Origin of the sequence: Streptomyces sp. NPDC001351, from assembly GCF_042896045.1 — a bacterium.
Lineage (GTDB): Bacteria > Actinomycetota > Actinomycetes > Streptomycetales > Streptomycetaceae > Streptomyces.
In genome coordinates this window covers 1-57671 of sequence record NZ_JBIAWS010000008.1, presented here as the reverse complement: position 1 = coordinate 57671, position 57671 = coordinate 1, and the positions used below count along the sequence as shown (strand labels likewise).

Genomic DNA, 57671 nt, shown 5'->3' with positions numbered 1-57671 from the left:
CCAGGGTGACCCCTTCTTCCTTCGCGCCGTCGACTCCCTGCGCGGCAGGCTGGACGAGGCACTCCTCGTACAGGTCGGCGGCCTCCCCCTCCGTTCCCAGGCGCATGTGGTCGGCGGCCCCGACGACGGCCTTGAGGGCTTCGTAGCCACTGTGGTCTGGGACCTTGACGACACGCTGCGCTGCGTCACCGGGCCTGCCGCGTACCGTATCCGCGGCCGTGGAGCCGATGCCCATGCCCCGGCCGAGGCGGTCCACCCGCTTCCTGCCAGATGAGGGCAACGCGGGGCAGCGTGATGCTTGGGGCTCGGAATGGCGCCCTGGTGCATCTCGCCTCCTGCATGAACGACAGCGCCCGGCCTGGCGGGTACCGGGCCGGACGCTGAGCTGGATCTAACGCAGGATCACGAATGCTGCTGGAGCAATGTGACCTGTTTCTACGGGGTGGATCACCGGTGGCGATGCTGACGTTAGACAGCGGGCCGTTTACTCCAGGACCACACGCCGTCCTCGTCGGCTTCCATGACGGCCACGGTGAAACCGTCCTCCTCACCGCGGTCACCGTCGGACTCCGCGATCCAGACCAACAGGTGGTCGTCGTGGACGAAGTCGATCTGGGCCTTGTACACGCCGTCCGCGATGTCTTCATGGCTCTGGAGGCGGACTCGGATCCAGGAGCCTGGCTCAACTTCCTGCAGGTGCTGCATCATGCCTCCTTGCCGCAACTCGCCGGACCGTGTGATCCGTTCACAACAGTGTGCCCTGTTCGTACGGGCCGGCCAGCGGTCCCAGCTCGCGCACCTCGTCGCCCGTCACATCCTTCCACCAGGCGGCGAAGACCCTGCGGTGGCACCACTGCGCCGGGTCGGCCAGGTCTTCGAAGCAGAGCAGGACCAGCCGGTGTTCGTGCTCCGTGTTCACGATGGCCCGCAGCCGCTCCGCGATGCGTGCAGGACCGATCTGGTCGAGGTCGGCCCGGTAGGCGGCGGTGAACTCGGGGAGGGGCTTGGTGAAGTACTCCCGGCGCGGCGCCAGCTCCCGTACCGCGTGCTGGAGGGGGTAGGGGAGCTTGAACCGCGGGGCGCCCAGGGTGATGCGTACGGGCACCCCTTGCGGGGGCTGGAATGCCTGGTACCGGTTGGTGAAGAGGGTGAGCAACCTGGCTCCTTCCTTGCTGGGGACGAGTGTCCCTTCATGCGTCTGGCCCCGGTCGGGGTCGACCGGGGCCGTTGGTGGTGTGGCCGGTGATCCGGCCGGAGGGTCAGGACGTGTCCTGCCGCCACGCGCGCCTTTCCGCGTGACGCGCCGCTCGGCGACGCCGCTTCTTGACTCGGGGACCGACCTCACTGGGATACAGAAAGCAGGTGCACCCACGGCCGGCGTAGCGGCAGGTCTGTCCATGCCCAGGGCGGACCGCGCCCAGCATCTTGGTCATTTCGAAATCCCCTCCCGGTGGCCGCCCGCCCGCCTGTCCCCGTGCACCGCGTCGGCCGCGCCTCTCGCTGGCGGGGGCTGTCGGACCGGACTGTGAGGTCCGGTCCGACAGGTGGGGCTCAGTCCTGGGGGCTGGCCTTCCGGGTGGTGGGCTGTGCCAGATGGATGGCGATGTCAAAAGCCTGGGGCTCACGGTTCGGGAACTCGGCCGTCACCCGCAGGACCCGGTTGCACTCGCTGGCAACCCTGGAAGCCGTGGTCTTCTCGGTCTCGATGATGAACTGGGATGCCGGGCCAGGGATCCTGTCACGCGCCGAGTCCATGAGGTACTCAAGGAATTCGGTGAGGTTCCGGATGCCCGGGTCTGCCGATTCCTGCCCCCAGTCCAGTTGAGAGTTATCCATTATCTCGCCCTCTTTTCCGCTGTTGAGTTGAGAATATTTTTCCTGCTTTACATTTATAATCTTAATGGAATTCGAGGGCTGGGTGCATATTCACCCGGAATTGATTTCCGGGATTTCCGGGCGGATTTACGCGCGCTTTTGAGGTGGCGCTCGCGCGGTGCCGCAGACACCGAGCGGCGCGGCCGGGGTGCTCCCGGCCGCGCCCCTGGAGGGGAGGGAGGGGGCCCGGCTGCGCCGAGCCCCCTCTGCCTCACTTCGCCGTTGCGGGCTCCGCCGTCTTGGCGGCTCCGGCGACGGGCTCCGTCTTCTTCTGGGCCGGAGCGGTGGGGGCAGGGCTCTTGCCCGCACCCGCGCCCGTGGCCTTCGCGCGGGGGGCCGCAGGCTTGGCCGCCGCCTTCCTGGCGGTCGGCTTCGCCGCAGCCGTAGCCGATCCCTCGGGCTTGGCCGCGCCCTGCCGCTTGGCCGCCTGCGGCTTGGTGGCCTTCTGCTGGGCGGCCTCCTGCTGGACCTCGACGGCCGCCTTGTTGAACTCGGCCGCCATGGCCCGCTGGACACCCTGGGCCTTGCTCAGCAGGTTCCGCACCTGCTGCACCTGGCTGTAGATCTTGCCGACGACGCGCACGTAGCGGTCGAGGTCGGTGCCGAGGATGACGGCCAGGTCCTCGGGCTTCTTCTCGCCCAGTTCCTCAAAGAGGGGGATCAAGATGTCCTCAGCCTTGCCCAGGCCGTCCTTGGCCTTCGCCCTGGCCTTCTTCCGCTGCTCCTGCACCTCCTCGCTGGGCGGCTCCTCGTTGGTGAGGGAGGTCTGCTTCTCCATCATCTTCAGCCCGTTTGCGAAGTGCTGGGCCTCGGCCTCGCTGTCGAAGTCGCCGCGCACGTACCGCATGGCCGCGACCATCTGATTGGCCGGGCTGAGCTGGGCGATGTGCCAGGCCAGGTTGTTCTTGATGTGGCCCTCGTCGACCATCTTGGCGACCTCGGGGCGCAGGGTGAGCAGGCCGAGGCGCCAGGTGATGTGGGTCTCCGTCTTGCCGAACTGCTTGGCAATCTTGGCGGGGGTCCAGCCGGCCGCCTTGAGGTCGGCGTACGCACCGGCCTCCTCCATGATCGTCATGTCCTCGCGGTTGACGTTCTCAGCGATGCTGAGGACGTACGCCTTCTCCTCGCTGGCGTCCTTGATGACCTTGGCCGGGATGGTCTCCAGGCCGGCCTCCTTGCAAGACCGCCACCGCCGCTCGCCCGCGATCAGCACGTAGGGAGCCTCGGCGCTCTCGGTCGGACGGACGACGACCGGCTGCAGGAGGCCGTTCTCCTTGATGCTGCCGGCCAGCTCCTTCAGCTTCGCCTCATCGAAGAACTTGCGGGGCTGGTCGGGGTTGGGGACGATCTCCGAGATCTTGAGGTTGACGAACATTTCCCACGCCTTTCCGAATTCGAAGGAGAGCCGTCCTTTTTGGCTTTCCCTTTTTCCTTACACTTATATCTTAATCGCATACACCCCTAAAGCAAGTGGGTAATTCTTTTTAATTCGAGAAATTCAATTCGGAATTCCTGGCCGTTTGCGCATGTCGACGCAGCGAAAAAAAGGGGGGTGCGCGAAGCGCCAGCCTCGGGTGGCGAGTCGTGCCCGGGAATGAGGCGAGCCCGCCACGGCCTTCGGTCGTGACGGGCTCCGCTCCCATTGCACGCCCCGGTGGCCGCGCTGGTGCGGCCGCTCCTCGCGGGTGGGGCGCGGGGGGGTCGGCCACCCGCGAGGAGCAGGGAAGGCGCCGCTCGCGCAGCGCCGCCGACGCGGAGTCACGGCGCTTGCCGCACCCGTCCGGCATGCTTGAACATACACAACGGTTCCAGTGATGTCACCTATCTCTTCGGGAAGGTGTGCCAACTTGCGTTCAGCGGGTCATTCATCGGGCGGAGTGTCATCCGGCTCCTGGCGGGCCTGAATCTCCAGCATCCTGCGCGCCTCTTGCAATGCCTTCGCGCTTGCTCCACCCCGGAGCACCCGCGGGGGCTCCTTCGCCAGCTCGGCGATCCGCCGCTCGTCTGGCTCGGACATGCGATTCCTCCCGTAAACGACACGCGTGTTGCCAACGCCGCCCACTGGAGCCCTTCCGCGCACGCCCGTTGGCGTAAGGGTGTGAAGCGCAGTGACACCCACCCCGCCTCACCCCTTCACGGAAACTACCCAGTAAACCGTGCAACCTATCCGACCTGCGACGTAGTCTGAATGTCAAGCGTTTACTATGCGTTTCGCATATGCCAGAGCAGGGAGCGGGGACATGGCACACACGTCGGCGACGTCCGAACTCATGAGCCTGAGTGAGAAGTTGCTCGCCCTGTTGCGTCTGCGTCGCGACCCGGACGGCTTCACGCCCAGTGCCCGTGACATTGCACAGGCAACGTCAGTTCCCGGGCAACGCAAACCAGTTGTCTCGACGAGTCAGGCAACCAGCCTTGTGAACGGCACCAGTTGCAACCCCCGCTCATCCACCGTCACCGCACTCGCCCAGGCGCTCGACGCCCCGGCCGCCTTCCTGCTGCCGGGGTGTGAATGGGACGACCTCGCCGCGCTGCGCGTGTACCGGGAGCGGCCCGAGGCGCGCGAGGCGCTGCGCTTAATGGAAGGCCTCGAGACCGAGGACCTCGTTGAAGTCATGTCGATGCTCAGGAAGATGCGCCGGGATGCGGGGCTCCCCGAAGACGTTCCGGCGATCCCCCCACCGCCCCCTGGAGTCGACCAACCCCGCGAAGGCCGGCCGCGCCGCCTGAGGAGCCTGAGCGAAGCCGCCGAGAGGGCAGCGGCTGACCTGGAAGGACGCTAGACCCTTGACCACCCCCCTCTTCAGCGCGAGCGCCCTCCTCACCGCACTCGCCACCGCCGTCTACCTCGCCTACGCTCCCCGGTCCCCACGCCGGGAGCAGTCGCTCCTCGCCCGCCGCGCCCTCGTCGTGCTGTGCGCAGGTGCCTTCACCAGCGCATGCCTGCTGGCTCCGCCCGTCGCCGCGGCAGTGGACCGAGTCACGGGCCACGGCGGTGCGGGCGCTCTCCTATGGGATATGACCAGCGGGCTGACCATTCTCAGCATGCAACTCGTGACGGTGAACTGGTGGTACCCGACCGCCTGGGTCCGCGGAGCGGTTGTGGCCCACATCGTCTTCTTCTGCGGTGTCATGGCGGTGCTGGTCTGGGAGTTCCAATATGTCCGCGCCTCTTCCGCCCAGCTGTTCTTGGCGTCCCATGTCAACGGCATGGCGGGCGCCTTCGTGCTGACGCACCTCGGCTTCCTGGTCGTCATGGCTACAGCAGTCAGCCTGCAGTACATCGCGCTGGCCTGCCGCGCCTGGTCGCGCAGCAGACCCGTCGCAGCTGCCGGTCTCGCCGTCAGCGCCGTGGGGTGCGTGCTGGGCCTGGCCTACTCCGGCACCCGCGCCGGGCTCACCATCGCGCACCTCGCGGGAAGGACGTTGCCGTCCGTCGTCGAGACACACGTGGTGCCCATCACCGGCGCCCTGGCGGCGCTCCTCGTCACGGTGGGCATCACCCTGCCCACGATCACACAGCGGGTCCTCCTGCCGCGCAATCGACCGGCAACGGGCCAGGCCGCCAAGGACACCGCCGTCAGGCGGATTGCTCTTCCGTAGAAGGCTCCGCGTCCCACGTCCGCCACTTCAAGGCCACCCGGTCCGCGTCCACGGTGCGCGAGCCCCTGGACGCGGCCGGGTACACCACCACCTGCTCCAACATGAGGGCCACGACACCCTGCTTCGCGACCAGCGGTGCGTGCTTCCACCAGCGCACCAGGTCCGGCACCACCCCCACGGGCACGTGCTTGACCCGCTCAAGACGCCGCGCCTTCGCCCTGTCCGCATTCGCCTGCGCCGACAGATGCTTGTCGGCCGCCTTGAACGCCTGGAGCGACATGCCTGAGGGGCGGGCATAGTCCTCGCCCAACTCCTTCTGGCGGCGCTTGGCATCATCCGCGCTCTTGCGCAGCTGTGCCGCCTCCTCCAGCAGATGCTCGCGGGCCTGCTCGATCAGCGCACTGACGGCGGGCTTGGCCAGCTCCGCCAGCACGTGCTCGGCGAGGTACCCCTCCAGCAGGTCCGCGTTGATCCGCACCTTCCCGCAGCCGCCGGGGTGCTGCGCCGTGCTCGGCTTGCAGCGGTAGCCACGGCTGCCCGCGTTGGAAGGAGCCGCCCCAAGAGGGTGGGCGCACAGTCCGCACACGCCGTCCTCGCCGCCCAGCAGATACTCCTGCCGCGGTGCACGCTCGCTGTCCGGCTGGTACTTGGGTCGCCTCTTCCGGATGTTCAGGAACTGCGCGGGCGGAATCAGCTCCGGCCCCCCGGAGGGCACCAGGTTGCCTTCCTCGTCCTCGTAGAGCCCGGCGATGGCCGGGTGATCCAGGACCGAGGCCAGCGCGGCAGGCCGCCACTCATTGCCCAGGGTCGTGCGGTGCCCCTCCGTGTTCATCCAGTCGGTGATGGTCCCAAAGGGCTGGCCGGCCTCGGCCCGGTTGGCGGCCTCCCGCAGAGACGGCAGCTCGGACTCCATCGGCTTCCTGAACGCGGCATCCGCGAACCCGTACAACCTCGGCACAGAACCTCCCCAGCCTTATCCGACCCCGATACACCTCGCATGCTAGCGAAGATAGGTCACACGGCTGCAAAAATCAGGCGCATGCCAGCGAACCGGCATGCGCCAGCAACTCCCTAAGGCAGCTCTACACACGGGCGCTCCACCCCGAGCAGCCGCCACAGCTCCGCCGTCGGCACACGAACCGTGCTGCCCAACGGGAGCGTCCGCACGGGGAAGGACCCACTACGGATCAAGGCATACGCCTTATCCCGGCTAATCCCCAAAGCATGCGCAGCCGTTGTCACATTCACGGTGGCAGGAAGAGCCACCAACTCCTCCAGACCCATCGCCCCCGGCGAGGCCTGCTCCTGCACGTCCTGATCAGCCATCTCGTTGGTCGCAATCTCCCCCGCGCCAACTTGCAGGCGACTTTACCTCAGTGTCCGACAGCCCTCCCAAGATCAAGACAGACCGCGAAAACGCGATCACAGAACGACCGGCAGCACCCGGATGACGGGCAGCAAGGGCGAGGGAAGCGCATTGTTCGAGGAGAAGACGTACAAACGGTGCAGTTGCAAGGGCCCCAAGACCTACAACAGCGGGCCACGGAAGGGGCAACCAGTCCTCAACGCCGACGGAACACCCAAGATCGGCTACCTGGAAACCGCCTGCCCACTCCTCAAGAAGCGCGACCACGGCTCCTGGTACTACAGCTTCGAACTCCCACCCGGACCCGGCGGCAAGCGCCGACACCCCAAGAAGGGCGGCTTCCGCACCCAGGCAGACGCCGCCGAAGCCTGCGAGAAAGCCTGGAACCTCGCCCACGGCGGCGTACAGATCGACTCGAAGGAAACCGTCGAGCAGTACCTGCGGCGCTGGTTCGCCAAGCGCGTCGACCTCAAGCGGTCCACCCGCGAAGGCTACGAAGACCACATCAACCGCGTCTTCATACCCGCCCTCGGACACCTGAAGATGCTCGACCTACGCACCCGGCACATCCAGGACATGTTCAAGCAGATCTGGGAAGACAACAAGATCCACCAAGCCAACCGCGAAGCAGCCCAACAGGCCCTCACCGTCGAACGCGCCGCCCACACAGCATGGCGCAAGTGCGCCGCCCGCCCCCGGCCGCCCGAGCTCCGACAGAACTGGAACGACGCACGGAACGCGCTCCGGCAGGCTCGCAGCAAGCCACGCCACATCACCGGACCCGGGACCCAGCTCAAGATGAACAACACGCTCAGCGCCGCCCTCGAAGACGCCGTCAAGGAAAAGCTGATCAGCGAGAACTGGGCAAAGAGCGTCGTCCTACCGAAGTACGTCCGCCCCAAGCCCCTGGTGTGGACCGACGAGCGAGTAGCCCGCTGGCTGGCCACCGGCAAGAAGCCGGGCAGGGTCATGGTCTGGACCCCTGAACAGACCGGCGTCTTCCTCGACGGCGTCGCAGAGCACCGGCTCTACCCCATGTTCCACCTCAAGGTCTTCCGCGGCCTGCGCCGCGGCGAATCCGCCGGCCTGCCCTGGAGCGAAACCAACCTCACCCTCGGCACCGTCCACATCAGCGAACAACTCGTCGCCGCCTCCTACGAAGTCTGGGAAGACACGCCCAAGAGCGACAGCGGAGAACGCACCATCTCCCTGGACTCCCAAACCCACGAACTGCTCTGCCTCTGGCAGCAGCGCCAGCAAGCAGAGCGCCAGGAGTGGAACCGCGCATACGAGGAATGGCAGCAACACAAGCAACGGCGCAGCCAGCCCGACGAGCCGAGCAGCAAGACCGAGAAGACGTACCCGTGGCAGGACACCGGACTCGTCTTCACCTGGGAAGACGGCCGCGCCTACCACCCCGAGTACCTGTCCCAAGCCTTCGAACGGCTCGTCAAGAAACTCGGGCTACCACCCGTCCGCCTCCACGACCTCCGCCACTGCGCGGCGACCCTCTCCCTGGCCGCCGGGGTCCACATGAAGAAGATCCAAGTCCTCCTCGGCCACAGCAGCTACTCGCTGACCGCCGACACCTATACCTCGGTACTGCCGCAGTTCGAGAAGGCCGAGGCGGACGCCTCCCTCGCCCTCGTGCCACGCGCCGGAAAGCCGGAGGAGGCCGCGCCCGCCGCTGTCGCTCCAGACGAGGCGCCTGAGGTGCCCGAAGACGCTAGTGACGGGCTCGACGCCCCCGATGTTCCCGGAGAGACGGCCGCCTGACGGCATGTTCCCAGGATGTTCCCAGCACACATGACGAAGGCCCTCCGCGAGCTTCACGGAGGGCCTTCTTCATGGCCAGACAGGCTCTGACCTGGTATTTCTCTGTGCCCCCGGCAGGATTCGAACCTGCGACACCCGCTTTAGGAGAGCGGTGCTCTATCCCCTGAGCTACGAAGGCGGGGATCTGTCGGAAAATGTGTCTGAAATTCACCCGAAGCTGGACGAATGTCATTCCACTGGGTACCGACAGGTCTTCGGCAGCGCGGCCTGCGAGGGCTGCGCCACCGCCGCCAGTGTAGCGGGTGGCCTGGTGGTGGCAGGCGACTGTTGGACTGTGAAGCCGGCTGCCCTGGTCGGGCAGGAGGTTGGACGGGGCGGGGCTCGGCCACGACAGTCTTGGTGGAGTGCTGGGGCCGGGCCCCGGCTGTGTGTCAGGTGGCGCGGCGTCCGGTGACGCGCGCGGCGCAGCGGGCGACGGAGTTGCTCACCCACGCGTAGCCGATGTAGATAAGGAAGGCCGCCTTTGCGCCGTATGCGGGGACGCGCTCATGTGGATATGACTGGTCAAACCGGGAATGCTGGGACTCGCTGTCCTGTCGGAACCCCTTCAGACGCCGCCCTGCCGGCGTTTCGGGTGCGATTTGGCGCAGGTGTTCGGTGCGATTGAATCGATTTCGCTTGGTGGAGGGGTCGATTTCCCGGTCTTCCTTGGTCTCGTCGACACGGATGCGGACACCGTGGGGTCCGTGCGGGCAGGTGATTTCGAGACGCTGGTAGAAGCGAGCCTGTGCCCCTTTGCGGAATTCAAGCTCGCGGACCGGAAGGGGCGTGTAGAGGGTTTCGCCTTCCACAGTGATGTGGCGTTCGCAGACTCGGCCGGCTGCAGCGTAGAGGTCGTGGTCGGGGCGGCCTTCTTCGCATTTGTGTTTCTGGAGCGGCTGGGGTTCGAGGCCGCCGTGCTGCCCGGTGAAGACGACGAGTCCTTCGGCGATGAGCGGTGCGCGGTGGACTCCGCGCAGGGCCTTGTCGTAGGTGATGGCGCGTACACCGGGGGCCATGGCGAGGATTTCCTTGACCAGTCGCACTGCGGCTTTTCCTTCGTCTTCTCGGTGAGGGTCGTGTTTGCGTGCTTTGTGGCGTACGGATTCCAGGGCGAGGATGACGCGGCTGTGCGGGATGTTCGCGGCTCGGACAGCGATGGAGAGGAATTTGTTTCCGTAGACCGGGCGGCCGCCGCCTTCTGTCGTGTGGTGGGCGTCGGGGTCTACGCGGTGTCGGCGGATTTCGCCGGTTTTTTTGTCGGGTTCTTCCAGCATGGTGTGGTCGGACGGTGGAGTAGCGACGGTTGCGTCGCCGTGGAGGACCTGTTCGCGGGCTGGGTAGATCCAGCTGCCTCGTGGGTTGACGGCGAGCATTCCTTGGGCGACGGCCTGTTCAATCCATTTGCCGCGGCTGATGTCGCGCACGGCGTCTCCGGCTGCTTTGAGGTGGCGCTGGAAGAAGTAGTTCCACTGGCTGCGGGTAGGGCCGGTCGGTGGGAGTGCGGCGGCTTCCTCGGGGTCGATGAAGTCATGGATCGCGTGCCGGATGGGATCCCACCAGAGGGGGCGGGCGAGGTGCGCGGCGGTGCTGCGGGCGGAGCCGAAGACGGAGATCGCGCAGAGGAATACGAAGTAGATGTACGACGGGTAGACGGGGGGTCGGCCGACTTGGCCCTCTTCGCGCGGTGGGAGGGCTTCGAGCGCGGTGGCGTAGAGGTCGGGGTTTCGGATGAGGTATTCGAAGCGCAGGTCGATCGTGAGGGGTGGGGCTTCAGGGCTGCGTGGTGGCGGGGCATCGGAGGCGGAGCCGAAGGCGTCGTCGGGGATGGGGCCGAGTACGTAGCTCGGGCCTTCGGTGGTCTTCTTCTTCGCCGTGCGGCGTCGGCGCTTGGGGGTGCTCATGCCGTGTCCGCTTCGTCGGACTGCCAGTCCAGGGAGGCGAGGGCGGCGGCGCTGTCGAGGGAGGACAGGCCCAGGCGGCGGGCGACTTCCGAGAGCTGCCCGGTCTCGTCGAGGATGCGGCGGGCGACGTAGCGGGTGACGTCCTTGGGCTCGATGCGGCGCTGAGAGGTGGCCAGTCCGCTGCGACGGGCGATGTCACCGAAGCCGGAGCAGACGCTGGCGTGTGACCGGTAGGCGGACGACGCTGCGGTGACCAGGCGCCGCGGTGAGCCAGTCTCGGTGCCGCGCAGCAGGTGAGCGCGGCGCAGCCACAGCACGCGTGCGCTCCACTCGTCCAGGGGGCAGCAGCGGCCGCGGGTGCGGGTGGCGCCGTCGGTCCACACTTCGGCTTCGAAGAGGTCGAGGAGGTTGAGGTCGTCGGTGGTCGCAGCGGCGATCTCGGCGCTGTGCAGACCTGCCAGCAGCAGGGCCAGGAGGGCGGCGTGACGGCTGTTCGGCATGCCGCGCTCCGAGTGGAAGCGGAGCAACTGCACGTCGGCGTCGCTCAGTTCGTGTCCCCTCTTGCGCGGGCTGCGCGGAATCGGCGGGAGATCCACGAGCGGCGCGGCCATGGTGAGGCCGAGCGCCCGCGCCTCGGAGAACAGAGCTTCAAGCGCGGAGCGGCGCTGCCTGCGGGTGCCGCCGGCCGGGTTGAGGATGATGCCCTGGCGGCGGTCGTGGCCAGGGGCCTGGATGAAGTACGCGACCAGCTCTGCGGTGACGTCGTCGAGCCGCGTGACGTCCTGCGCGGCGGCGAAGCGCAGAAGGCGCTCGACGACCTGGGTGTAGAGCGCGACGGTTTCGAGGCTGAGTTCGCCGGCCGCGGCGCGCTGCTGCCAGACGCGGGCGACGGCCAGAAGGGCGTCTTTGATCTTTGTTCGGGCCACGGGTGCCTTCCCGGTTCACGGCCGCACCCGGCTGAGGGCACGGCGGATCGCTGAGTTGAAGCGGCGTGGGCCCGCTACTGTGGGCGGTGCCCTTCGCCTTGGGTGAGGGCATGCCGAAGCCCCTCGTACGCGCGGTCCGTCCGCGCGGCGTGGTGTGGAGGCGGGGGTCCGGCAGCGCCACCCGGCCAAGGGAATGGGGCGCTGTCGGACCTGCTCTTTCCTGAGTCGTCCTAGGGCATGGGGTGCCTCCTCAGTTTGGCGAGGAGCGCCGCTAGGCCCCTGATGTGACCGTGAAGGGCGATCATGTCCTCGCGCGAAAGCCGCCCGAGGTCGGCCAGCAGTACCGGTGGGCTGAGCAGGGCAATCAGGTCGTCGCCGGTCGAAGCCGCGAGGTCGTAGCTCTCCAGGCGCTGTGCCGGGAGAACGCTCTCGGAGGCGGTCCGAACACGGACCTTGCTGGTGTCCCCGTCGGCCGCCTGATCGTCGGCGCGCCTACGGGGCGAGGGTACGGAGGGATTCTCGTGCCAGCGCAGGTAGCCCCCGTCCTCCGGTAGAAGCATGCCGACCGCCACCATCAGGTCGACCAGCACCTCGATGTGGCGGCTTCGCTTCTCGTCGAGGTCTGAGAGCGTCATCAGCTTGCTGACGAGGCCGATGCGCAGCGCGGGCCCCTGCGCCAGCCGGGTGCATGCACACCGGGCGAACCATGACTTCGCCCACGCCGCTCGAAGTGCCTGACGCCCTTTCTCCTCGCTCTTCTTCCAGGCTGCGGCCACGGCCTCACCCGCCCTCGTCGGCTGGTACGCGCCACGTCCCGGTGCCTGCTCGACCAGCCCGTAGGCGCCGAGAAAGCTCATGACGAGCCCGCAGCGGTGCGCCGAGACGCCGGTGAGCGCCTCCAGGTCGCGAGCGGTGAACGGGCCCTCGGCCGAACAAGCGGTTCGGGTGATCGTCAGATGCTCACCGGCGAGCACCCGGTCCGTGGGAAGCGGCTTCGCGGTCGGCGTGGAGACACCCCGGCGACTGCTCACCTCCGACCACCTCCTTCGCCGGCCCGGCTCGTGACGTCGCAGGACAACTTCCGAGAGGGAACGCGGGTAGGGCCCCTCACAAGATCATGCAATTCAAGTAGCATGTGGGGTGGGTGGCCGCACCTCGGTGAACGCTCCGTCACACTGGTCGCATGCCTGGAGGGAAGAGACGTGCCAAGAAGCCCCGCGAATACGTCGCTGACGGCGTCTGGCCGTACGCGGTGATGGATGAGCTGCTTGGGGCGCGTGTCGCGCAGGCTGTCGCGCGTGCGCTCGCGGAAGCCATGGAGCGCCACGAGATCAGTGCCAACGCGCTGGCCCAGGCGAGTGAGGTCAACCGGCAGGTCATCGCGAACGTACTGGCCGGTGTCGTGTGGCCCGATCTGCTGACGGTGGCGAGCTTGGAGGGGGCTTTGGGCGAGCGGCTCTGGCCCGATCACCTGAGCTGGCCGCAGGACGAGAACGGGAACCGGGCGCAGCCCCTGCCTGAAAGGATCAGCCGTCAGCGCGACCTGGAGACAGCCGAGCGTGACGATCGCCGGCCAAGCGCAAACTAAGTCAATGGGCATGGGTGTTCGACCCTTCGGTGGGTGAGGTTGGCCGAACGCCCGACGAGCGCCACCGGAAGCCGGTAACGTCGGAAGCCGCGGCCTGCATGGGCGCCGACCACCGCCGTGTCCGAGGCCGACAGGGTTCCAATCCACGGGCCAAGGCGCGGCGGCGGTCATTTATGAGGTTGTGGGCTGGGTGACGGCTTCAAGGCCGCAGGGCGGTGATCGTCAAGCCGCCTGCCAGGGGGCCGCGAGCTGGTAGAAGACTTTCTTCTTGCCCCGCCGGTCGCTGTCGTCGCTCTCCTGGCGCACCAGCGCTCCCCGATCGCATAGGGTTTCGAGGACGGCACGGTTGCGGCGTACCGCGTCGCGGGGCTCGCCGAGTTCTTCAGTGACGGCTTGAACGCTCCAGTGCCGGCGCGCGTCGGTCGAGATCACCTTCATGATGGTCACGGACCGCTCGCCACCGATGAGCACGACCGGATTGCCCTCGGGCAGTGTCGCCGCTTCGCTCGCGCTGCCTTCCGGAGCGGTGGGCGCAGCAGGGGCATCCGCCGCGTTGGGCACCACGTACAGGTGCGCGTTCGGGGACTGGCCGCGGGCGGCCCGCAGCTGTTGCCCTTCCCGCACCGCCGAGTGCAGTGCGTCCAGCACCTGTTGGGCTTTGTCGCGACTGTCGCACGCGCATTGACGGTCCGACTCGATCTGGGCGATCGCAGTCCGGAGCCTGCGCAGTTGTTCGTCGTGGGACTCGATGAGGGCATTGCACTCGCGGAGCATCTGCTCCATCTCCTGAGCCACCCAGTCCGCCGAAGGCGGGCGGCCATCGTGCTGACTCATGCTGCCACAGTAGCGGTGAGGCAGGCGTGCCGTCTGCCCTTCGCGGAAGTGGAAGGCTGACACTCCTCCGCGGCGCTGGGAGTCGGTGCAGGCGGGAAACCACGGATGGTTTGACGCGCCGCTCATTCAACTCTGTTGGTCTTAAGCGTCATTCATCATTGGGGTTGCTCATCCAACCTGGTCTTTCGGGCCACACACTGCCTCCCTGCCTGACACATGGGAGCAGCGGAGCGGACCCTGCTTACACAGCGATGAGCTTGAGGTTCTGCTCGGTGATCTTCTCGTTTCCGGTGAGGATCGCATCGATGGCCGCGGAACGCACGAGGTGGGCAAGGGCTCCTGGCCAGCCGCCGGTTATGGCGTGCAGCTCCTGTGCCAGCCGCACCAGAGAGCCAGGCTGGTGGTGGCGCAGCTGCAGGGCCTGGTCCAGGGTCTCCACCATCTGCACCCAGCCTGTCCCAAACGGGACAGGGGCTGCCCGCAGGTGAGTGAGGCGCCCCTGACTCGTTCGGAAGGCGCTGCTGGGCGAGTTCCCCTGCTCTTCGACTCCCGCATACACGAACGTGGCCGGTACCTCATCGGCCAGACTGCGCAACTGGTCAACTGGTGCCGTACGGCGGGGAGATGAAGGCCTTGCAGTGAAGGCGTCGTCCACCAGGACCACGCTGGTGCCCGACGAGAGCAAAGCGTTGCGCACGCTCTCGGAGATCGAGGTCGTGCTCGTCTTCTTCGGCAGGCGGGGGATGGGCAGAAGCTCTGCCAGTTTGAGGAATACCGTGCGGGTGCTGTCACTGGGCTGGATGCGCAGGTAGACGGCCGGGACGCGGAGGAAGTGGTCAGGGTGACGGGAACGGTCGGCTAGCTCGAAACGCCGCCCCAACTCCTGCAGTGCAGTTGTCTTCCCGCTGCCGGGTGGCCCGGTGATAAGGAGGCCGTGATGGCCGCAGACCCTCGCCTGGTTCATCACGACAAGCCGCTGTCCCAGCCTCAGGGCGTCCTGAAGGAACGGCGTCAGTAGCAAGGGGAGTTGGGCGTGGTAGGCCAGACGCTCCTGGTCGTGGTCCAGGACAGGAAGTGACGGTGGCATGAAGGGGCTCCAGCCCGCTCGGTAGACCGCGCTCTCGTCGCCGGTGCGCAGAGAGTGACGACCGCTGAGCTCAGCCCTGGCCAACGGTACCCGGATCCACCTCGTGTCGTCGGTCTGCACCCACACCTGGTGCACGTCGTGTGGATCAAAACGCACCTGTACCTCGGGAATTGGGGCACCCGATGTGCGCGCGACGGCAGCCCGCAAATGGTCGAGGTCAGGGCAGTCGTAGCGGTGACCCCTGATATATACGCCGTTCAGGGAAACCCGCCGCTTCACACTTGGCAGGAAGGAGCGGACGGCATTCGCGTCGGGAGGCAGGTGCACCCACCCCAGACGCGCGACACACGCGTCGTACGCCGCACTGGGGGTCGGCTGTGCACCTCGGCCGGCCACGGTACGAAGCTCCTGTTGGGGTCGGTGTTGCCAGAACGACTCCACCCACCGTTCGGCACGTGTCTGGAGCCAGACGATCAGTGACGCCTCATCAGAGATCCGATCGGTCTCAAGGAGCGCCAGTTCCGCGTTGAACAGGGAGACGAGCTTTCCGACAACGCGTTCACCCCGCGCTTTTCCCGTGGGTTCCGGGGCCCTGACCGTGATCCCCAAGTGGCGGCAGGCGTCTGTGAACGAACGTGGCCGACGGAGCAATCTCCGGTCGAGCAGCAGCGATTCGGGCATGATCAGAGGCACCGCCTCCTGCAGCATGCCCGGATCGGAGTCTCGCAGAGCGGGTGGATCGCACAGGCGAGCCAAAAGGAGGGCGCCGTCCAGCGGTCGCCGGGACGAGTGGATCATCACCGTGCAGACAGACATGGTCAGTTCGTCCACCGCGACCGTCATGAGCACGGGCTGTGAGGCAAGGCGAGCGAGAGGCTGGGGGATTCCGAGGGCGACGGTGTCGACGTAGACCCGCTCACCGGGGCGGGACGACCGGATCCCGGCCTTGTCCGCAACTGGAACGCCTCTCACCCGGCCGTGCTTCGAGGTAAGTTCCTTCACCAGCCGCTGGAATGTCGAGCGGGATGGAAGCTTCACAACTCCCGGGCCGTAGAGAGACGACAGCATGGTGCCGGTGGCCCGCCGGTAGTCCTCCACCGAAGTGGTCCGCCGGTACGAGGTGTCGTCGGCGACGATCATCGTCAGCACCTCCAGCACGCGCGGGTCCTGCCGAGAGCCCGGGGCACGCTTCCTGACCGCCCGTCCGTCGATCAGCCCCTCGATGCCCAGTGCCTGGTAACGCTGACGCCGACGCCTCACGGTGCGCGCCGAAGCACCGGACACACCCTCCGCGGCGAGTTCGGCGGCCTTGGCCGCCTCCCGCTCCCCCAGTGAGTGGACAGCCGGGTCGAACTTCGGACAAGGCGTGGCGCGGTCATCCGCCCCGGGAGGCAGGCCGGTGATGACCTCCACGATGTGCCGCTCCCACCACCGAGCCCGTTCCAGCGCGTCCCCCGTTGTCGGCAGGGTGTGGACGGAACGAGAACGAGGGCCGCGCTCCAGCACGTCGAAGGTCTTGGACGACACCAGCTTTGGCACGGTAAGCCAAGCCAAGTCACCCAGAGGGTCGACGATTTCGACGCCTCCGTGGCTGAAGCCGGACACCACCCAGGCGCGGTCGTCGAACCGCACTCGGTCCCCCACGCCCAGACGCGGAGGCCACGACACATCCATCGGCCTTCCTCACCCGGTGCCAGACGTACTGGCGGCCCGCACGCCACCATGCACCACCTTGCACACAAGGTGAGGGTGCAAGACTGGAAAGGATTAAGCAATTGCGTCGGCGCAATGCTGCCGGCGCAACGGCCGCGATGTGCGTTCCACGGCGGTCCTGCCCGAGAGCACGGCCGATGACGGAACCCGGATCGAGTTCAGACGCTTCCCCATACGCCGTTCGAACCGCGACCACAGCTGCGAGACCGAGAGCGGCTGCAGGAGCGGGCGAGGGAGCCAGCCGCCCATGCGCCGACGGAGCGCGGCCGCCGGAAAATGCGCGACGCCCAGGAAACGTTGCTGGAAACATGGCTGGGCGAGAGCACGATGCCGGTCCCCTTGTCCCGGCGCTTGCCTCTCGCCCCTATTGGTACGTCAAGGCCCCTGTGACCTGGAGAACTTGGATACGTCAATGACAGCGGAAGTTGGCCTGGTGGACCTGCACGTGTCCACACCGTCGGTCTACCTCGACCAGTGGGTATGGATTCGCCTGGCACGGGCGGCGAACGGCACTCCGCGCGAAGCGTCCGACACGGACGTCCTCGCTGCCGTATGCGACGCGAGCGCCGCAGGGGTCGCCTTCCCGCTCTCATCCACCCACTACATCGAGACCAATAAGATCACTGACCCTCGCCAACGGGCCGACCTTGCACGGACCATGGCATCGGTCTCGCACTGCCGGACGCTGCGCTCACGACGCGTTCTTCTGCGCCATCAGATGCTGCACGCGATGCATGGGAGCTTCAGCCGACCGGCGTTCCGGCCGCAACCGCCGGAGGCGCTCGGCATCGGTGCGATGTGGGCCTTTGCCGGTGAGCGTGCTCCATTGAGCCTCTACGGCCCGTCCGGCAAGGTGGACACCGGCTTGATTCCGGGGATGCGGGCATGGCTGCGCAAGGCCAATCAGTTCGCTGAATTCCAACTGCTGGCCGGGCCGCGGGACGAGGAGATCGAAGACCTGCGGCGTCACGGATACCGGCCCGAAACAACACGTGAGGCATTCCGCAGCAGGCTTGAGTGGGAGGAGATCTACGTCGGACTGCTCGCGGACGATCCGGTCAGCCGACACGAACTCCGGGTGCGAGTCCAAGCGCGCGAGATCCTCCACGAACACTTCGATCTGCTTAAGGAACTGCTCGCGGAGTACCGCATCGACCTCCACCGCGAGATCGGTCTTGATCCCGCCCGGCCCGGGTCAGGGCGCCCCCGCATGATCGCTTTCACCGACCAGATGCCATCAGTCCGTATCGCCGTGGACCTGAAGGCGGAGCTCTTCCGCAACCACACCAAGGCGTGGACCGTGAACGCCCTTCATGACATCGACGCCCTGAGCATGGCGGTGCCCTACTGCCACGTCGTCGTCCCAGACCGCGAAATGGCGGACTTCCTGTCGCGATCCAGGGCCGGCCAACGGAACGGCACCCGCGTACTCAGCCGACTACGGGACCTGCCCGACGAACTGGCTGCGCTCCGGGATCAAGTACGGTCCGTTGACGTCGATGCAAGCGGCAGCGACTGGGTCGGTCCCGGTGAAGGCTTCTGCACCGGCTGGGAGGAACTGCGCGCCACCGCACCCGGCCAATTCCCCGCTGCCTGACCGACCGCCGAGGAGATGCCGACTCCCGGTGTCAACAGCCCAAGCCTTGACGACTACTTGGGGACCGGCACGTATGCCTCTCCCACCGTCACGTCGAGACTCGGGCGGTTCGCAGCTCAGGGAACGCCCCCTCCCAGGCCTCCCGAACAGCACGCCCGATGAGCCGGTGCAGCGTCTGCCACAGGGCGATGAGCAGGTCGGAGTTGAGGAAGCGGCACAGGTCGTCACGCATGCCTTCGGCCAGCACGGTCCGGTACAGGCTCATGCGCTGGAGGGGTTTGTCCAGATCGAACGTATGTAGCCCCGACCAGACAATGTGAAGCGGCAGTTCGACGTGACCGTGTTCGGGACCGGTCAGGTCGCTGAGACGCGCGGGCAGGCGCCGCACGTACCTCTCCCGGTACACGGCTCCCGCATCAAAGCCAACGCCCTTCCCGGCCATGTCTCCGATTATCTCGTGAGCTCAGGCAGAGCGAGGCCGGAGACGCAGGACTCCAGACGTACCCCGGCATGCGCGGACGCGGAAAGTCTGTCAACAGTCCCGATTCATTCGTATCTGATCAGCGGCCGGTGTGGGTGCCGGATCGGTGAACGAACCCCCTGCTCGTGGTGTAGCGCCGGTCGATTCGAGCGGTAGCCGCGCTTCAGCGGCGTCCGGTGCGACGTTCTCAACTGCCTCGCTTGCTGTGTGCGGCGTCGAGCGTCGGGGTTGATGGCTGAGGGGCCGGTATGGGCAGCAGCCGGTGCAGCAATGACTGTTCCAGTTCGATCAGGATGTCTTCGCTGCTGGTGTGGTGACCGGGCAGGGTGTGCCAGAGGACCAGTTGGCCGTGCAGGGCGGTCCACAGGTGGATGCCGATGGTCTCCGCTTCCGGTCGGCGGGCGGGCGCGATCGCCGCCAGATAGGTGTCCACGGCGTGGGTCCATGCCTGGAGCACGGTGCCGAGGGGGGTGTCGGCGGAGGGCTGACGCTCGGGTTCGTATTCCAGGCTGAACATCAGCCGGTACCGGCGGGGCTTGTCGATGGCGAATCTGCGGTAGGCGGCGGTGGTGGCCCCTATCCGCTCCCACGGGGCGGCGCCGGCTGCGGCGGCCGTTTCGCCGGCCTCGCCCATCGCTGCGGCCAGCGCCCGGTAGGCGGCGTCGAGCACTGTGGCGACCAGTTCGGTCTTGTCCTTGAAGTGCAGATAGACGCTGGGCGCGGAGATGCCGACCTCGCGGGCCACTCCTCGCAGGGAGAGCGCGTCCTCGCGTCCCGTCTCCTCCAGGATGCGGGTCGCCGCGTCGAGGATCTCCTGCCGTAGCCGTTCCCCCTCGCCCCGCACATTGGGCACCCGTCTGACCTGCTGCTTCATGGCCACCTCCTCGCTGTGTGCACCCTATCTGCCCGCCCGGGCCCCCTACCCGTACGGGCGGCGCCGCAGAGGCGGAAACAGAGGATGGGGCTCCACATCTTTCGACTAACGGTGTTAGTCTACCGAACAGAACACCTAACGCTGTTAGTTGATGGTGGAGAGGAACAGCTATGCCCTCGTCTGCGTCCGTCCCCGCGTTCGAACTCGCCCGTCCGAAGGACGCGCCTCTTGATCCTCCGCCCCTGTATGCCGAACTGCGGACGGAGCGCCCGGTCACCCGGGTCTCCCTGTGGGAGGGGCAACTCAGCCCGTGGCTCGTGACCCGCTGGGAGGACGCCCGGGCGGTGCTCGGTAGCCCGGCGTTCAGCTCCGACCCGTCCCGGCCCGGTGCGCCCAACTTCAAGCCAGGCGCCCCGCAGCCCCCGCGCGGCTTCTTCCAGGGCCATGACGACCCCGTGCACGCGCTGATGCGACGCACCCTGACCCGGGAGTTCATGGTCAAACGTATCGACGCGCTGCGTCCGGCCATCGCCCGTCTGACCGACGAGCTCCTCGGTGACCTCACGGGGCGGCCGGGCCCGGCCGATTTCGTGGAGCGCTTCGCGCTGCCGTTGCCCTCCCTGGTGATCTGCGAACTGCTGGGCGTCCCGTACGAGGACCACCCCTTTTTCCAGCGGCACTCGAAGGTCATCGTCGACCTGACCGCCACGGCGGAGGAGACCACCCGTGCGCAGCAGGCCCTGGCCACGTATCTGCTGGAACTCGTGCGGACCAAGCACACGACGCCTGGCGACGATCTGGTCACCCGGCTCGCCGAGCAGGTCGGCGCCGATGTCATCACCGAGCAGGACGCGGCCGACCTGAGCTCCTTCCTGCTGTTCGCCGGGCACGAGACGACGGCGAACATGATCGCGCTGAGCACCATCACCCTGCTGCACCATCCCGAGCAGATCCCGTACGTGCTCGGCGATCAGGACCAGGTGGCAGGCGCGGTCGAGGAGTTGCTGCGCCACATCTCGATCGTGCACGGCGGGCTGCGCCGTACGGCCGTGGAGGACGTCACCATCGGCGGCGTCACCATCCGCGCCGGCGAGGGTGTGATCATCCCGGTCGGAGTCGCCAACCGCGACCCGGAGATCTTCGCCGCCCCCGACGACCTCGACCTGCAACGTGCCGACGCCCGCCGGCACCTGGCCTTCGGCTACGGCATCCACCAGTGCCTCGGCCAGCCGCTGGCCCGCGCCGAACTCCAGATAGTCCTGCCGGAACTCTTCCGCCGGCTCCCCGGCCTGAAGGTCGCCGTGCCGATGCAGGACATCGCTTTCAAGCGGGATTCCATCGTCTACGGCGTCCACGAACTGCCCGTCACCTGGTGACCCGCACCCGTTTACCCCCCACCGCCCCCCACAGGGAAGAACCGTCATGCGTGTAGAAGTCGACGTTCCCAAGTGCGTCGCCTCGGGCCAGTGCGTCATGCTCGCCCCCGACGTCTTCGACCAGCGGGACGAGGACGGCATGGTCGTCCTCCTCGACGCCGCCCCGCCCGCCGAACTCCACGACGCCGTCCGTGAATCGGCCACCGTGTGCCCCGCGGCCGCCATCCGCCTGGGAGAGTCATGACCACGGGCACGCCCGGTGAGCCGGCCGGTGCGCCGGGCCGCGTCGTCATCGTCGGCCCCTCCGCGGCCGGTCTCGCCGCCGCCGAAACCCTGCGCCGGTCGGGTCACACCGGCACCATCACGCTCATCGGCGACGAGGCCACGGCTCTCTACGACCGGCCGCCGCTGTCGAAGGAAATCCTCCGCGGCGCCTGGACACCGGACCGGCTGCGCCTGCGTACCGAGGCCGAACTCAACGCCCTCGGCCTGGACACCCGTTACGGCCGCGAAGCCATCGCAGTGGACCTCAAGGCCCGGACGGTGCTGCTCTCCGACGGCACCGAGGTGGCGTACGACGGACTGGTCGTGGCCACCGGAGTCCGCCCCCGGCTGATGCCCGGCACCCCGGCCCACACTCTGCGCACCCTGGACGACGCCCTCGCCCTCAAGGACCGCCTCGGCCCGGGCCGCAGCCTGGCCGTGGTCGGCGCCGGGTTCCTGGGCGCCGAGGCCGCGGCGGTGGCGGCCGCTTCGGGCACCCGTGTGACCCTCATCGAACCCGCGCCCGTCCCACTGGCTCACGCGGTCGGCGAGGACATCGGCCGCATCCTCGCCCAGGCCCACCTCGAGCACGGCGTGGACCTGCGCACCGGGACAGGGGTCACCGAGGTCGTCTCCGGCGGCGTACGGCTGGCCGACGGCAGAACGGTCGAGGCCGAGACGGTGCTGGTGGCCGTCGGCTCCCGGCCCAACACCGAGTGGCTGACCGGCAGCGGCCTCGCCCTCGACGACGGACTGGTCTGCGACGAGTTTTGTGCCGCCGCACCCGGCGTGTACGGCGCGGGCGACGTGGCCCGCTGGCACAACCCGCTCTTCGACACCTCGATGCGCGTCGAGCACCGCACCAACGCCACCGAACAGGGCATGGCCGCCGCCCGCAACCTCCTGGGCGCCAGGCGGCCCTTCGCGCCCGTCCCTTATTTCTGGTCCGACCAGTACGACATGAAGATCCGTGCCTACGGCTACCTGCGCGGTCACGACGAGGTACGGATAGTCGAAGGCAGCCTGGCGGAACGCAAGTTCACCGCGGTCTACCGCTCCGGCGACCGGCTCACCGGTGTCCTGGCCGTCGGCATGCCACCCAGGCGCATCCGTGGCTGGCAGCAGGCCATAGCTGCCCGCACCCCGTGGCGCGACGCCCTCTCGAACCCCCCGTCCGTCCCCGTAGGAGGGGCGGCATGAGCGGCACCACCGGTCCGGAAGGTTACGACGCGGCCGGCGCCGACGGGATCCCGAAACAAGAACAGGAGACACACATGACCGAGAAGGTCTGGTTCATGACCGGTTGCTCACGCGGCTTCGGCCGGCTGTGGGCGGAGGCCGCGCTGCAGCGGGGCGACAAGGTCGCCGCGACCGCGCGCGACGAGAGCCGGCTCAAGTCGCTGGCCGCGGCGTACCCCGACTCCGTGCTGGTCCTGCCGCTGGACGTCACCCGGCGCGGCGCCGTGTTCGACGCCGTGGCCGCCGCCCACGACCACTTCGGGCGGCTCGACGTGATCGTCAACAACGCCGGTCACGGCCTGCGCGGTGCCGTCGAGGAGGTCCAGGAGGCCGATGTCCGGGAGCTGCTCGACACCAACCTGCTCGGGGCGCTCTGGGTGACGCAGGCGGCTCTTCCCTTCCTGCGCGCGCAGGGAGGCGGCCACGTCCTGGCGGTGTCCAGCCAGGGCGGACTGATGGGTGAGGCGACCCTCGGTCTGTACAACGCCTCCAAGTGGGCGCTGGAAGGGATGATGGAGGCCCTGTCGAAGGAGGTCGCCCACCTCGGCATCAAGGTCACCATCATCGAACCCGGGCCCTACGCCACCGAGTTCGCGTCCCCCGCCTCCCTCAAGGCGTCACCCGAGAACCCCGCCTACGACGAGGCCCGCCAGGCCCTGTACGCGGACTTCGACCCCGCGGCCGTCGGCGACCCCGCCGCCACGCCGCCGGCCGTGCTGGCGGCGGTCGACGCCGCCGAGCCGCCGCTCCGGCTGATTCTGGGCAAGTCGGCCCTGCCCAAGGTCCGCAGCCACTACGACGCGCGCCTGTCCACCTGGGACGCATGGGCCGCCGTCTCCGAGCGCGCCCACGGCCACCCGTAGTTGATCGAGCCGGCATTCGCCGCAGGGCGTTGCCCCCTGCCGTCCCACCCCCCAAGAAAGGCCCTGAAGAGTGAAGGCAGCTGTCTACCGCCGCAACGGCGGCCCCGAAGTGCTCAGTTACGAGGATGTGCCGGACCCCGTCCCCGCCACCGACGAGGTTCTGATCAGGACGGAGGCCATCAGCATCGAGGGCGGCGACCTGATGTGCCGTCTCCTTATACCCCCTCCGGCGGACGGGTTCGTCATCGGTTACAGCAGTGCCGGTGAGGTCGTGGCGGTGGGCTCCGCGGTCACGGGCCTGGAGGTCGGCCAGAAGGTCTGCGCCTTCGGGCAGGCCCATGGACTGCCGGCTGGCTCCCATGCCGAACTGCGCGTCGTACGCCCGGAGCACTGCTGGGCGCTGCCGGACGGTTTCGATCCGAAGGCGGCGGCCTTGGTGCCGGTCACCTTCTCGACCGCCTACGAAGCGCTGTTCGAGCGCGGCCGTCTCACGAGCGGCGACACCGTGCTGGTGCAAGGGGCGGCCAGCGGGGTCGGGCTGGCGGCGATGCAGCTCGCCAAGAAGGCGGGTGCCCGTGTGATCGGGAGCGCGTCGAACCCGGCGCGGTTCGAGGAACTGCGTCGTTACGGCCTCGACGAGGGAATCGACTACCGAGGCGAGAACGTCCGTGACCGTGTCCTGGCCCTGACCGGCGGGCGTGGTGTCGATCTGGCAGTCGACTGCGTGGGCGGCCCGCTGCTCCAGCAGCTGATCGAGGCCACCCGTCACGGCGGGCACATCGTCCCGCTGGGCACGGCTTCCCGCGAAGAGAGCACGGTCGACGTCGTGAGCCTGATCCGCAGCAACACGACGCTCCACGGCGTAGGGCTCGCCTCCCTGCTCCATGAGCCCCGGGTCCACGCGTACATGGCGGACCTCATCCGCCGCATCGCGGACGGCGAACTGGAAGCCGTGATCGACCGCGTCTTCCCCCTGGCCGACGCCGCGGCCGCGCACCACTACGCCGAGCAGCGCGGCCGGATCGGCCGGGTCGTGATGGTGCCCTGACGTTCCCAGCGAGCACCAGCCGCCGCACCAGCCCGGGCCGGTGATGGCCCGCATTGCAGCAGACGATCAGAAGAGAGAAGGAGAAATATCATGACCTTGCTCATGGAAGTTCGCTACGAAGAAGCCGGCGTGAGCTCGGTGACGGTCGATGTCGTCGTGGAGGCCAGCGCGGAGTTCGCCTGGGATGCCGTGCGCGATGTCTATGCGGTGGACACCCGGCTCATCCCGGGATTCGCGCTCCACGTGGAAAAGGGACCGGACAGCAGGACGGTGACGTTCGCCGATGACATGAAGATCACCGAGCGCATCGTCGAAGTCGACGATGACGCCCGGAAGCTCACCTACCAAGCGACCGAGGGCGGGCCGCTGACACACCACCTGGGGTCACAGACCGTGCGGGAGGACGAGGAGGGAGTCCATCTCGTCTGGACGACCGAGTTCGCACCCGCGTCGGTCGTCGACTACGCCACCAGCACCATGCGGACCACCGTGGGACTCATGAAGAAGACGATCGAAACGGCGTTCGCCGATCGGTGAGACCCCTCCTGACCACCTCCGGGCAGGCCGCCCGCCCGGAGGTGCGCGCCGCGGAGTACGACAGGTACGGCGGTCCCCAGGGGCTGGAGACGTCTGCGTCACATCCTCGGCGTGGCGTAGGACCGCCGGGCGGCGCTGAGCCTGGCGGTCCTGCCGCAGCCTCGGGTGCCCCTTACGATTCGTCAGCTGATGGAGAACCGGCTGAAGCTCGCGGTGCCGGGTGTGGGGCTGTGGGCCGTGAAGAACGTCCCCGCGTCGAGGCTGCTGTTGGCTCCGGTCAGTGTGGCGGTGCCGACGTTGGTCCAGGTGGTGCCGTCGGTGGAGTAGGAGCCGGTGAGCGAGGTGCCGTTCCGGACCAGCCGGAGCCAGACGGGGGCGGAGCGGCCGGTCTTGGTGGTGATCTTGTCGACGTAGCCGTCGCTGTCGGAGTCCCACTGCAGGCTGACGCCGTTGCTGGGGGTGACGGCGAGGGAGGCGTACGCGGTGGACGAGCCGGCTGCGGCGATGTTGTTGCGCAGTATCAGGCCGGCTTTGCCCCAGGCGTTGGTGTTGTCCTGGCTGTCGACGTGGACGGTGACGGTGGAGGAGGTTCCCGCGGCGGCCGGCTGGTAGGCGGCGGAGTACTCGTCGTCGTGCATCGTGGTTGTTTCCCAGGTGTCGATGCCGGCGCTGGTCAGGGAGGTCACTCCCTGGCTCTGGCTCACCGCGGCGGGGATGGAGCTGTAGGCACGCCAGGGCGAGGTGACGATCTGGAGTTTGCTGAAGGTCGCGCTGCCGGCTGTGGTGCTGTGGGCGGTGTGGATGACTCCGGCGTCCTGGGTGGCGGCCATGGACGGCAGGGTCACCGCCGAGCCGATCTGGGTGAACGTGGATCCGTCGGTGGAGTAGTAGGCGGACACCTGGGTGGCGGTGCGGGTGAGCCGCACCCAGACGGGTGCCTTGACCGAGGTGGCCGTGGAGGTCAGCTGGTCGAGGTAGCCGTCGCTGTTGGAGTCCCATTGGAAGCTGACGCCGTTGGCCGGGGTCGCCACCACGGTCGCGTAGCCGGGTGAGGAGCCGCTGCCGGTGAGGTTGTTGCGCAGCACGACTCCGGCCTTGGCCCAGGCGTTGGTGTTGTCGATGTTGTCGACCCGGGTGGTCACCGAGGTGCCGTTGACGGCGGCGCCTGCCTGGTAGACGGTGCCGTAGGTGTCGTCGTGCTGGCCGCCGGCGCCCCAGATGTCCGTGCCCGCGTCGGTGACGGTGAAGAAGCCGCCGGTCTGTCCGGTGGCGGCGGGGGTGGAGGAGTAGGCGCTGTAGGGGGCGGTGACGGTGCCGGTGGTCAGCGACCGGTACTGCGGCTCGATGCCTGCGTTGTTCATGACCGTCTGCGCGCCGGACGGCCAGTTGCCGTCGGTGACGACGACGGTGCCGCTGACGTTATCGCCGTGGCCGTCGGTGCTGTTGATGTTGGCGTTGTCTTTGTCTGTCCAGTTGTCGGTGGCGGTCAGGGCGCCGGTGTTGTGGGTTGAGCTGACGTGGGCGAAGAGCCACTGGTTGGTGTAGCGCACGACGTTGTTGGTGTCGGTGAAGTTCCGGGAGCCCTCGTCGTGGTAGAGGCCGTAGTAGTTGTTGGTGTTGTGGCAGTAGTTCCCCGTGATAGTGCTGCCGGGCGAGGCCGACAGGGTGTACACGCAGCCGCCGTCGGCCATCTGCTGCATGATGTCGTGGATGTGGTTGCCCGTGATGGTGTTGTTCTGGGCCGTGGTGGGCGTCGAGTAGATGGGCTGGTAGTCGTACAGGCCGCGGTTCGCGTAGTCCGGGCTGCCGCCCGGGTCGTTGACGCCCCAGCCATAGCCGATGGCGAGGCCGGAGTACGGCAGGTTGTACACCTCGTTGTGCGAGACGCTCGCGCCGTTGACGTAGGTGACCAGGAGGCCCGTCATGTCGCGGTAGTCGATCGCCACGTCGTGGATGACGTTGTCGTTGACGGTGATGTTCTTGTTGGTCATCCGGCTGTCACTGGGGTGATGCGCGTCCGCCTGGAGCCCGCCGACGACGATCCCGCCGCCCGCGTCCTGGGCGAAGACGTTCCCGGTGGCGGTAATGGTGTCGGCACCGAGTCCGACGCCGGTGGCGTGTGCGTTGGCGTCCTGGCCGATGCCCAGGGCGAGCTGCCCGAGGTTGGTGAACCGGTTGCCGGTGAAGGTGATGTGGTCGGCGGCCGAAACCTGGACGGCGGCCGGCATCTGGTTCCAGTGCGGGCGGGTCGCCTCGAACAACTTGCAGCCGTGACCATTGCAGGAGGTCAGCCAGTCCGACGGGGTGGACCAGGTGCCGGCCAGGTAGGTCCCGGTCTGCTGGGCGGCGTACCCGTTGCTGCCGCTCGGGCCCGTCCAGCTGGTGCCCGAGAACTGCAGCCCGGCGAAGGTGATGTGGGTGGCGGGGGAGGAGTAGCTTCCCCCGACGTCGATGAGCGAGTCGAGCTTCGGCACCTCGACGTCCGCGGTGCTCATGCTCTGCCCCGGCAGCGGCTTGTAGTACAGGGTGCCGGTGGTGGTGTCGAGGTACCACTCGCCGGCGGTGTCGAGGAACTCGTAGGCGTTCTCGATGTAGAGCGGGCCGACCCGGAGCGGCTGGGGCAGGGTGTCCCAGCCGAACGTGTTGTTGGTCCATGAGGGCTGGGTCATGGTGATGGTGCCGTTGCTGATGCGGGACACCGGGGCGTAGCGGTCGGTCCAGGACCCTATGCCGTGGATCTCGGTCCGGCCGGGGTTCGCAAGGCTGTTGAGGTAGCTCAGCGAGCTGCTGGTGAACGTGTAGCCGCTCGTGGTGACGGTCAGGTCCGAGCGGGTGACCGTGGAGCGGGCCCGCTGCGCCAGGACACCATCGACGTACAGCTGCCGGGTGTCGAACCCGGTGCCGACGTTGGCCTTCCAGATGTTCTTCGCCGAGTCCTGCACGGTCCAGCCCGTGGCCCGCTGCGCGCCGGTGATGACGGGATGCGCGCCCAGCGAGGCCTTCCAGATCACCGTGTGGCCGCCGGTGCCGGAGTCGGCGGCGGTGAAGGAGAGCGGGGCGGACAGACGGTAGGTACCGTCCGCCAACTGCACGACGATGTCGCCGGTCATGCCGGAGTTGACCGCACGCACATTTGCTTTGGCCTGGGTGATCGAACACGGCTGGCTCACGGAGCAGGCGGTGCCGGTGCCCGACGGGGACGCGTAGAGCGTCGTCATGGTCGCGGCTTGCGCGGATCCGGCGGAGGCAACCATGGAGAGCAGGGCGCCGACGAGCGCCGTCGCCGCGGCCGCGGCACGTATCCGCAGCCCGGGACGGTGTGAAGGGATTGTTCTTCGGAGTGAAAGCACGAGGGCTCCTTCGGTGATGCGACACCGTGCCTCGTCCCATCCCGGTCGCGATCCGGCGGACTTCGGCCATGTTTCACCGGCGTTTCGCCGGGGCGGACGAACTTCATCATATGAATGACATAATCCACAAGGTGTACGCTGTGGTATTTACCGATCACAAGGAGCCGCACGTGCCCCGTCCCCCGGCCAACCGCCAACGACTGGCGCCTGCACCCTCGGAGGGGTCGCTGGGAGCCGTCCCCCGGCGGCAGACTGGCCGGCTCGGCGACACCGTGGTGACCTATCTCGTCGACCGCATCGTGGGCGGGGCCTATCCGCCGGACTCCGCGCTGCCCATCGAGGCGGTGCTGTGCGAGGAGTTCGGCGTCAGCCGGACCGTCGTGCGCGAGTCGGTGAAACTACTCGAAGAGAAGGGACTGGTCAGGGCTGCGCCCGGGCGCGGCACACGGGTGCGTGAGCCGCAGGAGTGGAATCTGCTGGACCCCGTCGTCCTGGAGGCCCAGGTCCGCCACGACCGGACGCTGTCGATCCTCGACCAGCTGGTCAGTGTGCGTATCGCCCTGGAGGCCGAGATGGCCGCCGACGCGGCTGGCCGCATCACCGACCTCGAACTCGCCCGACTCGAGGAGCAGGCCACCGCGATGCGGGAGGCACTGGACGACCCGGTGCGCTACGCCGAGGAGGACGCCGCCTTCCACGAGATCATCATGGGAGCTTCCGGAAACCTCCTGGGCCAGGCGATCATTCGCAGCATCCACGGCAAGGCCCGCCTGTCACGCCTCTACCACGGACACGAGACCCACGACGGCCTGGCCGAGTCACTCGACGAGCACCTGACTATCCTCGAACTGCTCCGTAACCGCGACGCCGCAGGAGCGGCCGCCGCAATGCGCCAGCACATCGCCCGCGCTTGGGCCAGCCGCCGACCGGCCCCGCAGACCTGACGTCACCGACTGACTCCCTGAAGGCCCGGCGGGGGATCTCGGTGTGGTCCGCGGTGTGGGGCAGGGTGGCGAGCGCCCCTTCCCAGAGGGCCACGGCGCGCTCGGCAAGGGGACTGGCGACACCGAATTCATGGGCCAGGTCGACATCGATCCACATGTCCTTGACCATGAGTCTCATGCCAAAGCCTGAGTCATAGGGGCCGGGCAGCACGAAGTTCGGGAACTCGTTGTCGTGACCGCCGGGTAGAGCCCGAAGCGCTCACCGGCGAGTACGCCCTCGGCCGTGGCGAGCAGAGGGTGGCGGACAGCAGATTGTTGATGGCCTTGAGGGTGCGTCCCGCGCCTACCTCGCAGGCGCGCCGGGCGGTGCCCATGGTGGCGAGCAGGGGCGGGAGCCGCTTCACGTCATCCTCGGCGCCGCCCACCATGATCGTGAGCCTGCCGTTCTCCGCGCCCTTGCCCCCGTCGGAGACGCGTGCGTCGAGGAGTGTTACACCGCGGGCTTCGAGGCTCGCCGCGAGGCGCTGGGTGGACATCGGGTCGGAGGAGCTCATGTCCACGACCGTGCTGCCAGGACGGCGGGGTCGCCGAGGACCGCCTCGACGACCGTGCTGCTGGGGAGCATGAGGACGACGATGTCCGCGGTCCGGGCGGTACGGCCGCCGACCGCGGCCAGTGTGGTGCAGGCGCCCGGGACCGGGATGCGACAGGTGTGGTGCCATCGCCGGATCGAGCGAACCGGGTTGGCTGGCGAACGACTTCACGGCGACAGACTGGAGCGGCTCCGCGTCGCGCAAGGCTGGTGGCGCAGCGCGGGCGCGGAGCACGGGCGAGTGGCTGCTCCGGTTCGATCAGGACATGGGTGAGGCGAGGGGCCGACGGGCGGCTGGGGGCGACCCGGGGCTGGCCGTACGGGGTGAGGGGGCCTGTCAGTGTGTGATCACTGGCGTGCGCGTCTCGGCGTCGTCTGTGGCTGAGTCGGTTGCCGATCGGCCCACGTTGACGAGGGTCAGGGCGAGTATGGCGGCGGCTATCAGGATGCCGACGGCGAACCAGATGGCGTTGGCGTAGCCGTGAACCATGCCCTGGAGCTGGACGAGTTGTTGCTGGGGTTTGGTGGTGGCGGCCTGGATGTGGTCCTTGACGTAGGCGATGGTCGCGGAGGCGGCGATGGTGTTGAGCAGGGCGGTGCCGATGGCGCCGCCGACCTGCTGGGAGGTGTTGACCATGGCGGAGGCGACGCCGGCGTCGCGGGCCTGGACGCCGTAGGTGGCCAGGGACATGGCCGGCATGAACGCCGTTCCGATGCCCAGGCCGAGGAGCAGCTGCGCGGGCAGGAGTAGCCCGGTGTAGGAGGAGCCGGTCTCCAGCTGGGTGAGCAGGAGCATGCCGGCCGCCGCGGTGAGGAAGCCGGGGCCCATCAGCAGGCGTGGCGCGACTCGGGTCATGAGCCGGGCGCCGATCTGGGTGGAGCCTGCGATCGTGCCTGCGATCAGCGGCAGGAATGCGAAGCCGGTTGTGACCGGGGTGTATCCCTTGACGACCTGCAGGTAGTAGGTGAGGAAGAGGAACATGCCGAACATGGCGATGATGGCGAGGCCGAGGGAGAGGTAGACGCCGCCGCGGTTGCGTTCGGTGATCACGCGCAGGGGCAACAGCGGGGCCTTGACGCGGGACTCGGTGACGACAAAGGCGAGCAGCAGGACTGCGGAGGCGATGAACAGGCCGACGGTCACGGCGTCGCTCCAGCCGTCGGACTCGGCACGGGTGAAGCCGTAGACCAAGGAGACCAGTCCGAGGGCGGACAGGAGCACGCCGGGGATGTCGAGGGGGGAGCGGTTGCGGCCGCCTTCAGGCTCGCGGATGACGAGCCAGGTGCCGGCCATGGCGATGAGGGCAAAAGGGATGTTCACGAAGAACGTCCAGCGCCAGTCGAGGTATTCGGTGAGGAAGCCGCCGAGAATGAGGCCGACGGCGCCGCCGCCTCCGGAGATCGCTCCGTAGATGCCGAACGCCCGGGCGCGTTCCCTGGCGTCCGTGAACATGACGGCTATCAGGGACAGCGCGGCAGGGGCGAGGACCGCACCGAACAGGCCCTGCAGGGCGCGGGCTCCGAACATTGTCGCGCCGTTGGTGGCCACGCCGCCGAGTGCGGAGGCGGCGCCGAAGCCGATGAGGCCGATGAGGAAGGCGCGCCTGCGGCCCCACAGGTCGGCGATGCGTCCGCCGAACAGGAGCAGACCGCCGAAGGCCAGGGCGTAGGCGGTGACGACCCACTGCCGGTTGCCGTCGGAGATGCCCAGGTCTGCCTGGGCGGAGGGCAGGGCGATGTTCACGATGGTTGCGTCGAGCACCACCATGAGCTGGGCGAGCGCGATGAAGACGAGCGCCCTCCAGCGGTTGGCTTCACCGCTCGGGGCGGTAGAGGCTTTGCGAGCTGTTTCGGACATGGTGGTATCCACTTCGGGACTTCGTGACGGAGAGAGAAGGAAAGAGGAGGGGCCCGGGCCTGGCGGCGGACCGGGGGGAGGATCCTGCCGCCGGGCCCGGGCGGCGCGCCGGTCCCGTCCCCACGGATCCGGCGCGGCGGGGCCGTCCCGCTCATGAGCGGCCCCGGTCTGAGGTGGTGTGCGTAGCAGGAAGGGGGCGGGCTGCTAGGGGTAGGAGGCGCCTGCGGGGCCCGGACGGCTGCCTCGACCAGTTCTGTATCTGCGGGACGCGAGCTGTCCTGCGTCGCAGGCAGGGCCAGGGGGCCAGCGATTCAGCACGCGGCCGGGGACAGGCGGGCTGCGGTGCAGATGAGGGCGGGAGGCGCTGCGGCAGGACGACGGGTGCAGCCGGGGAAACCGGTGTAGGCACGGTACGGCCTGCGGTGAAGACATGAGGTCCGGTTCGTCCCGCGCCATGGAGACCGCGGCGCAGGGCTGTTGACGAAGACGGGCCCGGTGAGGGTCAGGAAGGCAGGCCGGAGGCGCGGGAGATGACGGCGTCGAAGGCACGGTCGGACACGAGGCGCCGCAGGGCGATGAGCGGGCGGGCGCCGAAGCCGGTGGCATAGCGGGTCTTGGGACGGCGGGCGGTGACGGCCTTGCCGATCGCGTCGGCGATCACCTGGGGCGGGGAGTTGCGCTTGGCGTGGGCTTCGGAGCGCATCAAGGAGGCCACGGCGTCGGCCTGCTTGGCGTAAGCGCCGGTGGCGGAGGACTTCTCCAGCTGGTCGGCGGCGATGCCGCTCCACTCGGTGGCGATGGCGCCGGGCTCGATGATGACGACCTCGATGCCGAAGGGCTTGGCCTCCAGGCGCAGGCAGTCGCTGAGGGCTTCGAGAGCGAACTTGGTGCCGTGGTACCAGCCGCCGAGCGGGACGTAGATCTTGCCGCCCACGGACGTGATGTTGACGATCGTGCCGGAGTGCTGGGCGCGCATGTGCGGCAGGGCGAGCTGGGCCAGGCGCATGGCGCCGAAGACGTTGACGTCGAACTGGCGGCGGGCCTCGTCCATGGTGACGTCCTCGATGGCGCCGTAGGAGCCGTAGCCGGCGTTGTTGACCAGCACGTCGATGCGGCCGGCCTCGGCGACGATGCGGTCTATGCCGGCGGCCATGGAGCCGTCGTCGGTGACGTCCATGGCCAGCGGCCGCACGCCGCGGTCGGCCAGCTTCTGCAGGCGGTCGGCGCGGCGGGCGGCGCCGTAGACGGTGTACCCCAGGGACTGGAGCTTGAGGGCGGTGGCCTCGCCGATGCCGGAGGAGGCACCGGTGACGAGAGCGGTCTTGGCGGTCATGGGGGCTTCCTGTCGAAGTAAGATGAACTTCGGTTCACGATCCATCATGAACTATGGTTCATGTTAATGCAAGCCGAGACGCCCACCGCAGGAGAGCCCATGGCCCAGACCCGAGCACCGCGCGCCGACGCGGTCCGCAATCGCAAGAAGATCCTCGACGCTGCCCGCGAACAGATCACCCTGCACGGCCCCGACGCCGGCATGGACGAAATCGCCGCCGCAGCGGGCGTGGCCGTGGGCACCCTGTACCGCCACTTCCCCACCAAGACCGACCTGGTCGCCGCAGTGGTCGCCGAATACAGCACGTATGTCGCCGAAGCAGCCGAGGCCGCCCGTGAACGCCTCGCGACCGGCGCCCGCGCTGTGGACGAGATCACCGACTTCCTGGCCGTCGTCACGGAGGCGATCGCCGTCAACCACGCCGTCAAGACCGCCGCCCGGGCCCTCGGCGCCGACCCCGTCGACCGGGATGCCGAAGCCCGCGCAGGCGCTGCACTGGCCGCGCTGATCCAGGCGGGCCAGGCCGACGGAGACATCCACCAGGACGTCACCGTCGACGACATCTACCTGCTCTTCAGCACGGCCCCCACCGACCAGCCCTCCGCCGCCCGCACCCGCTGGCTCACCCTGGTCCTCACCGGCCTGACGACCCACACACGAACCGGAGACACTGGAACTGCCTCATAACCACTGCCTTCCAGCAGGGGCGGCCAGGCAACCGTGCTGTACGGCCGTACGGACAGCCCGGCGCGGCATCAGGCCGGACAGCCCTACGTCGGCCCAAGTACATCAGCCGCGCCGGTTCACTCGCGGGTTCGGTGCCCCGCTGATCGGGGCTGTTCATCACGCCGGCGTCCGTTTCTGGGCTCGCGTGCGCAGCTCTCGCAGCGCCAGCGGCCGGGCCGTGCCGCCCAGCCGGTCGCGCGTGATGCTGACGTTGCTCAGCTGGGCGCGCAGCTTGTCCTCCTCGGCTTCCTCCTCGGCGTGGCGCTCTGGTATGACCTTGAGCAGGTGCAGCCATTGGCGCTGTCCGGCCCGTACACACCGGCCTCCATGTTGTGGGGAAATCCCAGTGCGTACAGCCGCGGAGGCTCGACGCCCAAGGCCCGGGCCTCGCTGAGCAGCTGGTCTTTCGTGAGAGTGGGCTGCCGTCGGCTGCACAGCGGGAACCGTGTCCGCCAGGGCTTCCAAACAGGCGATGGCAGGGAGCCGGGCGCGGTCGCGGGCCGTGTTCTCGATCCCGACATACGCCAGGGTGTTGGCGTGGATCGGCGTTCTCGGCCATCCAGGCCCTGCCCGGGATCTGCGCCTCCTGCGCGGCCCGCGTCGAGAAGAAGCTCAACCGCATGGACGGGGTACCAGCGGCTAGCGCAGGCAGCTGTGATCGCTGAGCGAGATCAACCGACTTGAGACGCTGCTCCTCCTATGCCCTCAGAAGCGGTGCCCAAAGCGGACGTAGTGTCAAGTTCTCGCAGGTCAGGCATGTGATCAGCGCCGGGAGACAGGCTGGATCCGCTGCGTTCAGTTTCGCTCTGTCGGAGGTGGCGGATGCCGTCGGTGGTGGGGTTGTTGGAGGAGCGGGAACGGGCCGCGTTGGCCCGGGTGGGGGAGTTGCGCGCGGAGATGGAGCGCTTCGGTTTGCGGTGGCCGAGGCTGAGGAGGCCGCGCGCGCTGTGGTCGCCCCCGAGGAGATCGTCGAGGTCCTGTCCGCGTCGCCGGTTGGGGCGGCCAGGCCAAAGGGGGCGCCAGGGCCTTCTTTGACTCGACATCACCGAACTGTGCAGGAGGCATTTGTTCTATGTGCCGATCGCTGAGCGAAGACCCGAACGAGCTCGATCCGCCAGTGGATTGACCGGCAGCCATGTCCACGAGAACGAACAGCGCTCGCGAGATGGAGGGAGGGCGCCGAGCGCACCTACCTCGAAGAGTCCGTCGTTTCCAGCGCCCCGAACCGGAGCACGAGCGACCGCGTCGGCACGCCACGCCCTCGCAGACATGGACGACGGCCGCGCCGGCCCCAGGGGTCGCCCCCTGGAGCCGCCGCTTTCCTGCTCAGGCTGCCGTTCCGGCGCGTTCACCTGCGGGGCGGGCGCCGCGGTCAGGCTCGTACGGCCGCTACGGCCTTTGTGCGGGTGCGGGTGGTGGCGCGGGTGGTGCTCGCGGCCGGTGCGGTGCGCCGCCGCAGGCTCTTGAGGCCGATGGTGAGGGCGGTGGTGGTGAGGACGCCTGCGGCGACGGCGGCGGCGAACAGCCATGGCTGGCCGATGAGATCAGCAGCGAAGACGCCGCCCCTGGGGTACTTGACGGTGCTGCCGAGTTGCATGACCAGGGCGCCGGTGACCGCACCGCCGGCCATGGAGGCCGGGATCACCCGCAGCGGGTCGGCGAGGGCGAAGGGGGCCGCGCCCTCGGGGAGGAAGGCCGCGCCGAACAGCCAGGAGATTTTGCCGTAGCGCCGCTCGGCGTCGGTGAACAGGCTGCGGCGGACCAGGGTGGTGAGGGTCATGGCCAGCGGGGGCACCATGCCGGCGGCTATGACGGCGGCCATGATGGTCATGTTGAGCGGGGTGAACTTCGATGGGTCGTACCCGCTCAGTTCCACCGCGCCGAAGCTGAATGCCGTCTTGGTGATCAGCCCGCCGAGGTCGGAGCAGGCCATCAGGCCGACGATCAGGCCGAGAGTGAGGGTGTTTTCGAACTCCAGGGTGGCCAATTCGGTGTAAAGCCAGTTTGTCAGGGCCTTGAGCAGCGACCCGACGACCGCGAGGGTCACGAACAGTGTGATCACGGTGGCCAGCAGGGGGAACAGCACGGCGGTGGTGCTGTGCAGCGCCCGCTTGACGGGAATCCGCTGCAGAGCCAGGACGGCCGCACCGGCGGCCGCACCGGCGATCACACCGCACAGGACGCCGCCCTCGGCAATGATGGCGGCGACACCGCCGAGGAAGCCGGGGAGAATCGCCGACCGGTCCGCGACGCGGTGAGCGACGTAGGCCGCGATGAGGGCGGGGAGGGTTTGCAGCGCGGTGAGACCGGCCATGTACAGCATGGCCGCCCACATCGGGGCAGTCGTCCAGTCGCTGTTGGTCAGGGCTTGCGGGGCCCACTCGCCGACCTGAGGGCCGTGGATGGCGTAGGCGAGGACGATCAGCCCGGCGGCGAGCGCGGTGAGGGCGCCCAGGTACGGGGTGCCGGATACCAGGCACCTGCCGAGTCTGGTGTGGAAGTGCCGGTCCCGCACGGTGTCCCCGTCGATGAGGGCGGCCGGGTTGGTGGTGCGGTTTGTGGGATGAGGCATGGTGAGGCTCCAGGTAGGCGCCCACTCAGCGGGGCGGTGGACGAATCGGTGCGATGGGCCGGTGTGAGATCGGCATCTGCGCGGGTGGGCCGCTTTTGCGGAGCGTGCCGGGGTGAAGGTGTCGGCCGGTCAGGAGGCGGCCGACACCTTCAGTCCTGCGGCCGAGTGGGCCGGGGCTGTTGCTTGTGGCCTAGTTGTCGCCGCGGACGAGGTCGGCGCCCTTGGCATTGAGGATCGGGCCGATCTTCACGCCGACCATCGTCCAGCAGCCACAGCCGCGTGGGTTCCAAAATTGGCCTGAGAGAATGCCGGCGATGTGGGCATTCGCATCCACTGTGTAGATGGGGGCGCCGGAGTCACCCCCTGTGGTGGACCTCCCCGGGATCCATCGGTCCGCGCTCATCCTCCCTCCCTGGTCGAACGCGAACCCATTGCCTCCGTCAATGAAGGTTCCCTGACTGGACCGCTGAGAGACGCTGAAGTTCGTGCTGGTGACGGGGTGTCCGCAGTGGTTCATGGATACGGAGCCGCTCACACACACCTGCAGGCCCGTGAACACGCGCTTCGCATCCTGGACATCCTTTCTGGACGCACTCATGTCGGTGCCCCCGGTCCAGATTCTGTTTGTGAATTGGGAGCCCCTGAGTTCTGCCGCGTCGAGATTGGGTATAATCCCGCGCATTGTCCCGACAAAGGCGCCCCAGCCCCAATCGGTGTGGCGGTTCACAAATCGATCGCCGTCTTTGCCGCAGTGCCCCGCCGTCAGCATGGACTTTTGCCCCGTCCAGATGTCCTCGATGGCGACTCCCGTCGTGCAGGCGCTGACTCTGCTCTGGCCGGTGTCCGGATCGACGCCGCTGGTGTTGAGGATCGCCATACCGCCGTAGTAGGGCGAAGTGGCGTCGAACCGGTTTGCCGTTTCCTCGTAGCGATTCTGCTCCACCTCGATCTTGCCCGGGTAGGCATCGAGCAGCGGCTGCGTGACGGAGTCCGGAGCATCCGTATTGACCTTCACTTCGTCCTGCTTGGCGTCATAGGAGACGCCCACGAAGTACGGGGCCGCGTCAGCGTTCCACTGTTTCGCCGAGACCGTCTTCACGAGCGTGTCCAGGTCGGCCTGGGTGAACTGGCTGATGTAGCCCTTGACGTTGTTCATGCCGGCCGGGAACTCCGACTCGAGCTGGCTCTCGTCGGCGGGGGGTGTGTCCGCGGGCAGCGCGACCATCGTCAGGGAGCCGTCGTCGGCTGTGTAGACCCCGAGGGGGTGGTACTTCTGGACGACGTCGTCGAGGGCCTGGTACTGCTCCTGGCTCGTCGCCGACGTGGACGACGAATCCGTCGGCGTTGGGTCGTCCGCGCTGGGCGATGCGGACGGCGAATCCGTCGGCGTTGCGGCGTCTGCGCTGGATGACGCGGAGGGCGACGGGGAGGGTGAATCGTCCGCGTATGAGGCGACGGGTGATGCCAGGGACAGCGTGGCGGTCGCGGCGACCACGGCCAGCACGGCGAGGCGCCTTCTTCTCGTTATGGTTCTCACTTTTCCTCTTTCTTACAGAGGGAGCCGCCGGCCGGATCGGCAGGGCCGGCTCACGAAGGAGGTGAATGGTGCGAACGGTGTGCGGGGCACCGCTTTCGACCCATGAGGCCCGGTAACCGAAGGTGACCGGGGCCGCCCGGCGGGCCGGACCGGCTTCAGTAGAACGGGAGCGCTCCCATATAAGGGGGACAGAAGTGCTCCCGTCGGCGTCGTTCATCCGCGTGTGGCCGGAGGGCGTGGCTCTCGGTGCCCGGGGCGGTCTGAGCGGCGCCGGCTCGCAGGGTGCGCTGTTGCGAGCCCGCCCTGCGTGCTGTGCTTCATGCGAGAAGCATCGCTGCGAGCCCGTTCGCGGACATCTGTAGTTCTACGGGGTGGGTACCTAATTTCTACGGGGTAGGTACCTGGTTCGCCGCCCACCAGGCCACAACCTGGGCGCGGCGGCTGCAGTCGAGCTTGGTCATGATGCTGTCCATGTGGCAGTCGACCGTGCGCGGTGACAGCACCAGCTGGGCGGCGATCTGCCGGTTGGTCATGCCCTGGGCCACGAGCGCGGCGACCTGTCGTTCCCGGCGGCTCAGCGGGCACGGCGTGGTGGTGGCCGGGGCGCTGGGCCCGGTGTCGGGCGTGGTGGTCGTGTCCAGGGCGAGGGCGATGGCCCGGCTCGGGCTGTCGTGCCGGGCGCCTTCCGCGAGGGCCTTCTCGTATCCGTCCGGGCCGAGCGCGGAGAGGACCGCCTCCTCACAGCGGGTGCGGTGCCCGCCGAAGACGGGAGGGGCTCCCATGCGGGTGAGGGCGTGCATGGCGCCCAGCAGCTGTGCCGCCCGTTCGTGGTCGCCGCGGGACGCCGTGCTCCAGGTGAACACTTCCAGTGCCATCGCGGTCCCGACGTAGTCGTTGAAGCCCTGCAGGATCTCCAGCGCCGCTCGCGTCAGCGCCGTGCCCTCCTCCGTGTCGCCACGTGCCCAGAGCACGTAGCCCAGCGCCCACATCGCGTAGGACCCGAACAAACGCTCCCCGGATGCTTCCGCCAGCCGCACCGCGCGCCTGCCGGCCTCCTCCGCCGCGCGCGCGTCCCCGAGATGGACCTGCGCGACCGCCAGCTGGAAGAGCCAGAACAGCCCCTGCGGTCCTTCGCCCGCCGCCTCGTGAGCGACCAGCGCACCCTCGAAAAGACGCACGGCTTCCGCCGTCCGCCCCTGGAAGGCCGCCGACGCGCCGCGATAGCCCTGGATATAGGTCCGGACCGACGGGTGGTCCAGCCGTTCGCCCAGCTCCTTGGCCTCGTCCAGCCACCGGTCGGCCGCCGCGAGATCTCCCTGCAGCATCGCCACCCAGGCAGCGGCCCACAGTGCCTCGGCTCGGACCGGGGTGGGTTCGGGTGTCGCCGCGAGAAGACGGTCGAAGTGACGGCGCCCTTCACCGAGGAAACCATCGGCGCACCAGTGGAATCGCAGCGCCGCGGCCAGGCGAAGCGCCTCCTGTGCGTCCGCGGGATCCGCGATCCCCCGCTCCGGCCGGTGCGGTTGCGGCGTCCCGAGCCCTGCCGGGACGGGCGCGGCCACGGCTGGGTGAACCCTCGTCCCGAGTTCCAGTGCCGCCCGGAAATTGCCGTGCTCGGCACGCAGCCGGGTCAGAGCCTCTTCCTGGCCGGGGCCGTACCATGCGGAAGCGGTGCGTTCGGCGAGGGCGAGGAAGAAATCGCGGTGCCGCCGCAGCAGACCCGGCTCCTCACCCGTCTCGGCCAGTCGAGCAAGGCCGTACGTGCGGATGGTTTCCAGCAGCCAGTAGCGAGGCAGTCCTTCGCGTTCATAGGTCAGTACGACGGACTGGGACACCAACCGGTCGAGGAGGTCCAGTACCTCATGCGCCTTGATGCCCTCCCCCGCGCACACGTACTCGGCCGCGTCCAAGCTGAAGCCGCCGCGAAAGGCCGAGAGCCGGTTCCACAGCAGCTGTTCGGCGGGGGTGCACAGCTCGTAGCTCCACTCGATCATCCCGCGCAACGTGCGCTGGCGTGGCAGCGTGGTTCTGCAGCCGCCGGTGAGCAGGGCGAAGCGGTCCTCCAGACGCTCCGCGACCTGGTCGACGGTCAGCGACCGCAGCCGCGTCGCGGCCAGTTCGATGGCCAGCGGCAGCCCGTCGAGGTCGGCGCACAGCCGGGCGGCCTCAGCCCGGTTGGCGTCGGTGACGCGGAAGTCCGGACGGATGGCCGAGGCCCGCTCCTGCAGCAGTTCGACCGCCTCGTCCGGTATCGACAGCGTGGGGACGACGAAGACGTGCTCGCCCGTGACCCCCAGCGTCTGGCGGCTCGTCGCCAGGACACGCAGCTCCGGACAGGCCGACAGCAGTGCCTTCGCCAGCCCCGCGGACGCGTCGATCAGGTGCTCGCAGTTGTCCAGCACGATCAGCGCCCGATGCCGGGCCAGATGATCCGCGAGTTGCTCAAGGGCGAGCCTGTCTCCGCGGCCCGGAACCCGCAGCGCACCTGCGGTCGAGGCGGCCACCGCCGACGGGTCGCACACCGCGGCCAGGTCGACGATCCACACGCCGTCCGGGAACGCCTTCCTGGAGGCCGCGGCGGCCGCCAGCGCCAGCCGCGTCTTGCCCACGCCGCCCGCTCCGGTGAGCGTCACCAGCCGCCCCACACCCACCAGACGGCGGATCTCAGCGACCTCGCGGTGCCTGCCGACGAAGCTGGTCAGGGCCGTAGGCAGGTTACCCGCCGCGGGGATGACAGTGGCCAAGGGTCGCCCCTCACGCATTGGCGTAAGAATGTGCCCTGAGGCTAGCAAGCGGAGCGAGTGCCTTGAATGTGACTTTTCTGGCATGGCGCTCCTAGGCGGACACCCGGACGACCGGGAGCTAGGGCCCGTCTTCAAAGATCATCGGGTGGTGGATCATGGTGGGGTGGTGCGTCGTCATGAACTCACCGATCAGGAGTGGGAGTTACTCGCTCCGCTGATACCGCGAGCTGTGACGGGCCAGCCGAGGGTGTCGGACCGACGGGTCATCAACGGGGGATGGTCTACAAGATCCGAGCCGGGATCTCCTGGCGTGACCTGCCGGAACGCTGTGGCCCGTGGCAGACCGTCTCACCCGCTTCCGTCGCTACGCCCTGGACGGCGTGTCACGCGGGCTCTTCAGCAGATCCAAGCTGGTGCGTGCTGGGGCGTTGGCGCTTGTGTCCTTTAACCATCTCCCGCAGCGGGGCGCGGGACCGCTGGAGAGTGTGGCGTCCCCAGCCCGGGTGAATGGGCTGCACCTACTCGTCCTGGAGGTTCAGCCAGTGCATCGCGTCCAGGGCGATGCCGACATTGGTGCCGTGCCGGTCCAGAGTGACGGGCAGGCGTTATTTGAGTTCGCGTTTGAGGATCTTGCCGGTGGCAGTTGTCGGCAGATGCTCGACGATCTCCACGATGCGCGGGTACTTGTAGCTCGCCATCTGCTCCCTGCCCCACGCGATCAGCTCGCCGGGAGACGTCTGCGCCCCCGAGTGCAGGATGACGAAAGCCTTCACCTCCTCACCGTGGCTGTGGTGGGGCACACCCACGACCGCGGCGAGGCTGATCGCCGGGTGTGTCATCAGGACCTCTTCGACCTCGCGCGGGTAGACATTGAAGCCGCCGCGGATGATCAGGTCCTTGGATCGGTCGACGATGTAGTAGAAGCCGTCCTCGTCCCTGCGGGCCAAGTCACCGGTGCGGAACCAGCCGTTCTGGATCACCTCGGAGGTGGCATCCGGCCGGTTGTAGTAGCCCTTCATGACGCAGTGGCCCTTGACCGCGAGCTCTCCCACCTCACCCACAGCCGTGACCTCCGACCAGTCCTGTCTGACCAGCTTGACCTCGACGCCCCAGACCGGGACGCCGATGGACCCGGGGCGTGCCCCGAAGTCGGGATCGGAGAATGTCACCACCGGCGACGTCTCGGAGAGTCCGTAACCCTCGAGGACTTGCACACCGAGCTTCTCCTTGACCTGGCGGAGGATCTCGACGGGCAGGGCGGCACCGCCGGACGTGCCGACCCGCAAGTTGCTCGCGATTCGCCTGACGTCGACGGCGTCCGTGAGGGCGCCCAGCAGGCCCCACCACATGGTCGGCACGCCTGCGAAGAAGGTGATCTCCTCGGTCTCCATCAGCCGTACGACCTGTTGCGCGTCAAAGCGCGGTACGAGGTGGAGGGTCGCGGCCATCGAGAACCCTGCGTGCATCTGGACGGTGGCACCGAACGTGTGGAACAGGGGCAGGCAGATGAGATGGCTGTCCGTGGCCGGTCGGCTGAGAAACATCCGGTTGCAGGCCATCACGTTCAACATCGTGTTCGCGTGGGTAAGTTCCGCACCCTTGGGTCGGCCCGTCGTGCCCGACGTGTAGAGAATGACGGCGGTGTCGTTGGCCTCGGTGACCACCGGGTCGAAGACCGGCGACATGCCGGCGAGCGCCGCGCCGATGGTCTGAGCTCCCTCCAGGGACTTCGCTTCTCCAACTTCCTCGATCGGTGAAGGCGCTGCCGGATCGGCTGTCATCAGGAAGAAGTGCTCACAGGTCTCGACCTCGTTGAACGCCTCCCAGCCCTCCTCGCCGATCGGCAGGTCGGCGGTCCCCTGGAAGCAGAAGTAGGCCTTCGCTTCGGCGTCGCGCAGATGGTAGGCCACCTCGCGGGACTTGAGCAGAATGTTGAGCGGGACGACGACCGCGCCGGCCTTGAGCACGCCGTAGTAGACGATCGGGAACTGCGGCACGTTGGGGCAGCTGAGCGCCACCCTGTCGCCGGGCCGTATGCCACGCTCCACGAGCAGGTTGGCGACCTGGTTCGCGGCGGCCTCGACTTGGGCGTAGGTCAGACGCGTGGGCCCGAGGACCACTGCGTCCCGGTTCGGGTACTTGCGGGCGGAGTCCTCAAGCAGGACCGAGAGGTTCAGCATGATGTCTTTCACGGGGGTGGACCGGGCCAAGCCGCGAAGGAACGGGAGGGCGACTTGGCCCGGGGCGGGTAGGGGGGCACGTGCGGGTGGACTGGTTCCCCGGCTTGCGGTGAGCGCCCTTCGACCCGGGATCGTCGCGGGACCTCGGGCCTTGACGCTTCGAGGGGGCAGCGAGCGGTTCCGCCGACGCGCCGGGTGAGGGGGCGGCCGCGCTCAGGAACGGAGGTCCGACCCGGTCCGGCGCGGCCGTGGCCGAACTGGTCGAGACCTGGCGAAGTGGTGGTAGGCGTCTCGCAGTTGGCGAGAGAGGAGACTAGATCGGGACGTCACAACCGCCGCAGAACCCGGTCGAGGGCATCGGCGGTCGCCTCGATGTCGGCGCTGGTGTGCGCCGTGCTGAGGAAGACCTTGCCAGAAGGCATGAACAAAGCGCCCTGACGCAGCACCCCTTCCAGGATCACGGCCCAAAGGCCGCCGGTTTCGTGGAGCCCGGTGGCTCCACCAGCCGGAACGTACTGGAGGAGCGAGCCGACCCGGTTGAAGCGGCCGAAGTTCGGAGATGAGGCGAGTGCGCCGCCGACGAGCGCTTCGCACGCGGCCGAGGTCTGTTCGAGCAGCTTGCGGGTCTGCCTGCCGGGTCACTCCGGCAGGGACTGACCTTGGGTTTCGGGGACGAGGCGGACGAGGAAGATGCCGGCGATGAAGGGGACGGCGGTCAGCGCCAGCGGCAGGGACAGGGACCCGGTGGCCGTGATGCCCCAGGCGATGAGGAGCGTGCCCACGGCGGCGGCCAGCCGGGAGAGTGTGGTGGCGAAGGCGAAGGCCGTCGCACGGATCCCGGTCGGGTACTGCTCGGGCAGCCACACGGTGAAGACGGCGAAGTTGGCACCGCCGAACCCGAGTACCACGGCGAACACGAAGAAGAGAGGGATGTCCCCGCGCGGGTAGGCGAGACCGTAGGCACCGAGGATGCCGACGGCCATCAGGCCGTACAGCGCCGCGAGGGTGCGGCGGCGCCCGAACCGGTCGGTCAGGTGCGGGACGGCCCAGCAGCCGATGATGGTGCAGGCGGTCGACACGAGGCTGACCAGCGAGGCGAGTCGGGTCTCGTCGTCCCGCCCGGCGGCTTCGGCCATGTGCACCATGGCCGTTGGCCCGAAGGTGGAGCCGGCCCACAGGCCCATCACGCTCACGACCAACAGCACCAGGTTGCCCCAGCTGCGGGCCCGGTAGGGCGGCTGCAGGACCGTCCTGAGCGGTGCGAGGAACCCGCTCTTGGCGCCGGGAGCGGAGGCTGTGCTCTGCTGTACGGCGTCGAAGCGTTCCGGCTCCTGCATGCCGAGCCGCAGAAACAGCACGAGCAGCGCGGGCAGCAGGCCGAGGAAGAGCAGGCCGCGCCATCCCAGGCTCTGGCCGACCGCGAGGTAGACGAGGCTGACGAGGAGGGATCCCACGTAGGTGGCCGAGTGCATGTAGCCGCCCATGCGGCTGCGGAGCCTCTCGGGCACGGCCTCGGCCACGACCGTGCCGGCTATCGCCCATTCGCCGCCGACACCGAGCGCGGCGAAGAAGCGGCAGGCCATGAACCACCAGGGGCTGTTGGCCGCGCCGGCCAAGGCGGTGAAGACCGAGAAGGTCAGGATGCTGCCGATCATCGCGGGCCGGCGTCCGAAGCGGTCGGCGACGGGGCCCCAGATGAAGGACAGCCCCCAGCCGGTGAGGAAGACGGCCGCACTCAACTGGGTGTAGAAGCCCACGTTGATCTCGGACGGGGACTGTCCTGCGGCAGGCAGGAGTTCTTTGAAGGCGGGCGCGGCGATCAGCGCGAAGATCGACACGTCGAAGCCGTCCATCGCCCAGCCGCCCACGGCGCCGGTGAAGGCACGGCGGCCGCGTTTGTCCAGTCGGGTGGTGGCGTCCGGTGCGGGGGGAGCGGGAGTTTTCTGGCCTGCTGTTGACATCAGATCCCCTTTCGGTCCACATTGTGGACCGATGTGCTGCAATGTGGACCAGCTGGTAGCGAGGACCGTAGGCAGCCCCGACAGGGCCGTCAAGGGTTTGCGCGTAAGTGCCCCCTACGGCCCCGCCGGCTGAATGACGCCCGGCCCGCGACGAGGGGCCGGAACAGGGGAGGAGGCGCCATGCAGAGTGTGCTCAACGCGTTGCGGGTCCTGGAGGAGGTGGCTGACCGTCAGCCCGCAGGCCTCAGCGGCCTCGCGCGCGGCCTCGGCATGCCCAAAAGCACGGTGCAGCGCTGCCTGCTCACCCTCGAGGAGGCGGGGTGGGCCCGGGTCGACTCCGCGGGGCAGTGGGAGGTGACCAGCCGCGCCTTCAGCGTGGGCGCCAAGGTCGCCAACAGTGCCCACCTGCGCGACCTGGCCGTGCCCGTGCTCAACGAACTCCAGGCGGCGACGGGGGAGACCATCCATCTCATGATCCCGGACGGGTACGAGATGGTCCTCGTCGAACGCATCGACAGCGCGCACCAGTTGCGCACCGTCCACCCGCTGGGCGGCCGCACCGCGCTCCACTGCGGGGCCAACGGAAAGTCCTACCTGGCGACCTTCTCCGACGACGACCTCGACCAGTACCTCGGCCGCCCGCTCGCGGCGGCCACCCCACGCACCCTGACCGACCCTGAACGGCTGCGGGAGGAGCTGGAACGCGTCCGGGACAACGGCTACGCCATGGCCGACGAGGAGCTGGCCGAGGGGGCGGTCGCCATCGCCGCCGTGATCCGTCACCCCGGGCGGACGCCCGTTGCGACCCTGTCGATCTCGGCTCCGAAGGCGCGGGTCGGAGCGGAACTGTTCGAACCCTACGGCCACTTGGTGCGAGAGGCGGCCCAGAAGATCGCGGCCCAGCTGCCGCTTGCGCGCTAGGACCCTGCGGAAGTGGCCGCAGTACGGGCCGCTCCGCGGCTTCCGTGGCCGGGCGGATCAAGGTGGCGAACGCGCTGACCTACTGGTCGTACTGCTCGGCGGCCATCGGCACGGTCTCAATCTGTTCGATCACGTAGTCCCGCAGACGGCCCTGGGCGCGGGCCCCTCGCACCGGCACCGGCGGCGGACGTGATTACCCGTTGGGCTGTCAGCCTCCGCGCCCGGTCTCCGGCGGCGGCTGGAAGTGCGATGAGGAGGACGTGGCGCCGGCCAGCCATCGTTTGAACGCCTCGTGCTCGTCCGGCTGCCGGTCGATCGAGCCGCGCTGTTTCGCGACCTCGCTGCGCGCGGGCGTCATCGGGTGGGTGTGGTCAGGTGGTCGAGCAGGGTGCGGAGCACGGCGTTGCCGGCGCGCGGTTCCGTCGTGCCGTGCGCCGCTTGTTCGGTCAGGGCCTGAATCTGGGCACCTTCCGTGACCGCGACGACGATGCGCGTCAACTCGGCCAGCGAGATCGCCGGCTCCCGGTCGATCGAGCGCAACGCCTGCTCGATCAGCTCGGCCAGCGCCGCCCGGCCGCGTTTCTCGTGCTCGACCAGCAACCGGGCGACCTCGGGGTTGCGGATGGCGTGCAGGCTGAACTCGGTCGAGATCAGTAGCCAGCGGCGGTCCGCCTCGGGATCGGCGGAGTGCAGAAGCGTCCCGTCCTCCACCGCGCGCAGCAGCGCGGCTCCCATCGGCAGGGTCTGGCGCAGCCGGGTGACGCGCTCACGCCACTGCTGATCGAACAGGGCCAGGAACAACGCGTCCTTGCTGTCGAAGTTGGAGTAGAACGCGCCTTTGGTCAGCCCGGCCCGCGCGGCGATGTCCGCTATCGACGTGGCGCCGTAGCCCTGCTCGGCGAACAGTTCGAACGCGGCGTCCAGCAGCGCAGCGACGGTGATCGGTCGTCTCTTCGTGGTTCCCCTTGGCACCCCCACACCTTATCAGATACCGTTCCGCATCCGATACCGATCAGTATCCGATACCGATCAGCATATTTAAACTTCGGAGGTTTCGATGGACCCGTTGCACGCCCTGGACGATCTCCGACGAGGCGACCCTGGACGCGATCCGCGCCCGCGTGCCGGGAATGGCGCTGCGGTGAAGACGATCGTGCATTCCGGCGCGGCCGCCCGCCTCGGCGCGCTCCTGCTGCTCACCGGTCCGCTGGTGGCGTGGGCCGCCGAACTCGTCACGGCGGCGGCCTGGCAGCACCCGCACTACTCGCCGTTCTACAACTGGGTCAGCCATCTCGGCCTGACCGGACCGAGTCAGGTCACGTTCGGGCAGGTGGGCAACTCTCCGCTGGGCGCGGTCATGGACACTGGCTGGGTCCTGTACGGCATCGTGCTCATCGTCGGCCCACTGCTGACCTTCGATCTGCGCCAAGGCCCGCGGCCGATCGCGATCGTCGTGCTGGCGACCGTGTCCGGCATCGGAGTGTCTCTGGTGGGGATCTTCCAGGATTCCAAGGCCGACGTCGCGAACGGCCTGGTCGCGTTCCACGAGTTGGGTGCGCAGGCCGTGATGCTCGCCGGCAACATCATGGCGATCGTCGTCGGCGCCAACGGTGCCAGGGTCGGCATGGGTCGCGGCCGCCGGACCGCGAGCATCGTGCTGGGCGTCGTCGGCTTGGCCGCGTTCCCGGTGTTCATGGCCGACGTGCTCACCGGCTGGGCGTGGAACATCGGGATGTTCGAACGCGCCGTGATCTACCCGATCATGATCGGCCACGTCCTGCTCGGCAGGACCCTGATAGGCAACCGGCAAACAGCATGCGGCCAGCCGATCGCCGTCGGCCGGTAGCGACGGGCAAGACCGGCACCGACGCCGGTTTGCCCGTCATGTCTTCCCGCCCCTCGAGATTTCCCTGAGGTCGTCGCGGAGGTCGCGCCGGCAGGAGCCGAACCCGGCCCGCCCGAGACGGGCACCGCCTACCAGGCCATCGTGAACGCCTTCAACCAGCATCCCGGCCCCGTATTCAGAGCCCGTGAGCTGCACGAACTTCTCGACATGCCCACCGACGAGGCATCCGTCAACATCACCCGCAGCCGCCTCGGTCGCCTCACCCGCCAAGGCTTTCTCACTCAGCCCGGACGAGGCCGCTACCAGAATCGGACCTGACATCCACTCAACGCCCGCGGACCGTACAGCTACGTGCGCGGACCGCACAGCGGCTCGAACTCATGCCCGCCGGAGCGTCTTCCATGCCTCGTAGTGGTCGAGAACCGTCTCGGCCACGGGCCGGTAGTCGATGCCCAGCTCATCGACGCTGCGGCGGCTGTCGACGCCAAACCGGATGCCCAGATGCTTGCGGGTGTAGTCCTTCGTCAACCCGAAGAGCGGCCCGAGCATCCGGACGACGGCGTCCGGTACCGCGTGGCGCGGGACGACGTACCGGCGCGGGTACCGGCCGCGGATGATGCGACCCATGTCGAGGAACGACACCATCTCCGGCCGAGCGAGGATGTAGCGGCCGCTGGCCTGCGGGCGCTGCGCGGCGCGCACCTGCGCCAGCGCCACCTCACGGACATCGACGAACGCGAAGGAGAAATTCGGCGCGCCGAAGAAAAAGTAGCCCTTCATCAGCTCGTTTATCACGAACAGGCTGCCCGAGTTCGACGATGGCGTGACCGAGGGACCGAGCACGAGACCCGGGTTGACCGTGACGAGCGACCAGCGATCCTGCGCCCCGGCGAACTCCCAGGCGAGCCGCTCCTGGGCGGTCTTCGCGAAGTGGTACGGGTTGTTCGCCACGGTGCTGGTGGTGTTCCACAGGTCCTCGCGAGCAATGCGGTCCGGCACGTCCAGGATGTCGGCGTAGTCGCCCAAGATCGCCCCGAGGGTCGAGGTGAGCACGACGCGTTCGACGTCCTGCGCCTTCTCCACGGCCTCGAGGACCGTCCGCGTGCCGATCAGCGCGGGCTCCACGACGTCCTTCTGGCCGTCGCGGATCTGCTCGGGCATGAGGAACGGCGCCGCGACGTGGAAGACGTACCGGCATCCCTGGACGGCCTCGTCGAACGACCCCGGCCGCATCAGGTCCGCCTCGACCAGCTCCAGGGTGCCGGGCGCCCCTACCGCGAGGGCCCGCAGCGGTGCCGTCTTGGCGGTGTCCGCCAGGTTCCGGACGGTGGCCCGGACCCGGTACCCCTGCTGAAGCAGCTCTCGGACGAGGTGGCTCGCCACGAAGCCGCTGCCGCCGGTGACCAGGACCTGGTCGCCCGGTCGGCCGCCGCCCTCGTACAACTTTCCAGCCATGACTGTTCCCTTTCGCCGATCCGTCGAGATGACTGCAGCCTAAGCTAAGTTTGCAGTCGACTGCAACATTGCGATGGGTTGTAACTTTGTAGTAATTTGGCGTCATGGTGAAGCAAGGTCTGCGGGAACGCGGCAAGGCGAGGCGCAGCGAGGCGGTCATCCGTGCCGCCTTCGAGTTGTTCGCCGAGCAGGGCTACGACGCCACGACGGTGGCCGAGATCGCGGAGCGGGCCGAGGTCTCGCCGCGCACGGTGGCCATGTACTTCCGCTCCAAGCAGGACATCGCCATGTCCAAGTTCAGCGAGGGCGCGGACCGGCTGACCGAAGCGATGCGCGAGCGGAGCCCCGACGAGCGTGCGGTGGACGTCCTCGGGCGGTGGCTGCTGGCGGAACACGAGTCGGGCGACGACGAGATGGTCGAACTGGAACGCCGCATGTTCGTCGCCAACCCCGAACTGGCAGCGCTGCGGACGGCACGGATGGACGACGCCATCCGCGAATCGACCAGAGTCGTCGCCGAGGACCTCGGCGTCGCCCCGGATTCCGTCGGCCCCCGGATGGTGGCCGTCGCGGCGACCGCCATCATCATCGAGCTCTTCACCGGCACCCAGGAGTCCGACCTCGAACGGGCCGCGGTGGTCGCCCTGCACCTCATCGAGGCGGCCATCGAGTCCCTCTCCCGGGACGCCGGCTAGCCTCAATGCCACTCCGAAACTATCTCAATCCGCAAAGCGGGCATAAGTGCACTTATAGACCTCTGACCGCGCAGATCGCGCGGGCGAGAACCCGGGCGGCACGACGGCGATGTGGGTGAGAGACCGGACGGTCTGTGGCGCGACGAGGACTTCGCGCGCTGGTACCTGCGCGACGGACGCCCCCGCATCTCGCCAGCCCAGCTGGCCACCGTCAGCGTGCTGCTGTTCTTGCTCGGCCTGTCGGACCGTCAGGCCGCGGAGGCGGTCCGGTGTCGCATCGACTTCAAGTACGCCATGGCCATGGAACTGGACGACCCCGGGTTCCATCGCAGCGTGCTGGCTGACTTGCGCGAGCGGCTCACGCAGGAAGACCGCGCCGACCGGCTCCTGGATCTCGCGCTCGCGCGCCTGAAGGAGGCCGGACTCGTGCGCGAGCGCTGGTGGACGGGACGCTCCTGCACTCCGCCGATCCCGAGGCGGACCGCCGCTGGCTACTGATCTCGACCGAGTTCAGCTTGTACGCCATCCGCAACCCCGATGCAGATCCTGGTCGACCGCTTCGGGCCGCGCCGGGTGCGCTGCTCGGCGTGCTGATGGGACCGCGAGGATCTGTTCGATCACGTAGTCCCGCAGACGGCCCTGGGCGCGGGATCGCCACTCATGCCGCACATCATGAGCGGACAGGACAGCATCGGCCGGCATTGACGAATCACTCGTCTGGTCGATCCGCAGCCGAACCGGTTCTCCACGGTGCCGGTGTCGGCGGCGGACGTGGATTACCCGTTGGGCTGTCCGCCTCCGCTCCCGCAGCGCGGCTCCCATCGGCAGGGTCTAGCGCAGCCGGGTGACGCGCTCACGCCACTGCTGATCGAACAGGGCCAGGAACAACGCGTCCTTGCTGTCGAAGTTGGAGTAGAACGCGCCTTTGGTCAGCCCGGCCCGCGCGGCGATGTCCGCTATCGACGTGGCGCCGTAGCCCTGCTCGGCGAACAGTTCGAACGCGGCGTCCAGCAGCGCAGCGACGGTGATCGGCGTCTCTTCGTGGTTCCCCTTGGCACTCCACCCTTTATCAGATACCGTTCCGCATCGGATACTGATCAGTATCCGATGCTGATCGGTATATTGAATTTCGGAGGCTTCGATGGACCCGTTGCACGCCCTGGACGGTCTACTGGACCCGATCGGCCTGACCTCGGCCGACACCGGCGGCACAATCACCTTCACCGGGGAAGACCCGATCGTGCCCGCCAGGCACCGACTCGGCGCGTGCATCGCCATCCCGATGGCGGCCTGCGCCGTCGGCGCGGTCACCTTCGGCAGGCTCCGCGGCCTCCCAGCCCAGGACCTCGCGCTCGACCTGCGCGAAGCCGTCCACCACATCACGCCCAACGCGTACTGGAACCCGACGCTGGCCGGTGAACCGGCCCCGCACCCTCTGGTCATCGAAAATCCGTTCCTGCTCACCCCCTACCGCACCCGCGACGGCCGCACCGTGATGGCGTCGGGCGTCTACCCGCACCTCGCCGCACACTGGCAGCGTTTCCTCGACATCCCGCCCGACCCCGCCAGGACCGCCGCCGCGTTCGCCACATGGGACGCCTTCGACTTGGAGGAGAAGGCCAACGCCGAGGGTCTGCCGCTGTGCGTGGCCCGGACTCCCGAGGAATGGCTCGCTCATCCGCAGGGGGCGTTGCTGGCCACCCAGCCGGTGATCAGCCTGCGCCGCATCGGCGACGCGCCGCGGCGCGCATGGTCTGCGGCGCAGCGGCCGTTCGACGGCGTGCGAGTGTTGTCGTTCACGCACGCCATTGCCGGTCCGACCGTCGGCCGCACACTTGCCGAACAGGGCGCCGAAGTGTTGTGCGCGACCCGGCCCAACGACTACGAGCACGAGTTCATCTACGCCGAAGCCAACGTCGGTTCGCGCAGCGCCTACGTCGACCTGACCACCGACCGCGGCCAAGAGCGCGCCGACCACCTGCTCTCCGACACGCACGTGGTGGTGAACAACCACCGCGGCAGCAAACTCGAACGCCTCGGCCTCGCTCCCGAACAACTGGCGCAGCGCTACCCGGGCATCGTCATGGTCTCGGTCACCTGTTACGGCTCGACCGGTCCGTGGGCCGAGCGCGGCGGCTTCGACATGAACGGCTCGGCCGCGTCGGGGCTGATGACGCTGGAAGGCACGCCGGAGGACCCGAAGCTGCCACCGACCGGCATGATCAACGACTTCATCACCGGCTACATGGGCGCCGCCGGCGCGGCAGCCGCGCTGGTCAAACAGGCCCGCGAAGGCGGTTCGTGGCACGTCACCGTAAACCTCACCCGCACCGCTATGTGGTACCAGACCCTCGGACTCGTCGACCCGGGCCAGGCCGGCATCGACGACGAGCACAGCTTGCGCGAGCCGCGCGCGTTCGATGCGGAATCGCCGCTGGGCGACGTCCACATGCTGGCGCCGCCGGTCTCCTTCAGCCACACTCCGCCCGCGTGGCCGCAGCCGCCGCTGGTTCCCCGCGGATCGAGCCGACCGGAATGGACCAGCGTGTGACCGGCAGGCAATAGGCCCGGGCACCTCGCAGACCGTTGAGCAGCAGGTCGAGGGCGTGAGTCCGGACTCACACCCTCGACCTGCTCGCCCGAGCCACGCCTGCCCGCACTCGCCGAGCAACTCGGCGCCGTTCATTGATGTTCCGCCCCAAAGCAGCGCAAGCGCGCGTTTCCTCGTCTGGAGCCGACTCTGATGCGACTTCCCGAATGGGCCTTCCCCCTGTACCTGCGTGCCGCCCGCCGCAATCGCCCGTTCCGCTCGGCCGAACGGGCACGCGCCCTCGTCGACGACCTGGCGCTGCGGCCCAGCTCGTACGGACCGCCGCAGCAACTCAAGTTTCCGGTGACCATCGATGTCTCACGTCGCGACGGCTGGCCGGTGTACCGCGTACGTCCCACAGCCGGCCCAACCCGGGGAGCCGTCGTGTACGCCCACGGCGGAGGCTGGGTGTACGAGATCGCCGCCGCGCACTGGCAACTGGTGGCCCAGATCGCCGCCAAGGCCCAGACCACCGTGGTCGTGCCGATCTACCCACTGGTCCCGTTCGGCACGGCGGACGCCGTGGTGAGCGCCGTCGTCGACCTCGTCCTGGAGGCGCGCGAGCGGCACGGAGAGGTACGACTCGCCGGGGACTCCGCCGGGGGCCAGATCGCCCTGTCCGCCGCGATGGTCCTGCGTGACCGGCACAACGTCACCCTGCCCAGGACCGTGCTCATTTCCCCGGCGCTGGATCTGTCCTGGTCCAACCCGCGGATCCCGCAGGTCCAGCCCACCGATCCCTGGCTGGGTGAGCCCGGCGGCCGCGTGTTCTCAGAACTCTGGCGCGGCGAGCTGCCCACCGACGACCCCCGCGTGAGCCCGCTGGCCGGCGACCTGGCAGGGCTTGGCCCGCTCACCGTCTTCAGCGGCACCCACGACGTCCTCAACCCGGACGCGCACCTGCTACGCGACCGCGCGAAAGAGGCGGGGGTCGACATGGAGTTCCACGAGGCCGAGGGCCTCATCCACGTCTACCCGCTGCTGCCCACCCGAAAGGGCGAAGCCGCACGGGCGATCATCACCGAGCGCCTCACGATCGGAACATCCTCGAACGGGCCGGAAGACGGCGAACGTTCGCCAAAGCCGACGAGCATCCGGATGCCTTAGTACGGCTTGCTGTGACAGGGGCACCTCGCCCTCGCCCAGGGCCGATACTCCCAGGCCCTCGACCACTTCACCGCCGCCGCGGCCCGCGCATACGACACGAGCGAGGCGCCCCAAAGCAGGTAAATCGCCGCCGCCCTCACCATGGTCAAGCTCGCCCAGGGCGACGCATGGACCGCTTGGACAATCGCCGAAACCGCGATATCGACATTGCTGGTCACCGCGTCAGGTGTCCAGGATTCCACCGTCGGCCGCACCCACCTGGAGTAGGCCGTCACCGACCACCCCTCCCTGAGCAAGGTCTGGGTCGACAGCGGCTACCGCAAGCACTTCGTCGAGCACGCCGCTGCCCTCGGCATCGACCTCGAAATCGGGCACCTGGGCCTACAACTGCAGCTGACCTTCGATGACTTCACTGTGCCGACGACGAACGCGCAGCGCGATATGGGGCGCGGAAGCCTACCAGCCGATCTCTGTCTGAACCGGCAGGCTCGTGCCGGCCTCGCTGCGAACTTCCAGTGCGCCCAGGATCGGAACGTCGAGCTTGGTGGCGATCGGGGTGTACAGGTCGGTCTCGACCTCATCGGTTGCCAGCGAGACCAGGAGGGCGTAGCGCACGGGTCGGCTCACACGGTCAGTGCGGTTATTGCTCTTCCACCAACCGCCGGAGGGATGGACGGCAAGGACGCCGCAGTCGGCCAGCTCAGCCGCTGAGCCCATCCAGATGTCGGAGTGCAGTGACCCCTGGTTGCGGCCGTTCTTGCCGACCAGCCAGTTCTTGTCCCCCTCAAAGGCCTTGGCATGGGCAGGAGTGTCAGATTCGGCCTCTGCCTGTTCAGTGATGCGCCGCTCGAAACCGTCCACGGATTCGCCCGGCGCCCTGATCGCGAACCGAAGCCGGTGCGAGGCATAGCTGTACTTGCCCTGCATGCCGCGGCGTCCCGGGTTGGGTTCGACGAAGTACGACAGTGTCACCCGAAGTGCGACGGTGGCGGGGCCGAGCTCCCGCAACTGCTCCAGTGGCCAGGGGAGTTCGTGCAAATGCAGTTCCGCCAGGCGCACGCCCCCACCGGGAGCCCTCCGGAATGGGATCAGCTGGCTCTGCACGATTAGGGTGACGGCGTTGGCGGCGCTGGACAGCACCCGCTGGGCGTTCGGTATGCCCCAGCCGTAGCGGCGCATGACCTGCTTCATCAGGTCCTTCTTCGCCAGCCGCGGGCGACCGGTGCTCGTGTGCAGGCCGGATCCGGTCATCGCGGGCGTCCAGCGCGCCTCGTGCACCAGCAGCCCGCGCACGGCCTCTGGGAACAACCCGGGGTACGCGGCATGGGCAAGAGCGGCGAGGCGGGCGGCCTGAGCGGTGGCGGAGCTGGTTGCGTTCGCGGAGGAGACCTGCCGGAAGAAGTCCTTACCGGTCGTGGTCACACTGACCACGTCGTGCGGGGTCAGCAAGGTTTCCCCGGGATCGACCAGCAGATTGCCGCCCTCCATGACGATGTCTGGCTTGACCACGGGCGTTCCTGTCAGTGCGACGGACGTCCGGCTGAAGGGGGAGAGCTGGCCAGATGTGGCGAGCGGCCGGAAACCCGCGAACGAAGGATCCTCGGGCACCTCGGTGAGTTCGGTGAACGCTCCGACCGTAAGGACGTTGTAAGCCTGCGCGGGCTCTTCGATCCGCGACAGATCGCACATCGTCACATGGTCCAGATGGCCCTCAGGGTTGCGGATGTGCTGCGGCTCGAGCCCCCGGATGTTGCCCGCGCTGACGACGATCAGCCGCGAGGCGTCCGGATCCGGAGCACCGATCAGCTCAATGCGGTCGTCGTGCGCCACCACATCTGTTCCCGCGGCGAGGGCGTCGAGCGTGGCGGACCATAGGGTCGGTGTGCCGTCGGTGCCGTTCTTGGCCTCTGTGGAGTGATCGGTGACTGCCATGGAGAACACCCGGGCGCGCGGTGGGCTTGCGCTCAACGCCTCGATCTCGGCTGCGGCCACGGCATTTGCGGTCGTTTCCGCGTACGTGCGCGGGTGCACTGCCTGCGCCGTCACGCCGTCCAGGATCTTCACGGACTCCAGTCCGTGCGTCAGTACGACGGGCCCCTGGTTTTCCAGCGGCTCGGCCAGATCTCCGTAGAGCGCGATGCCCGCCATTTCGGTGCCGTGCCCGTGCCGGTCGGCCGGCGTCTGGAGGGGGAGGGCACTGTGCGCCCGGCCGTGCAATGAAGCCTTCAGCAGCGGGTGCTCCTGGCTCACTCCCGTATCCAGAACGCAGACCACGGGAGCATCAGGCGTGGCGGCCTGGATGCGTCCGGCGAGGTCGTTCACCAGAGCATGCTGGAAAGACCGGTCCACGCCGTGCAGTTCCTGGGCGAAGGTGGGTCGGCGTATCTCTACCGGGCAGGCGTTGGTCCCCAAAAGGGCCTGCAACTCTTCGCCGGAGGCCTGGACGTGCGCAACGAGACGCTCGCCGACCGCCAGCGCGAGCTCAGCAACCGGCCATTGCTTCTCCGCGGCCAACTCCCGCAGGCTCGCGACGGGATCAGACTCGGCGATCTGTGGGTCGAACCACAGCTCCCACCAACGTCGTTCCTCCATAGGCGGCAGAGGTTCGCTCTCCTGCCACAGATGCTGGAACAACGCTCGCTGGACCGACTCCATGTTGGCGACGAGGGCCGCCTGCTTGGGCGTGCCGCCGGGGTTGTTCTGGGTGAATTCCTGAATACGGCGAGAGAAGTCCGCCATCTTCTCGTACGGCACCCACACCAGCGCGTCTTCGGGGTTCTGATCGACGGGCGGATGCACACTCATGAGCGTCAGGCCAGACCTGTCGAGGGCCTCCAGAGTGAGGTTGTAGCCGGCCGCGGCCTCGATGCGGACCGCGAAGCCATCCGCTCGGTACGGCTCCGGGATCTCAGCGCGTACATCCACTGCTTCATCGCGAGCCTGCTCAAGTCCACCGACCAGGCGGGCCACATGCCCTTGTCGATCTGCGGACCGGTCCACATGGTCTCCGCCCGGGGCGGGACGTGGCTGCTTGGGCCGCAGTGTGCGGCCAGGCCAGGGAACGAGGAGGTGGGGGGTGCTGGGGGACGTGTGCGGCTCAGGCATGGTGGAGCGCGTGCCGCTCACTCAGAGCATCCAGCAGCAAGCGATCGTCGATCACGTCGGCACCCCCCAGAATGGCCTGCTTGGCCGCGGACTCGGCAGCCTTCACGAGTTCCGCGTGGCTCAGCCCGGCCACATGCTCGGTTACAGAGGGCCACCGTACTGTGCTGGTGTCCATTCCCGCGAGCCTCCTGCGCATCACTTCCACCGCCTGCTCAGGCGTGGGCGCCTCGTAGGCGATCACCAGATCGAAGCGCCTGAACAGGGCCCGGTCCAGGATCTCGTGATGGTTGGTGGCCGCTACCACGAGGCTCTCCGAGGGAGCCTCATCCAGGAACAGCAGGAAGGAGTTGAGGATCCGTCGTGCCTCGCCCACGTCGTTGCCCACGGCTCGCTGCGCACCCAGAGCGTCGAACTCGTCGAACAGGTAGACCGCCCGCGTCTGGGCCACGGCATCGAACACCAAACGCAGCTTCGACGCTGTCTCACCCATGAAACGGCTGATCAATCCGTCCAAGCGGATTGTGAACAGCGGCAGGGACAGCTCGCCGGCCAGCGCAGCTGCCGTCATGCTCTTGCCGGTGCCAGGGGGGCCGGAGTGGAGAATCCGGTGGACTGGCATGAAGCCGAAGCGTTCAAGTCGAGCACGCTGCCGCTGTTCGTGCAGTACCCGGTCGAGGGAAGCGCGTAGTTCCGTGGCGAGGGTCATGTCGTCGAGTCGGACATCGGGATACCAGGCGGTCAGCAGGCTCGACAGTTCACCTCGCGGCTGAACCACAGGCGTCGGACCGACTGCACCGATGGTCTTCGCGCCCTGCCGCCGCATCGACTCCACGAGCTCGCGCAGCTCTAGCGCGAACTTGCCGTGCCCTTGACGCGCGGACTTGGCCGCCACCTGCAGGGCGATGCTGTAGAAACGGTCGTCGTCGGCCTCGGCATGGGCCCTGACGAGGGCTTTGAGATGTTCAGCGCTGGCAGTCATCCGCGTCACACCTCCCGAGTAACCGGTGCGGCCCACCGTAGCCGCTGCCACTGACAAGGCATCGTACGAGGATCTCGTCCCACGTACCCACTCAGTGAGCTTTTTCAGCGTGGCCACCGATCGGGGGAAGGCGTCGGGGTTCGCAACGCACGAGGCTCCCGTGCCGTTGAGGGAGGTGTTCGACGT

Annotated in this window: 50 protein-coding genes and 1 tRNA gene (1 of these 51 running past the window's edge); 21 read left to right on the top strand and 30 right to left on the bottom strand. The window is 68.2% G+C overall.

Going from position 1 to position 57671, the window contains the following annotated elements; all coding sequences use genetic code 11:
• Positions 1-274: the end of a hypothetical protein gene (locus ACFY1U_RS28290; protein ID WP_390696928.1), read on the top strand. Its footprint begins 389 nt before the window's first position; the window shows 274 of its 663 coding nt (coding positions 390-663); its start codon lies beyond the left edge, outside the window; the stop codon is at positions 272-274.
• 194 nt (positions 275-468) lie between these two features.
• On the opposite strand, the gene ACFY1U_RS28285 is transcribed toward ACFY1U_RS28290, so the two are convergent.
• The 5 genes from ACFY1U_RS28285 to ACFY1U_RS28265 form a co-directional block, all read right to left on the bottom strand.
• Positions 469-708 carry a hypothetical protein gene (locus tag ACFY1U_RS28285; RefSeq protein WP_390696927.1) on the bottom strand — a complete coding sequence of 80 codons (240 nt, stop codon included), beginning with the start codon at positions 706-708 and terminating at the stop codon, positions 469-471.
• Positions 709-745: 37 nt separating this feature from the next.
• Positions 746-1156: a hypothetical protein gene (locus ACFY1U_RS28280; protein WP_390696926.1), complete on the bottom strand. Its 411-nt coding sequence runs from the start codon at positions 1154-1156 to the stop codon at positions 746-748.
• A gap of 395 nt (positions 1157-1551) precedes the next feature.
• Positions 1552-1836: a hypothetical protein gene (locus tag ACFY1U_RS28275; RefSeq protein ID WP_390696925.1), complete on the bottom strand. Its 285-nt coding sequence runs from the start codon at positions 1834-1836 to the stop codon at positions 1552-1554.
• A 250-nt stretch (positions 1837-2086) separates the two neighbouring features.
• Positions 2087-3250 (bottom strand): ParB/RepB/Spo0J family partition protein, encoded by a 1164-nt coding sequence (locus ACFY1U_RS28270; protein WP_390696924.1) that lies wholly within the window; start codon positions 3248-3250, stop codon positions 2087-2089.
• A 486-nt stretch (positions 3251-3736) separates the two neighbouring features.
• Entirely contained in the window at positions 3737-3892 is a 156-nt protein-coding gene (locus tag ACFY1U_RS28265) for a hypothetical protein (protein ID WP_390696923.1), read from the bottom strand.
• Between the two features lie 223 nt (positions 3893-4115).
• Here ACFY1U_RS28265 and ACFY1U_RS28260 point away from each other — a divergent pair, with 223 nt between their 5' ends.
• Together ACFY1U_RS28260 and ACFY1U_RS28255 are read left to right on the top strand one after the other, a co-directional pair.
• Positions 4116-4658 carry a hypothetical protein gene (locus ACFY1U_RS28260; protein ID WP_390696922.1) on the top strand — a complete coding sequence of 181 codons (543 nt, stop codon included), beginning with the start codon at positions 4116-4118 and terminating at the stop codon, positions 4656-4658.
• A gap of 4 nt (positions 4659-4662) precedes the next feature.
• A complete protein-coding gene (locus ACFY1U_RS28255) occupies positions 4663-5478 on the top strand; it encodes a hypothetical protein (protein ID WP_390696921.1) in 816 nt (271 codons plus the stop codon).
• Here the strand turns inward: ACFY1U_RS28255 and ACFY1U_RS28250 are convergent.
• Positions 5456-6436, bottom strand: a complete 981-nt coding sequence (locus tag ACFY1U_RS28250; protein ID WP_390696920.1) for a recombinase family protein — start codon at positions 6434-6436, stop codon at positions 5456-5458. The two genes, ACFY1U_RS28255 and ACFY1U_RS28250, sit on opposite strands and share 23 nt — an antisense overlap.
• A 489-nt stretch (positions 6437-6925) precedes the next feature.
• Here ACFY1U_RS28250 and ACFY1U_RS28245 point away from each other — a divergent pair, with 489 nt between their 5' ends.
• Positions 6926-8620 (top strand): tyrosine-type recombinase/integrase, encoded by a 1695-nt coding sequence (locus ACFY1U_RS28245; RefSeq protein WP_390696919.1) that lies wholly within the window; start codon positions 6926-6928, stop codon positions 8618-8620.
• 105 nt (positions 8621-8725) lie between these two features.
• Here the strand turns inward: ACFY1U_RS28245 and ACFY1U_RS28240 are convergent.
• From ACFY1U_RS28240 to ACFY1U_RS28225, 4 genes are all read right to left on the bottom strand, one after another.
• Positions 8726-8798, bottom strand: a tRNA-Arg gene (locus tag ACFY1U_RS28240).
• A gap of 253 nt (positions 8799-9051) precedes the next feature.
• Positions 9052-10563, bottom strand: a complete 1512-nt coding sequence (locus tag ACFY1U_RS28235) for a hypothetical protein (RefSeq protein ID WP_390696918.1) — start codon at positions 10561-10563, stop codon at positions 9052-9054.
• Positions 10560-11489, bottom strand: coding sequence for a hypothetical protein (locus ACFY1U_RS28230; RefSeq protein ID WP_390696917.1), 930 nt, complete (start codon positions 11487-11489; stop codon positions 10560-10562). Before ACFY1U_RS28230 ends, ACFY1U_RS28235 begins: the two co-directional genes overlap by 4 nt.
• A gap of 230 nt (positions 11490-11719) precedes the next feature.
• Positions 11720-12520: a hypothetical protein gene (locus ACFY1U_RS28225; protein WP_390696916.1), complete on the bottom strand. Its 801-nt coding sequence runs from the start codon at positions 12518-12520 to the stop codon at positions 11720-11722.
• A gap of 152 nt (positions 12521-12672) precedes the next feature.
• Here ACFY1U_RS28225 and ACFY1U_RS28220 point away from each other — a divergent pair, with 152 nt between their 5' ends.
• The gene (locus ACFY1U_RS28220) at positions 12673-13077 is read left to right on the top strand and encodes a helix-turn-helix domain-containing protein (protein WP_390696915.1); all 405 of its coding nucleotides are present in this window, start codon (positions 12673-12675) and stop codon (positions 13075-13077) included.
• A gap of 222 nt (positions 13078-13299) precedes the next feature.
• Here the strand turns inward: ACFY1U_RS28220 and ACFY1U_RS28215 are convergent, their stop codons facing one another.
• Positions 13300-13911, bottom strand: coding sequence for a hypothetical protein (locus ACFY1U_RS28215; protein ID WP_390696914.1), 612 nt, complete (start codon positions 13909-13911; stop codon positions 13300-13302).
• Positions 13912-14152: 241 nt separating this feature from the next.
• Positions 14153-16630, bottom strand: a complete 2478-nt coding sequence (locus ACFY1U_RS28210) for a Mu transposase C-terminal domain-containing protein (RefSeq protein WP_390696913.1) — start codon at positions 16628-16630, stop codon at positions 14153-14155.
• Positions 16631-17144: 514 nt separating this feature from the next.
• Here ACFY1U_RS28210 and ACFY1U_RS28205 point away from each other — a divergent pair.
• A complete protein-coding gene (locus ACFY1U_RS28205) occupies positions 17145-18308 on the top strand; it encodes a hypothetical protein (RefSeq protein WP_390696912.1) in 1164 nt (387 codons plus the stop codon).
• Between the two features lie 88 nt (positions 18309-18396).
• On the opposite strand, the gene ACFY1U_RS28200 is transcribed toward ACFY1U_RS28205, so the two are convergent.
• Both ACFY1U_RS28200 and ACFY1U_RS28195 read right to left on the bottom strand, forming a co-directional pair.
• On the bottom strand, positions 18397-18750 hold the full coding sequence (locus tag ACFY1U_RS28200; protein ID WP_390696911.1) for a hypothetical protein: 354 nt from the start codon (positions 18748-18750) through the stop codon (positions 18397-18399).
• 226 nt (positions 18751-18976) lie between these two features.
• Entirely contained in the window at positions 18977-19663 is a 687-nt protein-coding gene (locus ACFY1U_RS28195; protein WP_390696910.1) for a TetR/AcrR family transcriptional regulator, read from the bottom strand.
• Between the two features lie 170 nt (positions 19664-19833).
• On the opposite strand from ACFY1U_RS28195, the gene ACFY1U_RS28190 reads away from it, so the two are divergent.
• From ACFY1U_RS28190 to ACFY1U_RS28165, 6 genes are all read left to right on the top strand, one after another.
• A complete protein-coding gene (locus ACFY1U_RS28190) occupies positions 19834-21039 on the top strand; it encodes a cytochrome P450 (protein WP_390696909.1) in 1206 nt (401 codons plus the stop codon).
• Positions 21040-21085: 46 nt separating this feature from the next.
• Positions 21086-21283, top strand: coding sequence for a ferredoxin (locus ACFY1U_RS28185; RefSeq protein WP_030944786.1), 198 nt, complete (start codon positions 21086-21088; stop codon positions 21281-21283).
• Positions 21280-22503: an NAD(P)/FAD-dependent oxidoreductase gene (locus ACFY1U_RS28180; protein WP_390696908.1), complete on the top strand. Its 1224-nt coding sequence runs from the start codon at positions 21280-21282 to the stop codon at positions 22501-22503. Before ACFY1U_RS28185 ends, ACFY1U_RS28180 begins: the two co-directional genes overlap by 4 nt.
• Positions 22500-23405, top strand: a complete 906-nt coding sequence (locus ACFY1U_RS28175) for an SDR family NAD(P)-dependent oxidoreductase (protein WP_390696907.1) — start codon at positions 22500-22502, stop codon at positions 23403-23405. The genes ACFY1U_RS28180 and ACFY1U_RS28175 overlap by 4 nt, the downstream gene beginning before the upstream one ends.
• 70 nt (positions 23406-23475) lie before the next feature.
• Positions 23476-24453, top strand: coding sequence for a zinc-binding alcohol dehydrogenase family protein (locus ACFY1U_RS28170; protein ID WP_390696906.1), 978 nt, complete (start codon positions 23476-23478; stop codon positions 24451-24453).
• Positions 24454-24543: 90 nt separating this feature from the next.
• A complete protein-coding gene (locus ACFY1U_RS28165) occupies positions 24544-24990 on the top strand; it encodes an SRPBCC family protein (protein ID WP_390696905.1) in 447 nt (148 codons plus the stop codon).
• Between the two features lie 182 nt (positions 24991-25172).
• Here ACFY1U_RS28165 and ACFY1U_RS28160 read toward each other — a convergent pair whose 3' ends face one another.
• A complete protein-coding gene (locus ACFY1U_RS28160) occupies positions 25173-28340 on the bottom strand; it encodes a DUF1349 domain-containing protein (RefSeq protein ID WP_390696904.1) in 3168 nt (1055 codons plus the stop codon).
• A gap of 170 nt (positions 28341-28510) precedes the next feature.
• On the opposite strand from ACFY1U_RS28160, the gene ACFY1U_RS28155 reads away from it, so the two are divergent.
• Positions 28511-29284 (top strand): FadR/GntR family transcriptional regulator, encoded by a 774-nt coding sequence (locus tag ACFY1U_RS28155; RefSeq protein ID WP_390696903.1) that lies wholly within the window; start codon positions 28511-28513, stop codon positions 29282-29284.
• Here the strand turns inward: ACFY1U_RS28155 and ACFY1U_RS28150 are convergent.
• The 4 genes from ACFY1U_RS28150 to ACFY1U_RS28135 form a co-directional block, all read right to left on the bottom strand.
• A complete protein-coding gene (locus ACFY1U_RS28150; RefSeq protein ID WP_390696902.1) occupies positions 29178-29462 on the bottom strand; it encodes a hypothetical protein in 285 nt (94 codons plus the stop codon). The two genes, ACFY1U_RS28155 and ACFY1U_RS28150, sit on opposite strands and share 107 nt — an antisense overlap.
• A 13-nt stretch (positions 29463-29475) precedes the next feature.
• Positions 29476-30006 (bottom strand): NAD(P)-binding domain-containing protein, encoded by a 531-nt coding sequence (locus ACFY1U_RS28145; protein WP_390696901.1) that lies wholly within the window; start codon positions 30004-30006, stop codon positions 29476-29478.
• A 207-nt stretch (positions 30007-30213) separates the two neighbouring features.
• Complete coding sequence (locus tag ACFY1U_RS28140; RefSeq protein WP_390696900.1) at positions 30214-31734, bottom strand: MFS transporter; 1521 nt, start codon at positions 31732-31734, stop codon at positions 30214-30216.
• Positions 31735-32236: 502 nt separating this feature from the next.
• Positions 32237-33067, bottom strand: coding sequence for an oxidoreductase (locus ACFY1U_RS28135; RefSeq protein ID WP_390696899.1), 831 nt, complete (start codon positions 33065-33067; stop codon positions 32237-32239).
• A 99-nt stretch (positions 33068-33166) separates the two neighbouring features.
• On the opposite strand from ACFY1U_RS28135, the gene ACFY1U_RS28130 reads away from it, so the two are divergent.
• Positions 33167-33754: a helix-turn-helix domain-containing protein gene (locus ACFY1U_RS28130; protein ID WP_390696898.1), complete on the top strand. Its 588-nt coding sequence runs from the start codon at positions 33167-33169 to the stop codon at positions 33752-33754.
• A 1411-nt stretch (positions 33755-35165) separates the two neighbouring features.
• On the opposite strand, the gene ACFY1U_RS28125 is transcribed toward ACFY1U_RS28130, so the two are convergent.
• From ACFY1U_RS28125 to ACFY1U_RS28105, 5 genes are all read right to left on the bottom strand, one after another.
• Positions 35166-36365, bottom strand: a complete 1200-nt coding sequence (locus tag ACFY1U_RS28125; RefSeq protein WP_390696897.1) for a fructose-specific PTS transporter subunit EIIC — start codon at positions 36363-36365, stop codon at positions 35166-35168.
• Between the two features lie 190 nt (positions 36366-36555).
• Entirely contained in the window at positions 36556-37869 is a 1314-nt protein-coding gene (locus ACFY1U_RS28120; RefSeq protein WP_390696896.1) for a hypothetical protein, read from the bottom strand.
• Between the two features lie 419 nt (positions 37870-38288).
• The gene (locus ACFY1U_RS28115; RefSeq protein ID WP_390696895.1) at positions 38289-40646 is read right to left on the bottom strand and encodes an ATP-binding protein; all 2358 of its coding nucleotides are present in this window, start codon (positions 40644-40646) and stop codon (positions 38289-38291) included.
• A gap of 605 nt (positions 40647-41251) precedes the next feature.
• Entirely contained in the window at positions 41252-42826 is a 1575-nt protein-coding gene (locus ACFY1U_RS28110; protein WP_390696894.1) for a long-chain fatty acid--CoA ligase, read from the bottom strand.
• A gap of 638 nt (positions 42827-43464) precedes the next feature.
• Entirely contained in the window at positions 43465-44787 is a 1323-nt protein-coding gene (locus ACFY1U_RS28105) for an MFS transporter (RefSeq protein WP_390696893.1), read from the bottom strand.
• A 180-nt stretch (positions 44788-44967) separates the two neighbouring features.
• Between ACFY1U_RS28105 and ACFY1U_RS28100 the strand changes: the two genes are divergently transcribed.
• Positions 44968-45708, top strand: a complete 741-nt coding sequence (locus tag ACFY1U_RS28100) for an IclR family transcriptional regulator (RefSeq protein ID WP_390696892.1) — start codon at positions 44968-44970, stop codon at positions 45706-45708.
• Between the two features lie 208 nt (positions 45709-45916).
• Here ACFY1U_RS28100 and ACFY1U_RS28095 read toward each other — a convergent pair whose 3' ends face one another.
• Both ACFY1U_RS28095 and ACFY1U_RS28090 read right to left on the bottom strand, forming a co-directional pair.
• On the bottom strand, positions 45917-46066 hold the full coding sequence (locus tag ACFY1U_RS28095; protein WP_390696891.1) for a hypothetical protein: 150 nt from the start codon (positions 46064-46066) through the stop codon (positions 45917-45919).
• Entirely contained in the window at positions 46063-46680 is a 618-nt protein-coding gene (locus tag ACFY1U_RS28090; protein ID WP_390696890.1) for a TetR/AcrR family transcriptional regulator, read from the bottom strand. The genes ACFY1U_RS28095 and ACFY1U_RS28090 overlap by 4 nt, the downstream gene beginning before the upstream one ends.
• Before the next feature lie 169 nt (positions 46681-46849).
• Here ACFY1U_RS28090 and ACFY1U_RS28085 point away from each other — a divergent pair, with 169 nt between their 5' ends.
• Both ACFY1U_RS28085 and ACFY1U_RS28080 read left to right on the top strand, forming a co-directional pair.
• Positions 46850-47554, top strand: coding sequence for a DUF998 domain-containing protein (locus ACFY1U_RS28085; protein WP_390696889.1), 705 nt, complete (start codon positions 46850-46852; stop codon positions 47552-47554).
• Positions 47555-47695: 141 nt separating this feature from the next.
• Positions 47696-47872, top strand: a complete 177-nt coding sequence (locus ACFY1U_RS28080; RefSeq protein WP_390696888.1) for a hypothetical protein — start codon at positions 47696-47698, stop codon at positions 47870-47872.
• Positions 47873-47932: 60 nt separating this feature from the next.
• On the opposite strand, the gene ACFY1U_RS28075 is transcribed toward ACFY1U_RS28080, so the two are convergent.
• Positions 47933-49009, bottom strand: coding sequence for an NAD-dependent epimerase/dehydratase family protein (locus tag ACFY1U_RS28075; protein ID WP_390696887.1), 1077 nt, complete (start codon positions 49007-49009; stop codon positions 47933-47935).
• 104 nt (positions 49010-49113) lie between these two features.
• On the opposite strand from ACFY1U_RS28075, the gene ACFY1U_RS28070 reads away from it, so the two are divergent.
• Together ACFY1U_RS28070 and ACFY1U_RS28065 are read left to right on the top strand one after the other, a co-directional pair.
• Positions 49114-49704 carry a TetR/AcrR family transcriptional regulator gene (locus tag ACFY1U_RS28070; RefSeq protein ID WP_390696886.1) on the top strand — a complete coding sequence of 197 codons (591 nt, stop codon included), beginning with the start codon at positions 49114-49116 and terminating at the stop codon, positions 49702-49704.
• 111 nt (positions 49705-49815) lie between these two features.
• Positions 49816-50202 carry a transposase gene (locus ACFY1U_RS28065; RefSeq protein WP_390696885.1) on the top strand — a complete coding sequence of 129 codons (387 nt, stop codon included), beginning with the start codon at positions 49816-49818 and terminating at the stop codon, positions 50200-50202.
• A gap of 333 nt (positions 50203-50535) precedes the next feature.
• Here ACFY1U_RS28065 and ACFY1U_RS28060 read toward each other — a convergent pair whose 3' ends face one another.
• Positions 50536-51015: a TetR/AcrR family transcriptional regulator gene (locus tag ACFY1U_RS28060; protein ID WP_390696884.1), complete on the bottom strand. Its 480-nt coding sequence runs from the start codon at positions 51013-51015 to the stop codon at positions 50536-50538.
• On the opposite strand from ACFY1U_RS28060, the gene ACFY1U_RS28055 reads away from it, so the two are divergent.
• Positions 50987-52255 (top strand): CoA transferase, encoded by a 1269-nt coding sequence (locus tag ACFY1U_RS28055; protein ID WP_390696883.1) that lies wholly within the window; start codon positions 50987-50989, stop codon positions 52253-52255. The two genes, ACFY1U_RS28060 and ACFY1U_RS28055, sit on opposite strands and share 29 nt — an antisense overlap.
• 192 nt (positions 52256-52447) lie before the next feature.
• Positions 52448-53401: an alpha/beta hydrolase fold domain-containing protein gene (locus ACFY1U_RS28050; protein ID WP_390696882.1), complete on the top strand. Its 954-nt coding sequence runs from the start codon at positions 52448-52450 to the stop codon at positions 53399-53401.
• A 456-nt stretch (positions 53402-53857) separates the two neighbouring features.
• Here the strand turns inward: ACFY1U_RS28050 and ACFY1U_RS28045 are convergent, their stop codons facing one another.
• Both ACFY1U_RS28045 and ACFY1U_RS28040 read right to left on the bottom strand, forming a co-directional pair.
• Positions 53858-56401, bottom strand: coding sequence for a S8 family peptidase (locus tag ACFY1U_RS28045; protein WP_390696881.1), 2544 nt, complete (start codon positions 56399-56401; stop codon positions 53858-53860).
• A 97-nt stretch (positions 56402-56498) separates the two neighbouring features.
• A partial coding sequence (locus tag ACFY1U_RS28040) for an AAA family ATPase (protein WP_390696880.1) occupies positions 56499-57671 on the bottom strand: 1173 nt, incomplete at its 5' end.

Bases quoted from the DNA above. Each gene is read 5' to 3' on its own strand.
- ACFY1U_RS28285 (WP_390696927.1), bottom strand. From the start codon at position 708: ATGATGCAGCACCTGCAGGAAGTTGAGCCAGGCTCCTGGATCCGAGTC.
- ACFY1U_RS28275 (WP_390696925.1), bottom strand. From the start codon at position 1,836: ATGGATAACTCTCAACTGGACTGGGGGCAGGAATCGGCAGACCCGGGC.
- ACFY1U_RS28270 (WP_390696924.1), bottom strand. From the start codon at position 3,250: ATGTTCGTCAACCTCAAGATCTCGGAGATCGTCCCCAACCCCGACCAG.
- ACFY1U_RS28265 (WP_390696923.1), bottom strand. From the start codon at position 3,892: ATGTCCGAGCCAGACGAGCGGCGGATCGCCGAGCTGGCGAAGGAGCCC.
- ACFY1U_RS28260 (WP_390696922.1), top strand. From the start codon at position 4,116: ATGGCACACACGTCGGCGACGTCCGAACTCATGAGCCTGAGTGAGAAG.
- ACFY1U_RS28245 (WP_390696919.1), top strand. From the start codon at position 6,926: ATGACGGGCAGCAAGGGCGAGGGAAGCGCATTGTTCGAGGAGAAGACG.
- ACFY1U_RS28235 (WP_390696918.1), bottom strand. From the start codon at position 10,563: ATGAGCACCCCCAAGCGCCGACGCCGCACGGCGAAGAAGAAGACCACC.
- ACFY1U_RS28220 (WP_390696915.1), top strand. From the start codon at position 12,673: ATGCCTGGAGGGAAGAGACGTGCCAAGAAGCCCCGCGAATACGTCGCT.
- ACFY1U_RS28215 (WP_390696914.1), bottom strand. From the start codon at position 13,911: ATGAGTCAGCACGATGGCCGCCCGCCTTCGGCGGACTGGGTGGCTCAG.
- ACFY1U_RS28200 (WP_390696911.1), bottom strand. From the start codon at position 18,750: ATGGCCGGGAAGGGCGTTGGCTTTGATGCGGGAGCCGTGTACCGGGAG.
- ACFY1U_RS28195 (WP_390696910.1), bottom strand. From the start codon at position 19,663: ATGAAGCAGCAGGTCAGACGGGTGCCCAATGTGCGGGGCGAGGGGGAA.
- ACFY1U_RS28190 (WP_390696909.1), top strand. From the start codon at position 19,834: ATGCCCTCGTCTGCGTCCGTCCCCGCGTTCGAACTCGCCCGTCCGAAG.
- ACFY1U_RS28185 (WP_030944786.1), top strand. From the start codon at position 21,086: ATGCGTGTAGAAGTCGACGTTCCCAAGTGCGTCGCCTCGGGCCAGTGC.
- ACFY1U_RS28180 (WP_390696908.1), top strand. From the start codon at position 21,280: ATGACCACGGGCACGCCCGGTGAGCCGGCCGGTGCGCCGGGCCGCGTC.
- ACFY1U_RS28175 (WP_390696907.1), top strand. From the start codon at position 22,500: ATGAGCGGCACCACCGGTCCGGAAGGTTACGACGCGGCCGGCGCCGAC.
- ACFY1U_RS28165 (WP_390696905.1), top strand. From the start codon at position 24,544: ATGACCTTGCTCATGGAAGTTCGCTACGAAGAAGCCGGCGTGAGCTCG.
- ACFY1U_RS28150 (WP_390696902.1), bottom strand. From the start codon at position 29,462: ATGAGACTCATGGTCAAGGACATGTGGATCGATGTCGACCTGGCCCAT.
- ACFY1U_RS28145 (WP_390696901.1), bottom strand. From the start codon at position 30,006: ATGGCACCACACCTGTCGCATCCCGGTCCCGGGCGCCTGCACCACACT.
- ACFY1U_RS28140 (WP_390696900.1), bottom strand. From the start codon at position 31,734: ATGTCCGAAACAGCTCGCAAAGCCTCTACCGCCCCGAGCGGTGAAGCC.
- ACFY1U_RS28135 (WP_390696899.1), bottom strand. From the start codon at position 33,067: ATGACCGCCAAGACCGCTCTCGTCACCGGTGCCTCCTCCGGCATCGGC.
- ACFY1U_RS28130 (WP_390696898.1), top strand. From the start codon at position 33,167: ATGGCCCAGACCCGAGCACCGCGCGCCGACGCGGTCCGCAATCGCAAG.
- ACFY1U_RS28125 (WP_390696897.1), bottom strand. From the start codon at position 36,365: ATGCCTCATCCCACAAACCGCACCACCAACCCGGCCGCCCTCATCGAC.
- ACFY1U_RS28110 (WP_390696894.1), bottom strand. From the start codon at position 42,826: ATGCTGAACCTCTCGGTCCTGCTTGAGGACTCCGCCCGCAAGTACCCG.
- ACFY1U_RS28105 (WP_390696893.1), bottom strand. From the start codon at position 44,787: ATGTCAACAGCAGGCCAGAAAACTCCCGCTCCCCCCGCACCGGACGCC.
- ACFY1U_RS28100 (WP_390696892.1), top strand. From the start codon at position 44,968: ATGCAGAGTGTGCTCAACGCGTTGCGGGTCCTGGAGGAGGTGGCTGAC.
- ACFY1U_RS28095 (WP_390696891.1), bottom strand. From the start codon at position 46,066: ATGACGCCCGCGCGCAGCGAGGTCGCGAAACAGCGCGGCTCGATCGAC.
- ACFY1U_RS28075 (WP_390696887.1), bottom strand. From the start codon at position 49,009: ATGGCTGGAAAGTTGTACGAGGGCGGCGGCCGACCGGGCGACCAGGTC.
- ACFY1U_RS28070 (WP_390696886.1), top strand. From the start codon at position 49,114: ATGGTGAAGCAAGGTCTGCGGGAACGCGGCAAGGCGAGGCGCAGCGAG.
- ACFY1U_RS28055 (WP_390696883.1), top strand. From the start codon at position 50,987: ATGGCGGCCTGCGCCGTCGGCGCGGTCACCTTCGGCAGGCTCCGCGGC.
- ACFY1U_RS28050 (WP_390696882.1), top strand. From the start codon at position 52,448: ATGCGACTTCCCGAATGGGCCTTCCCCCTGTACCTGCGTGCCGCCCGC.